Source organism: Pseudobutyrivibrio sp. MD2005, assembly GCF_000621865.1.
In the GTDB taxonomy this organism is placed as follows: domain Bacteria; phylum Bacillota; class Clostridia; order Lachnospirales; family Lachnospiraceae; genus Pseudobutyrivibrio.
This window is the reverse complement of the sequence record NZ_KK211358.1, coordinates 1-57,671: the sequence shown is the minus strand read 5'-3', so window position 1 is coordinate 57,671 and position 57,671 is coordinate 1. Positions and strand designations below refer to the sequence as shown.

Sequence of the window (57,671 nt, the reverse complement as noted above, 5' to 3'; positions counted from 1 at the left end):
ACGCTCACACCACCTAATACTATGACTTCTTGCTGACAGAAAAAGGAAATTGTCAGCAAGAATCCTGCTTTGCAGGACATGAAAATAGATAAATCTATTTTCATGGTATTTACGATTCTTGAAAAACTGATGTTTTTCAAGAATCTATACGCTATATACGACCTTGCCACCGAAGATAGTGGTGACTACCTGTCCTTGCACGCGGCGGCCTTCGTATGGCATATTTTTTGACTTGCCTGCAAAATCTGCTGCATGAATCTCATATTCAACTCTTGGGTCAAAAATTGTGATGTCGGCTATTTTACCTTCTGATAAATCTCCTAGATTATCCATTCCTAAGATTCTTGCTGGATTGCTGCTCATATATGCAGCCATTGTAAGGGGTGTGATAAGCCCTGACAAAACAAGCTCTGTATATGCAAGGCTTGCTGATGTCTCAAGCCCAACAATTCCAAATGGTGATGAGAAGCCCTTAGCTTTTTCCTCCGCTGTGTGTGGCGCATGGTCTGTGGAGATAACTTCAAAAACACCTTCTGCCAAACCTCGTCTAAGTAGTTCTCTATCCTCAGCAGTTCTAAGTGGTGGATTCATTTTGTAATTACCATCTCCTGGAACAATATCATCCTCTGTAAGAGTAAAATGATGCGGGCAAACCTCGCCAGAAACCTTTATTCCTCTAGCCTTTGCTTCCTTGATAATGTCGTAGCTTTCTTTTGTAGAGCAATGGCACAAATGAAGTGTGGCGCCAGTTTCTTCCGCAAGCATAATGTCTCTTGCTTCGATTATGTTCTCGACTGCGTTACTGATTCCTTTTTCTCCCATAGAATCAGATTTTGCTCCCATGTTCATTACACCACCCTGCACAAGGTTGATATCTTCGCAGTGAGCAAGCACTGGAACATTTTCCTTAGCGACAATCTTCATAGCTTCTCGATACAGGCCTGAATCCATAACAGACTTTCCATCCTCAGAGATTGCCGGAATACCTGCCTTTATCATGCCAGCTAAATCAGAAAGCTCCTTGCCTTCCATTCCCTTCGTAACTGAACCGACCTGAAGAACTCTGGTAAGGCCTACCTCTTTAGCCTTGTTGTGAACGTAATCAACCAGCTCTGGATTATCTACAACAGGCTTTGTGTTTGGCATTGCAAGCACTGTAGTAACACCGCCTCTTGCTGCTGCCTTGGAACCTGTTTCTATATCCTCCTTGGCAGTCTGGCCTGGATCTCTAAAATGAACATGCATATCGATGAAGCCTGGCATAACATAACAGCCCGCCGCATCAATAACTTCATCAGAAAAAACGGGAACAATTTCAGCCGAAATAGCTGAAATAATGTTCCCGTCTATCTTGATATCTAATATTTCATCTGTGTTTGTAGGTGGGTTAAGGACCCTTCCATTTTTAATAATTAGACTCATATTAACCTCGCTTTTTGCTAAACTGTAAGTAGTATAGCATAAACAGGGTAACTATGAAATACATAGATTCTTGAAAAACATCAGTTTTTCAGGAAGCGTAAATACCATGAAAATAGATTTATCTATTTTCATGTCCTGCAAAGTATGATTCTTGCTGACAATTTCATTGTTCTGTCAACAAGAACCGGAAATAGACCAATATTTTCTGAAAGAAAATGTTGCTTGGCGAAGCCATGTTTTTGTGGGCTTTTTCCTTAAGTAGCCCACTAAAAGTCATATATTTATCAACTACATACATTACTACTAAAAACAACCGCCTATATGTAGTTTTTCGGCCCGGATGAATTGCACGCAACTCAATTCTCCATACTATTAACAATTATCCATCAATAATATGTAGTTCATTGCATTTATCATCTATAAATAATAAAAAAACTACATACTATTGCAACAAGTAGTGCACTAGTATGTAGTCTGTAATTTTTTCCTTTATACCTATACCACAATTATTACCCCAGAAAATTTCACCTGTATAGTCTGCAAACTAGCCGCGGATGCCTACATATTCATAGCCAGCGGCTTCTACAGCAGCTTTGATGTCTGATTCTGCAACATCAGCAGATGTTTTAAGAGTCACGAGATTCTCATCGTGGTTAGCAACTGCCTCGTCTACTCCTGTAATTTTCTCAAGAGCTTCCTTTACATGTGCTTCGCAGTGTGCACACATCATTCCTTTTACTGTGATTTCCATAGTATTGTTTTCCTCCTTGATATTTACATGGTTATTAATAAGCATGTCATGTCCCAATGAATTTTTATTAGGTTTGTCTTTTGAGTTGTCATGCATTTTAAATAGATTTAGCCTTAAAGCATTTGTCACAACACAGAAGCTTGAAAGACTCATTGCAGCTGCGCCAAACATTGGATTAAGTGTCCAGCCAAAAGCATGAATATATGCACCTGCTGCAAGTGGAATTCCTACTATATTGTAGAAGAAAGCCCAAAACAAATTCTCATGAATATTCCTAAGAGTTGCGCGACTGAGTCTGATAGCTGCTGCAACATCCGACAATCTACTTTTTACAAGTACCACATCTGCTGCATCTATTGCTACATCTGTGCCGGCTCCGATGGCTATTCCCATATCTGCACGGGTAAGTGCTGGAGCATCGTTGATTCCATCACCAACCATCGCTACTTTACCAAACTCCTGTAGCTTTTTGATAACTTCTTCCTTGCCATCAGGCTTTACTCCAGCGATAACTTCATCTACTCCAGCTTCTTTTGCTATAGCCGCTGCAGTCTTTTGATTGTCGCCAGTAATCATCACCACATGAATGCCCATCTTTTTAAGATGGTCTATAGCTTCCGCTGAGTCATCCTTGATTACATCAGCCACAGAAATAATGCCTAGGTACTTTCCTTCTTCAGCAAACAGTAGTGGCGTCTCGCCTTTCATCGAAAGCCTATCCGCAAGGCCTGTGATTTCTTCGGTGATTGGAGCGTGTACACTGATTAGTTCCAGGTTGCCGCCAAATACTTGCTTGCCATCAAGCACTGCTTGTAAGCCATGTCCTGCAAGAGCCTTAAAATCGGATACTTCGGCAGGCTCCATGGCATTTTCAAGGCCAAATTCTACGATTGCTTTTGCAAGAGGATGTTCTGATTTATTTTCCAGAGCAAATGCTACACGCAGTAAATCAACATCGTCTACGCCTTCAGCTTCAAAAATTCCTACAACCTTTGGCTCTCCCTTTGTGATAGTGCCTGTCTTATCTAAAGCAACGATTTGTACCTTACCTGTCTCCTCAAGAGATACGGCCGTCTTAAACATGATGCCATTTTTGGCACCCATGCCATTGCCTACCATAATAGCAACTGGTGTTGCAAGGCCAAGGGCACATGGACAGCTGATTACCAGAACTGATATGGCACGAGCCAGTGAATATCCAACAGGCTGACCAACCAGCATCCAGATGATAAATGTAATGAATGCAACTGCAATTACCGCTGGCACAAACACACCTGACACTCTATCAGCAATCTTTGCAATAGGCGCCTTAGTTGCAGCTGCATCACTTACCATCTGAATTATCTGCGAAAGTGTTGTATCATTACCTACTCTTGTGGCTTCACAAACCAAGTATCCATTTTGATTGTTAGTGGCTGCCGAAACCGTATCCCCCACCGTCTTATCAACAGGGATACTCTCGCCAGTCAAAGCTGCTTCGTTGACTGCGCCACTTCCATCAATTACTACTCCATCTACCGGAATGTTATCGCCTGGCTTTACCACGAATCTGTCGCCTATTTTAACCTGATCGATTGGGACTTCCACTTCATTGCCATCTTTAAGCACTACAGCAGTTTTCGCTGCAAGCTTCATTAAATCCTTCAGGGCGTTTGTTGTTTTGCCCTTTGAGATAGCCTCAAGCAACTTTCCTACAGTAATCAACGTAAGTATCATAGCTGCCGACTCAAAATAAAACTCATCCATCAGCTTCATTACAGTATCATGGTCTTGATTAACTGCTGCAATAGTCATGGCAAACAAGGCATACACACTATAGATAAAAGATGCACCAGATCCCATGGCAACTAATGTATCCATATTAGGTGCACGATGCAAAACCCCTCTGAAACCACTAACAAAAAACTTCTGATTGATAACCATCACAAGTCCCGATAAAAGCATCTCATAGATTCCCATGGCTATATGGTTACCCTCTAAAAATCCAGGTAGTGGCCAATTCCATAACATATGTCCCATACTTACATACATAAGTGGAATCAACAATATCAAAGATGCAATAAGGCGATTCCTGATTTTAGGTGTCTCATTATCTTTTAAATCATCATCATAATTTGGAACTGAGCTTGTGACATTGTTATCATCAGACTTAACACTGGCACCATAGCCTGCGTCCTCTACAGCTTTTATAATAGCTGCTGCATCTGCACTTCCCTCAACTCCCATGGAATTGGTAAGCAAGCTAACAGCGCAAGCTTGTACGCCTGGCACTTGTGCTACAGCCTTTTCCACCCTAGCTTGACAAGCAGCACAGCTCATTCCCGTAACATTGTACTGTTTCATTTTCTATCCTTTCATAATCTACGATTATCGCATGAGCTTTTGTAAGACTCCCACAAGCTCATCCACAACATCCTCATTACCCTCACGGATGTTATCAGCGACGCATGTCTTTACATGATTTGCAAGAAGAACTTTGTTGAAGCTGTTAAGAGCTGATGTGATAGCAGAAACCTGCATAAGAATATCTGTACAATAAGCATCCTTCTCAAGCATATTCTCAACGCCCCTAACCTGACCTTCGATTCGCTTAAGACGATTCATCAAATCCTTAAATTCCTTTTCATCACGCTCTTTGTGCTTGCCAGAACAACAGCATTCGCATACTTCTTCTTTGATATCTTCCCTATTTCCCATAAATAGAACTCCCATTTTGCATACCCCCTGTGGGTATAATCTATATGTTCATAATATACCCCTATAGGGTATTTGTCAAATAGACCAGGGTAAAAAAAGTAGGAGATTTTCTCTCCTACTCAATGATTACAATATAATTATGTCATAACTTGTTTTGAATATCTCGTTACTCTCTAATACATTACCGTATTCGCGTTCTTCAAGCTTTTGATTAAAGCCTACTCTATCGCATCGTCCGTACCAAGGTTCAATACAGACAAATGGTGCATGCTTTCCAACTGGAGACCACACGCCAAATAATGGTGTAGGGCAAGTTACCGCTACGATAGGTTTCTTGTTTTGATCCAAGAGAGTCACCTTGTCTGCCTGCTGGCCCTCTATTACAAGTGCATCCTTTGAAAAAAGCTTATCTGACATTTTTAGCATGCCATCCTCAAGCTGATATTTGTCCTGCTCATCTGAAAGACATCCACTTCCATCTAATGCAATAACATTTGCAGTTATTTCACCTACAACTTTTCCGTTTTTCTCAAAGCAAAGATAATCAGTGTCAAGATTACAATTAAATGCTGGATGGGCACCAATAGAAAAATGCATTTTTCTGCTATCTGTGTTTTTCACATCCCAGCACACCTTAACCGAATCCCCAGCCAAAATGTAAGTGATTACAAGATTAAAATCAAAAGGATATTTTTCATGAGTGCTTTCATCTGAATTCAATTCAAATACAAGCTTATCTGCTTCTTTTGAAACTAATGCAAAATCCATATCTCTGGCAAAGCCATGCTGCCCCATTTCATATGTCTTTCCTTCATAAATAGATTTCTTTTGGAAATAGCTTCCAACAACTGGAAATAGAACTGGAGCTGTTCTTCCCCAATAAGCACTATCAGCCTGCCACATCATTTCAGTATTATCGCATTTACGAATTAAAGATTTAATCTCTGCGCCGTGTTCTGCAACAGTAAGCTTTAGTTTTTCATTTTCTATTACGTGATTCATAACATATCTCCTTCATACATACTGATTAAATAATACCCCACTCTACTATTTTTCTCCAGTAAAAAAGACGGCTCGATTAATCGAACCGCCTTAATAATGTTAGTTTCTGCTCATATAGATTATTTTTAGTTTTGTCCGTAGTATGCATTTGCACCGTGCTTACGATTGAAGTGCTTATCGCGAATGCAATCTGGAGCTGGCTGAACCTGTGGGTTTACCTGCTCTGTAAAGAGTGCCATCTTAGCAACCTCTTCAAGTACAACTGCGTTGTATACTGCCTGGTCTGCATCCTTACCCCATGTAAATGGGCCATGATTCTTGCAGATAACACCTGGCACATACTTTGTATTGATTCCTCGCTCTTCGAAAGTCTCGATGATTACCTTACCAGTATTTACTTCGTATGCCTCATCGATTTCCTTCTCAGTAAGATTTCTTGTGCATGGAATTGTTCCGCAGAAATAATCTGCATGTGTTGTTCCATATAAAGGAATATCACGGCCTGCCTGAGCCCATGCTACTGCATAAGTAGAATGAGTATGGACTACTCCGCCGATATTCTCATACTTCTTATAAAGCTCACAGTGAGTAGCTGTGTCAGAACTTGGTCTATACTTCCCCTCTACTACTTCACCATCAAGATTTACAAGTACCATATCCTCTGGCTTTAAATCATCGTATTCTACGCCAGATGGCTTAATTGCAAAGATTCCAGACTCTCTATCGATTCCAGAAACATTGCCCCATGTATAAGTTACAAGACCACGCTTAGGAAGCTCCATGTTGGCCTCGTACACCTGCTTCTTTAACTCTTCTAACATTTTATCTCTCCTAGTCCGTCCGTTACGGTAACAAGCATTCTGTTGACCGTTACGCTCACAAGCATTATGATTTCTCCGCTTCGCATAAAAAGCTCCGCTTGAGAAATATAATAGCTTGTTAGCTACAGCCAACATCATACTTGTTACCTACGAACTCATCTAATATCCGAGCGGCAACTCAACCTTGGCGAGCGCGAGCAGGGAAGTATCGTGCCGAGCTAGGAGGGAGCCGCGAAGCGGAAAGTTGCCTAGCTCGAGTACGAGGGGTGCCCTGCGGGAGCACGGAGTTCTTCGATGCCGCGTAGCAATTAAAGTACTAGCGCCAGTTTTCTACGGCGCAAGCCTCAGCCTTAAGTGCTTTTTTGTAGTCTACCATCCACTCGTCGTAGCCAGCAACCATCGCTGGGTCTGGCTCCATTGTTGTTGACTCCTGGCCTGCAAATACCTTTTCGTCAAGGTACTTCTGAAGGTTTGCTGACTTGTCATCGCGGATGCAGTAATTTGCAAGTACAGCCATACCCCAAGCTCCACCTTCACCAGCTGTTGCCATTACAGTGATTGGTGCATTAAGAGCTGCTGCAAGTACAGACTGTCCAACACCCTTTGTCTTGAAGAATCCACCGTGGCCAGTGATAGACTTGATCGTAACCTTCTCTTCTTTAAGAAGGATATCATTACCAATTTTAAGTACACCAAGGGCACCATAAAGATTTGAACGCATAAAGTTTGCTAAACTAAACTTGGCATCCGGCTGGCGAACAACCATTGGACGTCCTTCGTTTACACCAACAACTGGCTCACCGCCAAAGTAGTTGAATGAAACAACGCCGCCACAGTTAGCATCTTCTGTAAGAGCCTTGCGGTAAAGTGTACCATAAATATCATTCATAGAAACATCTACACCAAATGCATCAGCGAACTCCTTGAAGATGCCAACCCATGCATTTAAATCAGATGTACAGTTGTTGCAGTGTACCATTGCAACTGCCTCACCTGTTGGTGTTGTAACCATATCGATTTCCTCATATGGCTTTGACAATGGCTTGTCCAAAACAACCATAGAAAATACTGATGTACCAGCTGAAACATTACCTGTGCCTACAGATACTGCATTTGTAGCAACCATACCTGTGCCTGCATCACCTTCTGGTGGAGCAAGTGGGCAGCCTGCTTCGAGCTCTCCTGTAGGATCAAGAAGTTTTGCACCTTCAGCTGTAAGTGTACCTGCATCATCACCTGCAACAAGAACTTCTGGAAGAAGATCCTCAACCTTTGTAGTAACACCATGAGCTGCTGCAAGCTTATTAAATTTCTCAAGCATAGCCTTATCATACTGACAAGTAGCTGAATCAATTGGGAACATTCCTGATGCTTCGCCAACGCCTGCTACCTTCTTGCCTGTCATCTTGTAATGTACATAAACTGCAAGTGTCATAAAGTAAGCTACATTTGGAACATGTGGCTCTTTATTAAGAATGCACTGATAATAATGTGAAATGCTCCAACGCTGAGGCATGTTGAAATTCAGCTCTTTAGAAAGCTCTGCAGCTGCCTCACCTGTGATTGTATTTCTCCATGTTCTAAATGGAACTAAAAGATTATCATCCTTATCAAAAGCAAGATATCCATGCATCATAGCAGAAAAGCCAATTGCACCAAGCTTTGTAAGCTTTACATCATACTTGTTGTAAACATCCTGCTTTAACTTTGCATAACAATCCTGCACACCTGCCCATACCTCTTCAAGCGGATATGTCCAGATGCCATTATCCAAATGGTTCTCCCACTCATGGTCGCCTTGCGCAAGAACCTTATTGTCCTCATCAACAAGAACTGCCTTGATTCGTGTCGAACCAAACTCAATACCTAATGCTGTCTTTCCCTCAGCAATAATCTCATTAATATTCATTCGCAAAATCCCCCTTCGTATCTCCCGCTGGTTACGGCTACAAGCCTAACGATTTCCCCGCTCGACAACACGTCTCGCTAAGGAAATATTAGAGCTTGTTGCCTACCAGCTATTTTTACTTAATGAGTAAGCGATCCTTAATGTGGGCAGCGCGAGTAGGGGATACCGTGCCGAGCGTGGGAAGGACCTACGCCGGCGGGAGGGTTCCCACGCGAGAGTGCGGAGGGTGCCCTACGGGAGCATGTCAACCTTGGTTCGCTTACGTATTTACGTTTTACTCGCCGAATACTGCGATGTAGTCCTTCTGGAACTTTTCGATACCAGCTGTTGTAAGTGGGTGAACAGCCATCTGCTCGATAACTTTGTATGGTACAGTTGCAATGTCAGCGCCCGCAAGTGCACAATCGTGAACGTGGATAGGATTGCGGATAGATGCAGCGATGATTTCTGTCTCATAACCATAGATGTCGAAGATATCTGCGATATCGCGGATAAGCTCAATACCTGGCTGATTGATATCATCAAGACGTCCAAGGAATGGTGAAACGTATGTTGCGCCTGCGTTTGCAGCAAGAATAGCCTGGTTTGCTGTAAAGATAAGTGTTACGTTTGTCTTGATTCCCTCAGCTGAAAGAACCTTTACAGCCTTAAGACCTTCAAGTGTCATAGGAATCTTTACAATCATATTTGGATGAAGAGCTGCGATTTCGCGGCCTTCCTTAATCATGCCTTCAGCATCAACTGTTGTAGCCTTTACCTCACCTGAGATAGGGCCATCTACGATAGAAGCAATTTCCTTAAGGATTTCTTCCTGGCTACGTCCACCCTCTTTTGCGATAAGTGAAGGGTTTGTAGTAACACCACAAATTACTCCTAAATCATTTGCTTTTCTAATGTCCTCAATTTTTCCGGTATCAACGAATAACTTCATTTTTTTCTTTCTCCTTTTTTAAATCTCGCTCAAGTCCTAGTCTTTGACCAGTCCGTCGTTAATTTCTAATTTTTTTGATATCGTTTTCACTATATTCATCAAAAAAACAAGAAATTTATCTCCGGACTGAATTGAAGTTTTACGACTTGAGCTATTTTAAATTACTACCAATACGATAATAATTGTAATATTACGTTAGCATGTCTTCAATCACATTAATGACATTTTAACGTCATTTTATTTACCATATACAAGACTGCCAAGTGCAAGGTCACGCTTGAAGTCACGAATCTTTGTGTCCTTATCGATGTAAACTGCTTCGATACCCATAGCAGCTGCCCAATCACCCATCTGCTCTGCTGTTAAGTCGTAAGAGAATGCTGTGTGGTGTGCGCCGCCTGCAAGGAGCCAAGCCTCTGTTCCTGTGTAGAAATCTGGCTGTGGTGTCCAGAAGTTGATAGCTGTAGGAAGCTTTGGAAGTGGCTTTTCTACCTTCTTGCAATCAACATCCTGAATGATAAGACGGAATCTGTTTCCAAGGTCGATAAGTGATGTAGCAATACCCTTACCTTCCTTTGACTGGAATACAAGACGAGCTGGATCTTCTCTGTCACCCATTGAAAGAGGCTGAACCTTAATCTGGATAGGACCATCTGCAAGTGTTGGACAAACCTCAAGCATGTGAGCCTGGATGATTCCTTCTTTGCCCTTTACAAGGTTGTATGTGTAATCCTCAAGCATTGAAGTACCCTTCGCATCCTTAATGCCTGTTGTCATAATCTTCATAAGGCGAACCATTGCTGCAACTTTCCAGTCACCTTCTGCACCAAATCCATAGCCCTTTTCCATTAATCTCTGAATTGCAAGACCTGGAAGCTGCTGAAGTGAACCTAAATCACCAAAGTGAGTAACGATTGCCTGGTAGTTCTTCTCCTCAAGGAATCTTTCAAAACCAAGTTCGATTTTAGCCTGAACAGCTACATGCTTCTTGAACTCTTCTGGATCTCTTCCCTCAAGGCAAATATCGTATTTACCATAATACTCATCTACAAGTGCATTAACATCTGACTGTGAAACAGCATCAACAGCCTTAGCAATTTCGTTTACTGGGTAAGCATCTACTTCCCAACCAAACTTAAGCTGAGCCTCAACCTTATCACCTTCTGTAACAGCAACATTTCTCATGTTGTCAGCTACACGCATTACACGAATGTGGCTGGATTCAACAATACCTACTGCTGTTCTCATCCAAGATGCAAGCTTTTCCTGAACCTCTTTATCCTGCCAGTAACCAACGATTGTCTTTCTCTCGATTCCCATTCTTGAAAGGATGTGAGCATACTCTCTATCACCGTGAGCAGCCTGGTTCTCATTCATGAAATCCATATCCATTGTCTCGTAAGGAATCTCGCGATTGTACTGTGTATGTAAATGGCAAAGTGGCTTTCTATATTCCTGATGTCCTAAAATCCAAGACTTTGCTGGTGAGAATGTGTGCATCCATGTGATTACACCTGCACAAGTTGGATCATTGTTAGCTTCGTTAAATGTACGTCTGATTACTTCGTTTGTAATCATTGTTGGCTTCCATACTACTTCAAATGGAAGAATGCCAGACTTGTTAAGGCACTCTACAATCTCCTTTGAGTGTGCCGCAACATGCTCTAAGCACTCATCTCCGTACAAATCCTGTGAACCTGTACAAAACCAAAACTTGTAATTTAACTGTGTTTTCATACTGTATTACCCTCCATTTTCCTGTTACTATTTTCTTTCGAAAATCATTATCTACAAATAAAAATACAACTTGTACCCACATGTCTACAAGTTGTATTTTCATTTAAAAAACTATTTAATTTACTAAGCTTTATCGCTATGTACAAGTACATTTATTCATGTACAACTTCCATCTTAAACGGTACAATTGGTAGACCATTTTCATTTTTTATAGAAATCTGGCCGTAATCATCCACACCAATCGATATACTGATTACCTCTCCTTCGGTAAGTTCATCAGGCCTTTTTATCAATATCTTATTACCTTCAAAACCATAGGTATGCACCGCAATATCATCACTCTTAGCATGTATCAAAATCTCATCCAGCTCATCTTTTGCAGATAAATCCTTTGCATTTTCAAATTCTAACACAATATTTCCGCTATTCACTGTGACCTTTGATATGCAAGGGTTTTCAACGTCTCTTGAATCCACCTTTTCATACACATGGCAAAGAGCCAGACCTGCTAATCTATTTCCAATCTCGACCTTTTCCTTTGGATGAATGTCATATTCTTCTCCCAAATCACCAATAGCTGTCATATAAACATTTTCCATTGTTTCAGCCACAAGTCTCTGCTTTTCTCTAACGATTTTGTATCCATCATTTGTGCAATCCAGCCATTCTTTGAATGGAGCAAGCTGAACAATCAAAAATGACAAATCCAGATTCCATGCATCTCTCCAGGAATTAATTAGTCCCTTTAAAAGTGAATCATACATAGGTGCTCTATCACCTGCATCTGATTCTCCCTGATACCACAAAGCACCCTTTATCGAATAAGGAATAACTGTTTTTAGCATTGTCTCATACAAACCGCATGGACGATTTTCATTGTATGGCCCCATTGGAACCATTTCTGGCGGATTATCCTTACGAGCTTCAAGCTCTTCAAGCTGCACCTGTCTATCTCTTCCATATAAAAACTTCTCAAAATCATGGTAGCCTTTAGGATCATCCACAGCTTTCCATGCCTTAAGACTAAGCTCTCGAAGTTCCTCTTCACTATACTTTTCTACTTCAGTTTCGTATTCTGTAAGATAACGACGAAGCTCCGGTGTATCCAAAACCGATTCAGGAACCCAGGCACTTGCAGTAGTTCCTCCCCAGTTACAGCCAATTATTCCAACCGGCACCTTTAACTTTTCTTGGATTGCTCTTGCAAAAGTGTAGCCTATAGCAGAAAAATTCTCATAGCCTTCTTCCTTGTCATCAAGCCATCTGCCATATCCATCTCTACCTTCGCCATTGTGAGTATCGTGTCCCTCAAAAGCTCTCTGTGGAACATTATAAAAATGAATATGTTTGTTCATGGGAAGCTTCTTTGTCGTATCCCAATTTTTCTCATATTTATTAAAGAACTCCATATTGGACTGTCCTCCAGCCAACCACACTTCGCCTATGCTTATATTTTCAACTCGAAGAAGTTGTCCGCTAGACTCGTTCCTTACTGCTAATAGATCATCCCAAGAAGCCTCAAGTGGCATCAATCTTACTTCAAAACGATTGTTTTCATCTGCCACGCCCCAGTTCTCATCCAACAAATTACCGTGGGTATCTCTTAGGCTAACTCGAATTTTATCCCCCTGTGGTGCATCGCCAAATATTCTTATTTTTTCATTTCTCTGTAAAACCATTCCGTCAGAAAATATTTCCGCTAAGCAAAATCTATGCATCATTCTCCTCCATCTTATCGCAACTCCAATACATGCTTTTGAATTCCGTAGGTGTACATCCCTTTTGTAGTTTAAACATTCTTATAAAGGATGATATAGACATAAAGCCACAGCTTAACGCCACATCAGTGACAGAATGTCCTGGTTCCACCAGCAAATTTTGAGCTTTTGCTATACGCTTTTGGTTAACATATTTATAGAAACTTGTTCCAGTAAACTGTTTGAATAATCTTTCGAAATAAAACTTACTAAATCCACTCATTGCAGCCACATCATCAAGCTTTAAATCCTCAGCACAGTGAGAAGCGATATAATCACATATATCCATAAACTTTGTAGCGTACTCTCCCTTTACTGTAAGATCATATTCTGCAGTATTCTTCTTAACTTCCGAATAGTTTCTTCCTATCAACGCAAACATATTTAACAGCTTACTATAGATACCAACCTCAGAATATGCCTCTCCTCGCATATATTCTTCTTTAATGTCTATAAGCAGTTCCACCACTTTACTATGAATAGTAGGAAATTTTTCAGGTGTGATTACCGTGTACGGTGACATAAACGAAATAAGCACCTCTATTTCTTTCATAAATCTTAGCTCACCTGTGTTTGCCTGAAATATGATACGACGACCAGTAGTTGGTGCCACTATAGAATGTACGCACCCTGGGCATATTATGCATATATCCTCTTCTCTTAACTCTACTTCTGAATTAGGAAAGAACATCTTATATCCATTTTCTATTGGCATGACAATTTCTAATGCCGGATGCCAATGCTTAGGATAATCCTCATATTCAATATTGTCATATAGTTTTAATGTAGTGCTCTGCTTATAATTGACAGTTTCGAATATTCCATCAAGTGTTTCAATCATGACATCAATCCCCCTATAAGGCAATAATTAAAAATCTAACTTGAGACATATTTTTACTCTTATTGCGAAAAATTGCAAGCAATTTTTATTATTCAAACAATTATTTTGACTCCAAATATACATTATGCACAATTCTGCCAATTAATATTAGTAATATATATACAATAGCACTATAAAAGCGCAATCAGCTAGAGCAATATTTAATAATCAACAAACAACAATTATAAAGATTGTGACTATTTTGTGTGCTACATTTTAATTATCAAAAAACAGTGAATCGGGGGATTCACAAATAAAGAAAAAGGAGATAGGTAATGAAGAAAAAGTTTTTAGCTACAGTGTTAGCTGCAACAATGGCTGCATCATTATTTACAGGTTGCGGCTCATCAGCTTCAGAGAATTCTGGGGTAGAAGAAATCACTTGGATGTTCTGGGATGATTTAAATGCAACAGAGGATTTAATTTCTCTTGGTTACAAGGACACAATCGACAGATTTAATAAGGACTACGAAGGTCAGTATCACGTAAACGTTGTTACAACAAACCTCGAAGAGTACTACGCTAAGCTTAATGCTTTGGTAGCAGCTGGCGATGCTCCTGATGTATTCATTGTAAGCCCTGGTCCAAACCTTACAGATTATGTAGAGCCAGGAATTGCTGCTCCACTTGATGATTATCTTGCACAAGATGGTTGGAAAGATACATTTACAAGCGACGCAGTATTCTCTCAGATGACATACAACGATCAGATTTACGCAGTACCTCTTAACACAGCTGCTGCATGTTGCTTCTATAATACAGAGATGTTCGAAGACGCAGGCGTTGAAGTTCCTACAAACTGGGATGAAATGTTAGATGCTTGTGACAAGCTTCAGAGCAAAGGCTACACACCAATCACTATTTCAGCTGGTACAGCATGGTGCTTATCAATGGTAGCTGGTTACCTTTGTGAAGAAGAAGGTGTAGACCTTCAGGCTCTTGCTGATGGTAGTGCTTCTTGGGAAGATGGAAAGCTTGAAGCTGCTGCTACAAAGCTTACAGAGTTATCTAAGTACTTCCAGCCAACAGCTGCTGGTGATACAAACGATGTTGCTACAGCAAACTTCTACAATGGAGATGCTGCTATCCTCATCCAGGGTTCATGGGCTATCGGACAGATCAACGGTGAAAACCCAGACTTCGAATCTAAGTGTGGTGTATTCCAGTTCCCAGGAACAGACAGAATCATCGCTAAGTCAGATTCACTTGCTATGAGCTCTACAACAAAGCACCCAGAAGCATGTGCTGCTCTTATGAAGTACTTCACAGATGAAACTTCTCAGAAATACACAGCTGAGGTTGGTGGAAAGATTCCTGTAACAACAGTTGAATACGATGCAGACAAAGCTCCTGCTCAGCTTGCATATGTAATGGATATTTTCGAGAACTCAAAGGGTACATTCGGATTCTACAATGAGTCAATGCCTTCAACTGAAACAGGTGCACATTTTGATGATACTATGGTCGCAGTATTCTTAGGTGATATGACACCAGCGGAAGCTGCAAAAGATATGGAAGATTATTATAACGCAAATTGCAGATAATTGACTCTTCTTCAATTTCTTTATTGTCCGGGGAGTGCGACGCACTCCCCATTTTTATTAAATAAAACTAAGGAAAAACTGTTATGGATAAACTATTGAGAAACAAAAAAGCCATATGCGTGTTTATGGCTCCTGCATTTATATTATTTACTTTCGTTCTATTTATACCTATTTGTCAGTCAGTTTATTACTCATTTTGTGATTACAACGCTTTAACCCCACCAAAATTCATCGGGCTTGAAAATTACAAAACTTTATTATCTGACACAACTTTAATTATCGCTATCAAGAATTCAATATTCTTTTTAATTTTTTCTTGTGTAACTCAGCTTATTATGGGTCTGTTTTTAGCTGCCCTTTTAACAAATATAGATAAAGGAAGAAACTTATTCAAAAACATTATCTATTTACCATGTGTTCTTTCTTCTGCAGCTTTAGGACTTTTATGGATGTTCATTTTCAGTCCTAAGCTTGGTATCAATCAATTGCTTGCTAAGCTTGGTATCGAGGGTCCACTTTGGCTCATGGATACCAATGGTTATATCATTCTTCCTATGTGGGTAATCGCTTTCGTTGCACTTTGGCAATATGTCGGTCAGTCTATGATGCTTTACATGGCTCAGATATCAGGCATAAGCAAGTCTCTTTACGAAGCAAGTTACATTGATGGTTGCAACAAGGTCAAAAGCTTCCGCTACATCACACTGCCACTTATCAGACCTATGGTTGCAACCGCAATGTCACTTAATGCTATCGGTTCATTAAAGTTTTTTGATTTGATTTTCAACATGACCGAAGGTGGTCCAAACCATAAGACAGAAGTACTTGCAACACACCTATATCAGCAAGGTTTTAAGTATTTCAAATATGGCTACGCCAGCGCAATCGGAGTACTGCTCTTAGTACTTTGCTTAATCGTAACTGCATTTATCAACAAGGTCGTTAAGACAGAGCAATACGAGATGTAATGCGTTACCCGAAAGGAGTTTTTACTAATGAAAAAAATAACTATCCCAAAGATTTTAATATATGTATTTCTCATAATAATGGCAGTTATTTATCTTGCACCACTATTTTGGGTATTTAACGTATCCTTCAAAACAAATGCAGAAATCTTCACTGCCCCATTCGCTCTTCCAAAAGCTCCAACATTTGAAAACTTTGCTTTTGCTTGGACTGCTGGAAAGCTCGGAATTGCAACACTTAATTCTTTCATCGTTTGTATTATCACTTTAGCACTTAGCATGGTCATCGGTTCCATGGCAGCATTTGGTATTGCCCGCATGCGTTGGAAACTTGCTAAGCTATCTTTAACATACTTCCTTATTGGAATGATGATTCCTGTACACTGTGTTCTCATTCCATTGTTTACTCGTTTTGCGAAAGTCGGTCTTACAAATAGCTTAGTAGGTCTTATCCTTCCATACCTTACTTTTGCACTTCCTATCACTATCTTCATTATGGTAGGCTTCTTCGAAAGTATGCCAAACGAGTTAATTGAGAGTGCTTGCATCGATGGCGCTACAATTTACGAAATCTTTTTCAAGGTTTGTCTTCCACTTGGAAAGACTGGTCTCTTCGTTACTGGACTTATGACATTTATCGCAAACTGGAACGAACTCTTACTTGCTATGGTATTTATCTCTGACGACATGAAGAAGACTCTTCCAGTTTCACTTTCAAAATTCGTTGGACCATACAACACAAACTACTCACAGATGTTTGCCGCAATCATTATTGCAATTATCCCTACTATAGTTGTCTACTGTGCATTCTCAAATCAGATTGTAGATGGCTTAACAGCAGGTGCTGTAAAGGGTTAATAATTTATAACAAAAGACAGGAGATTTACCAAAATGAAACAACAAAACACCCCACTAGTTACCCACATATTCACAGCAGATCCATCTGCGCATGTGTTTAATGACAGACTTTACGTCTATCCTTCTCATGATATACCTCATGATGGCGAAGATAACGATAACGGTGACGAGTACCAAATGCGTGATTATCATGTTCTCTCTATGGATGATAAAAGCGATGAAGTTATAGACCACGGTGAAGTTTTACATCAAGACCAGGTACCTTGGGTATCTGAACAGCTTTGGGCACCTGACGTAGTATTTAAAAACAATACTTACTATTTAGTTTTCCCAGCTAGAGATAAAGATGGAATCTTCAGACTTGGAATCGCTGAGGGCAAATCTCCTGAAGGACCTTTCACCCCTAGAAGTAACTATATTCCTGGTAGTTTCAGCATCGATCCTTGCTCCTTCTTAGATGATGATTCAAAGGTATATATTTACTTTGGCGGTCTCTGGGGAGGACAGCTGGAAAAGTATCGCACCGGCAGTTTTGACCCAAATGGCACCGAGCCACCAAAAGATGAGCATGCTGTTTGGCCTAAGGTAGCTCTTATGAAAGAAGACATGAGCGAATTTGCTACAAAGCCTCAGGATATCGTAATCCTCGATGAGAACGGCAATGAGCTTCTGGCAGGGGACGAAGACAGACGTTACTTCGAAGACCCATGGATGCACAAATACAACGGCAAGTACTACTTCTCCTACTCCACAGGTACAACTCACAAAATAGTATACGCCACTAGTGATACACCTACTGGTCCTTTCACTTACCAAGGCACAATCCTTGAGCCAGTAATCGGATGGACTACTCACCACTCAATCGTAGAATACCACGGCAAATGGTATCTCTTCTACCACGACTGCGAGTACTCCAAGGGAATTAACCACCGCCGCTGCGTAAAGTACTGCGAACTCAGCTACAACCCAGACGGCTCAATACAAACTATAGTTCCAGAATATAAATAAATAATGGCTAGCCACTAATACGCCTGCTACGTTAACAAGCCTTAGAGTTTCTACGCTTCGCATAGAAAGCTCCGCTTAAGAAACCAAAGAGCTTGTTATCTGCAGGCTTTTATTATGACCAAAAGTATTTGGCGCTAACACATTCGTACCCATAGGATATAGAAAAGCCTCCGCGTAGGCATCAAGCTCTAATAATTCTCAAGCGAAGCATTCTAAGCTGAGCGGAGAATTATTAGGCTTGTAGCCGTAACGCGAAGGCGTTGTTCGTCGTCGATACGTTGTTTAGTTTTTGAATGAATGAATTGGAGCAGGAATACGTCCTTCGCGGTTGATGAAGTCTGCGCAAGAGAACTTGTTCACTGGCATGATTGGAGCGTATCCAAAGAGTCCACCGAATTCTACGGTGTCGCCTACAGTCTTTCCGATGACTGGGATGAGACGAGCAGCTGTAGTCTTCTGGTTGACCATACCAAGCGCCATTTCGTCAGCAATCATTCCGGAGATTGTTGTTGCTGGTGTATCGCCAGGGATAGCAATCATGTCGAGACCTACGGAGCATACGCAAGTCATGGCCTCAAGCTTTTCAAGAGTGATTGCGCCAGCCTCAACTGAGTTAATCATTCCCTGATCCTCTGATACTGGGATGAATGCACCTGAAAGGCCGCCAACGTAAGAGCTAGCCATTACACCGCCCTTCTTAACCTGATCGTTGAGCATTGCAAGAGCAGCTGTTGTACCTGGAGCACCTGCATATTCGAGACCGATTTCGCAAAGAATATCAGCAACTGAATCGCCAATAGCTGGTGTTGGAGCTAGTGATAAGTCGATAATACCAAATGGAATGCCAAGACGCTTTGATGCTTCCTGAGCCACAAGCTGACCTACACGTGTAACCTTAAATGCTGTCTTCTTGATTGTCTCGCATAATACTTCGAAGCTTTCACCTCTAACTGACTCTAAGGCTTTTTTAACAACACCTGGGCCAGAAACACCTACATTGATGATTGCATCAGCCTCAGTAACACCATGGAAGGCACCTGCCATAAATGGGTTATCATCTGGAGCATTGCAGAATACTACAAGCTTCATACAGTCTACGGAATCTCTATCTTTTGAACGATCAGCTACCTGGAGAAGAATATCTCCCATAAGGCGAACTGCATCCATATTAATACCAGTCTTTGTAGATGCAAGGTTAACTGAGCTACAAACCCTGTTAGTCTCGCATAAAGCCTGTGGAATAGAACGAATAAGCATTTCATCTGCTGTAGTCATTCCCTTAGAAACAAGGGCAGAATAACCGCCGATAAGATTAGCTCCTACAGCTTCTGCTGCCTTGTCTAAAGTGTGAGCGATGCCAACAAAATCTGCTGGAGTCTTACAAGCTGCTCCACCCACAAGAGCAATTGGAGTAACAGAAATACGTCTGTTAACAATTGGAATACCGTAATCACTCTCAATTTCACGAGCAACCTTATCCAAATCCTTTGCTACTGTTGTGATACGATTATAAATCTTTTCATTTAATAGCTTTAAATCAGAATCTATGCATTCTAATAAGCTTATACCAATAGTAATTGTGCGGACATCAAGTGTCTGCTCCTCTACCATTTTATTTGTTTCGATAACTTCCTGTAGATTTACCATATGCCCTCCAACTTAAATTCTGTGCATTTCATCAAAGATAGCTTCTTTCTGAGCCTTAACCTGAACACCAATTTCGTTTCCTAATTTCTCTAAATCGTTCTGAAGTTCACCAAAGCTGCGAGTGCTTGCATTGATATCCACAATCATCATCATATTAAAAAAGCCCTGCACGATAGTCTGTGTAATGTCCAAAACATTAACTCCATTCTCTGCAAGGTATGTGCATATACGTGCAATAATACCAACTGTGTCCTTACCTACAACTGTAATAATAACCTTATTCTCCATCTTTGCTCCTTTCATATTTAACCCTTATACAGCAAAATTGCATAAGGGAAAGTTACCATAAATGATTGATTATATAACCACGCGCTCCGACGCTTCGCATCGCGATGCAACAGTAATGTTGAAGTCGTTGCCAGTATATGGGGTGCGTTCATCCATTGTAACCTCTAAACGCACTGTCTCATATGCCAGATCCGGGTAATTGTTCTCGTGACTGAGATGCCCTAAAAATACATGCTTAACATTATCATGAAGCACTGTACTTAACAGCTTACCACTGGCTTCATTAGACAAATGACCATAGTTACCAAGGATACGTTGCTTTAAAGGATATGGGTATGCCCCCACCTCAAGCATATGAATATCATGATTAGCCTCCAGCAGCATAGCATCAAGCCCTGTGAGGTTTTCTACAATATTGCTGTCATAATACCCTAAGTCAGTGCAGACTGCAACCTTTGATTTATCATTTTCTATACGATATGCAACTGGATCAGCCGCATCATGGCTGATATGAAATGGGTGAATTTTAAGAGACCCTAAGACAAAGCTTTCATCAGCCTTTATCTCATGGAATAAAGAATCGTCTATTGCTCCAAGACTTTTCATTGAACGTATTGCTTTTATCGTGCCTGCAGTGGCATAAATAGGGATGTGATATTTGCGAGAAATAACCCCTAGACCGGACACATGATCAGAGTGTTCATGGGTCACCAAAAGACCGTCCATATCAGCTGTTGTGTAATCATATTTGTTCATACCAGCTTCAATGCGCTTACCTGAAATTCCAGCGTCAATCATTACGTGGGTGTTTGAATCACCCACGCAAATACAATTTCCGCTACTACCACTTGCAATACTAAAAAAATCCATTATTACTAAATATCTTTCTAATTAATTTACAATATAAAGAACTGTCAATGTTCTTATTAATCATTTTGCCAGAAGCATTCAACCTTATCATTTGGATGAAGCTCATCTGCGTAGCCGCACTTTTCACCATTAATTCTAATAACAAGTGGGCGGCCATTTCCCGCATTTGGATCAAAATTGATGAGATTATAAATATCTACAAATATATAATCTTTCTTGCCTGATAATACCATATCCTTACCGTTGATATTAATAGGTAAATCTACTGTCTCTATTTTGATACGAGTGCGAGCATCTGTTGCTACTGCTGGCTCAGCCTCTGGTGCCTCATAATCCTCTGGCAATCCTTCTCCATCCTCAGCAAGGTATTCACCTGCATAGGCCACTGGAGTTGTGGTTGTCCATTCAATAGCAAAGTTTTCATATACAAGTGAGTCAAGACTAGATGGACGATTGTTAACAAGTATCTCGTATCTATCGTCGATTGAAACATCCATAAATTCCGCCAACTGCCCCACTGTATAGAATGGGCGAGTCTCGATGACATCCCCTTCTTTAATTGTGTATGTTGGTGGCTCCATAGAGCCATTTACCTCTACAAACTTTGGACATTTTACACGATGTCCACAAACATTAAAGTAGAGATATTCTGTTGTAAACTCTGTCAAATCGGCAATTGTACCTGAGCCGCCTGCTCCAACTGTAGATGGAACAAGTGTAACCTCTGCATTGAATTCGAGAGGAGTGTTGATTCCAACAGTGCGGCCATTCATTGTAACAACTGCAGATTCGCCTTCTGTTCCTCTAATCATGCGAGACACGCCATTAACTGTAAAGTTAATCTCACGTCCTCTTCTTGGGAACAGCTGCTCAGCAGCGAAGCCTGCCTGCATAGCAGCATCTACAATTGTAAGCTGACCATTATCATAAAGCTTCATCATCTCTCCATTGAAATGAATCATGATGAAGTTGTTCTTTGTCTCATAGTAGTTGAGGCAGATACCGATTGGTGTAACAAGAAGTGAATCCTTCTTAACATCATCCTCTTCGAAGATAATGTTTTTCATTACTTCTTCACCACGAAGAGCTACACGCTCTGGAACTATTTTAAGATCCTTTGCGAGAGCCTCTGTAAAGCCATGGATTTTTCCACCACCGCCAACTACAAATGCAGCTGAAACTGACTTTCCGCCGTTAAGCTCCTGAATCTTAGTAGCAACCTCAAGGGCAATCTTTTCCATAACTGGATCTGTAAGCTTCCATACATCTTCTGATTTGATAGTATGGCTGATGCCCATAATATCATCATATGTTATTTCGCCACCCTCTGTAGAGGCGCGCTTAATTGTCTCAGCGGTGGCAAAATCTACAAGGAATTCATGCACCAAAACCTCTGTAAGCTCATCGCCCGCCATTGGAATCATGCCGTATGCAATGATACTTCCATCTTTTGTAACACAGATATCGGATGTACCTGCGCCCACATCTATAAGTGCAATATTAAGCATTCTGAAATTCTGAGGAATAGCAACATTGATAGCTGCAATAGGCTCCAATGTAAGATTTGCAACTGAAAGATCTGCCTTTCCAACTGCAGAATACAATCCGTCAACAACATCCTCTGGTAAGAATGTAACAATTATATCCTCTCCAATAACATCTGCCTTATGATCCTGGATAGATGAGAATACATCTCCATTCAGATAATACTTAACTGTAGAGTAGCCTACGCAGAAGAACTTGTATTTCTTGTCCTCATCAGCTTTAAGCTCTTTTCCTGCCTGATCGATACCCATCATATCCAAAGTGTGTAAATCTTCACCAGTAACCACTGTTTCCTCTGGATATTCCATCTCAACATGAGTAGTAACTGTACGAAGTACACGACCAGCGGCAGCTATACAAACTTCTGTAAGATTAAGGCCTGTCTTAGCCTCAAGTATCTTTTTAACCTCATCACAGGTGGCGCCTACACGACCAATATCGTGAATCTGACCATCAAGCATGGCTCTAGTATCATGCTCCTTGATATCCTGCGCGATTACATGAAATTCTGCACCATCAAGATATCCAACTGTACCAATAACGTTTCTGGTACCAATATCAAGTCCAAATACAATGTCCTTCGTCTCCATAAACTGCTCTCCTCGAGAATTATTCTAAAATTTGGCGAAGCTGAAGCAACGTCTGCTCCTTATCACCACTGTTATCTATAACTCTATCAGCATGCTCCCTAAAAGAAGCATCACTACGCTGTTTCGCGATAGTATTTTTGATGCGTTCATCTGAATAGCCTCTAGATTCTTTAAGCCTTTTGGCTCTGGTATTCTCATCGGCATAAATGTACCACATCTCATCAACAAGTTTACCATATCCACATTCTATGAGCAATGCAGCTTCAAAGAAAAAATACTCTATCTTGTGCTTAGCCCGTTCATCTTCTACTTGATTTAGTACTTCTTGCTCTACTGCAGGATGAACAATTGCGTTCACCTCTGTTAAAAGCTTATCATCACTAAACATCAGCCTAGCCATAAGACCGCGATCTATTTCGCCATCAGCTCCAACAATGCTTTCAGGCCAATCTAGAGATACCACAGCATCAAAACAGGCATTGCCAGCCTTCATCAGCTCTGCCGCTACCTCGTCTGCAAGCAGAACCTTACAATTAAAATTCTCTTTCAGAAGGCGCAATACTGTGCTTTTCCCTGCGCCAACGCCTCCTGTTATACCTATAAATAACATAATCTATCTCCTGTTAACGGGATGGCTAGATTAATGAGCTTCTGCCCAATTCTTGCCAGCATTCATATCAATTTCAAGCTTAACAGCGAGATTTGCTGCATTTTCCATTTCTTCCTGTATAAGCGCCTTTACTTTTGACTTTTCGCTCTCTAAGGCTTCCACTAAAAGCTCATCGTGTACTTGAAGCAAAAGCTTTGACTTAAGATGCTCGGATAAGAGTCTGTCATGCACCTTTACCATGGCAATTTTTATGATATCTGCAGCTGTTCCCTGAATAGGGGAATTCATAGCAACTCGTTCACCAAACTGTCTTGTCATGAAGTTGGACGATGCAAGCTCTGGTATAGGGCGACGTCTGCCAAACATTGTAGTTACGTATCCCTTTTCCTTGCCATCCGCCTTAAGATTTTCAAGGAACTCATGCATCTTAGGATATGCCACGAAATAATTATCAATGTATTCCTGAGCCTCTCCACGACTTACATCGATATCTTTAGCAAGTCCAAATGCGCTGATTCCATAAACAATACCAAAGTTAACAGCCTTTGCACGTCTACGCTGTAAATCTGTAACCTCTTCAAATGGTGTGTTAAACACAAGCGAAGCTGTAGAGCGGTGGATATCCTGACCAGCCTTAAATGCATTGATAAGATTATCATCACCGGACATATGAGCAAGCACTCGAAGCTCAATCTGCGAGTAATCAGCATCTAAGAATACGTAGCCATCCTCTGGATGAAATACCTTTCTAATCTCTCTTCCAAGCTCCATTCTGATAGGAATATTTTGAAGATTAGGCTCTGTAGAACTGATTCTTCCTGTAGCTGTAACAGTCTGCATAAATGTAGAACGAACTCTACCATCAGCATCAACACATGTAGCCAAGCCATCAGCATAAGTGCTCTTAAGCTTTGCCAACTGCCTGTACTCAAGAATGTCGCTAATGATTGGATTTTCGCCAGCCAAGCTTTCTAGTACATCCGCTGCTGTAGAATAGCCCGTCTTAGTCTTCTTTCCACCTTTAATTCCTAGCTTCTCAAATAAAATAACTCCAAGCTGCTTAGGAGAATTAATATTGAACTCCTCGCCAGCTTCATTATAAATGCTTTGCTCCAGCTCTTTTATTCTCACAGAAAGCTTTTTGCCATATTCAGACAATGCATCAGCGTCCATAGCAATGCCAGCTATTTCCATATCAAACAATGTATATATAAGCGGCAGCTCGATAGTTTCGTATATATCAAGCATGCCTTCTTCTTTGATCTTATTTATAATCAGCTCATAGGCATCGTGAGCAACATAGGCATTGTAGCAAGCATACTTAACAACCTCGTCAATCAGACTATCATCCTCTAAAGCTGCTGCAAGCTTCTTCTTTCCAAACAAATCTGCCACACCTGGAATTATTTTCCCAAGCATCTCACTTGCCACATCCTCTGCGTTGTACTCGCTTTTTGTAGGATTGAGCAGATATGCCGCCACTGCAACATCACATGCTGTTGGGAAGATTACGGCTTTGCCACCGTTTTCATAAACTCCAGCTTTCTCATCATCACTAAGCAAATCATAGATAAGATGCATTGCTTTTTTCAAATCCCAAAAGCAAAGCTTCACGCCCTTACCGCTGAGTTCTATAAGCTTGTGTGCAAGATTTTCAGGTGTAACCAAGCCATTGCTTTCAATATATACTGTAGATTCCCCAACAGATAAAGCAACACCTTTGATTTTGTCAGTAGCCATTATGCTTACTCCAACAAAATCATTGCCACTCTTCTTTAAATCTTCAAAGAAAGCTTCCACTTCACTGAAATCAGAAATGTGCTTAAAAGTTTCAGATGTGTTGTCAGCAACACTTGCAGTGGTAGAATTTTCAAACCTAGGCAACAAATTCTTCAGCTCATATCTTTTGCAGAGAAGATACGCCTCTTCTGTAAAGATGTTATCTAACTTTGTACTGCCCTCTTCAAGCTCGATTGGTGCCTGCACGTTAATTGTAGCAAGCTCCTTTGATAATACTGCAATATCCCACTGCGCAGCCAAATTCTTAGAAGCTCTAGGTGGCTTCAGCTCCTCAACGTGAGCATGACACTCTTCAATAGAGCCATACTGCTGAATGAGATTTGATGCAGTCTTTTCACCAATTCCCTCAACTCCAGGAATGTTATCTGATGCATCACCCATCAGGGCCTTTATATCAATAAACTGCTTTGGAGTAACACCATAAAGTGCCTTAACATCCGCTGCATAATACTGTTCTATTTCAGTTCCTGTCTTTTTTGTCTTTGGAATGGAAATCTTTACCTTTTCAGTAGCAAGCTGGAGTAAATCTCTATCTCCCGAAACAATAGTAACATCGAAGCCTTTCTCCTCTCCAATACGAGAAAGAGTACCTAAAATATCGTCTGCTTCCCAGCCTTCAAGTGTAATAACTGGTACACCCATTGCCCTAAGCATTTCCTGAATACGTGGTATCTGCTCTTTTAGTTCAGGTAGCATAGGCTTACGAGTGCCCTTGTATGCATCAAACATTTTATGTCTAAATGTTGGCGCATGTACATCAAATGCAACTGCAAAATTGTCTGGCTTCTCCACTTCGATGAACTTAAACATCATGTTCAAAAAGCCAAAAATGGCGCCGGTGTGCTCCCCAGCGCTATTTGTAAGATCAGGCAAGCCATAGAATGCACGATTTGCAATACTATGTCCATCCATTAATAAAAGTTTGCTCATTATTATCCCTCATCAGCCACCTTAAATTTCTCTAGTTTCTTTCTTTAACCATTCATTTTCTTCATCAGACAAATATGGCTTTAATGTTTCGCGAACCATTGCATGGTACTCGTTAAGAGTCTTCTTTTCTGCCTCGGTCATCATCTCTGGAATAACTGGATCCAAATCGATAGGGCATACAGTAAGTGACTCAAAATGACGGAAATCTCCGTATTCTGTTGTCTCACCTGCAACACAAAGAAGCTCGTTTTCTATTCTTATTCCAAAGCCATCCTCGATATAAAGGCCTGGCTCATCTGTTGTAACCATACCTGGGATTAGCTCTGCCGCATTCTGTCCCTTTGGAACTCTCCAGCGGAAGTTGTTAGGACCTTCATGAACATTGAGAATATGTCCAACGCCATGACCTGTACCGCAACGATAATCAAGTCCCATATCCCATACTGGACCACGTGAAAGCACATCAAGATTAGCTCCTGTAACTCCCTTAGGGAAGTTTGCAGCCATAAGTCTAAGATGGCAGCGTAATACTGTAGTGTAATACTCCTTCATCTGCTGAGTGAGCTCTCCTAGAGCTATAGTTCTAGTAATATCTGTTGTGCCTTCAAGGTAGTGGGCGCCTGAATCAACAAGGAGGAATCCTTCTGGCTTAAGCTCTGCTTCAGCCCCTGGCTTTGCGCTGTAATGCATCATTGCAGCGTTTGGACCATAAGCTGATATTGTGCCAAATGATAAATCAAGGAAATTCTCCTGCTCGCGGCGTCTAGCCTCGTAATAATCAGAAACTGTTATCTCTGTCATTGGTACCTTACCAATGTTTTCTTTTACATATTTGATAGCCTTAGTACATGCTACACCATCTTTAATATGAGCCCATTTTGTATTCTTTATTTCTGTCTCATTTTTAACTGCACGCATAAGCTCTGATGGGTTCTTGCCATCAATAATCTTTGCAGAGCCCTTGAGCGATTTAACAATGTTGTAGTTGATAATGCTCTGGTCAAGAAGCACTCTTCTATCTGCCATATCAGCGCTTTGCATGTAATGGTATACCATATCGTATGGATATAGCTTGATACTATTGTTGTTAAGGTAGCTCATAGCTTCCTCTGGCCAATTTGTAGTATCTGTAAATAAGATTACGCTATCATCTGTGATAAGAAGGAATGACAAGAATACAGGTACGTGTTCAATATCATCTCCTCTTAAATTAAGAATATAAGCAATGTCGTACAATGATGAAACCAAATGTGCATCTGCCTTTTTCTTTTTCATCTTATCGCGGATTCGATAGATTTTAGCCTGCATGCTCTCTCCTGAGAACTCATCTGCAAGCACCCATGTAGTAGCCTTAGGAAGGGATGGTCTGTCCTCCCAAATACTATCAATCAAATCCTCTGTAGTGAATAATTCACCACCCTTTTCCTGGGCGATATCAAAATATTTAGCAGCATTCTTTGCTGAAACACATCTGCCATCAAAGCCTAAGCAGCCTCCATTTGGAAAATGCTTTTCGATAAATTCTTCAACTTCAGGAACGCCTGGCTCTCCGATACGCTCTAAAATCACTTCAGAATCTGCAATCTGCTTTGCAGCCTGCACGAAATATCTTCCATCTGTCCACAGATGAGCTTCATCCTTTGTGATGATGGCAGTACCTGCAGAACCTGTAAAACCTGTGATAAAGCTTCTTTCCTTAAAGTGTTCACCAACGTATTCTGAAGAATGAAAATCGTCAGTAGGAACAAGGTATATATCAATGCCTCTTTCCTTCATTAAATCTCTCAGCTTTGATATTTTTTCATTTGTAGTCATTATCTTTAATTCTCCGTATTACTTTTTGTTTTCTTTACATTTATTTTCTTACTGATTTTCTTTTTATCAGTGCTTTTCTTTTCCTTTTTGCTGCTCTGTGACTGAGTAGCTTCTGTGTCTTCGGACTCTTCAGAGTCTTCTGTTATTTCTTCTTCAGTATCTTCAGTATCTTCTTCATCCTCTTCATCAGCTTCTTCAAACTTAACACCTAATGAATCAACAAAGAATTTTCCCTGCTCTGTAAGGTCTTCATAATCAAAGTCTTCTGTTTTGTCGCATTCAGAACTAATGAGTGCAGAGCCCTCATCCTTGTTTGAAAGGTTCCATATGCAAGTTGACAAGCCGTATTTATCTATGATCTTTTCCCATTTAGCAGCCTCTTCTGTATCAACAGCACCGTCACCATCAGCTGATACATTGCCATATTCTGAAATAAATACTGGAAGGCCAGCATCTAAAGCTTCTGTAAGAGAACTTCTCGCACCAGACTTATGTGTTCCAGCATAAAAATGATAAGTGTACATAACGTTATCAAATTTAAGTGGATCATTTACAACAGATTGTAAATCACTTGAATACTCAGGTGTACCTACTAAAATCAATGCATCCTTATCAACATTTCTGATTACTGGAATAAGCTCTGTAGCATAGCTCTTAACATCAGACCACTTTACATCACCGTTAGGCTCGTTGCAGATTTCATAGATTACATTTTCGTTATCCTTGTACTGACGAACCATCTCGCCAAAGAACTGAATAGCTTCCGCCTTATACTCATTAGGATCGCCATCATTTAAGATATGCCAGTCAATAATCACATACATATCATTATCAGTTGCTGCTGTAACAGCCTCGTCAATAGTCTCTTTGAGCGCAGCCTGGTTCTTCTCACCTCCAACACAATAGCCATTGTAGTCGCTTGTGTACATAGCAAGTCTGATTACATTGATTCCCCATTCATCCTTAAGGGTTGCGATTGTGTCAGCGGAAACATATTCTGGATACCAGCTAAGGCCATGTGAACTAACACCTGTAAGCTGTACTAAATCTCCTTCTTCATCAACAAGACGTCCTTCTTCTACATGAAGTGGTCCATAGTAGCCCATAGTCTTTACTACTTCTGCTGTCTCTTCAGGGGCTTCTTCTTTTTCTTCCACCTCAGGCTCATCTTCTTTAACCTCTGGTAGTTCCTTGTCTTCGGTCTTTTCTTCTGTAACTTCCTGTTTGTTGTCTTTAGTCTCAACTACTTTAAGCTTAACATCGTCTTCCTTTGACTCTTCGGCAACCTCTTTTTGTTCTACATCAGTGCTAGCCACTTGCCAAGGGAATGTAACGCCTCCTTTGTAATAGCTGATTCCGAACACGCCGCCTACTATAGCCGCAGCAAGAATCAGTACCAATATAACTGTTTTAACTTTTTGCTTTTTGGATACCATAGTTATCCCCCTTTTCTGTCAACAAAGACTAATATTTTTATTAATCAAAAGTAATAGCAGCCTCGCCATTATGAGAATACTGGATATAATCGTAGAGTCTTGAACTGTTTAACAAATCAATAGCCTCTAAATCAAAATCATAGTCATGAAAATCCACTTCTTCGATGAACTTATCCAGTTCCTCATTACTCAAAGAATTAACGTATTCTTTGATTTCAATAATTGTTTTTCCTTTTAAATCGTACATCATAAACCTCTTTATCTATTAACATATACTGGCAAACCATTAGAGTATTCAAGCTTAGGCTCTCCTAAGATAAGTGGGCGAAGATATTCTAGCATATCATCTGTAACCCAATTATGATCTGCATTTATCCATTCCTTTGGAACTTCCTTAGCTTCATTTGCAATGTCATGGATCTTAGCATAATCATATTCGATAGTGTATGGGGAATTGCTTGTGCGCTTCGCAATTACCATAACTCCTGTCACACCATCCTCGGCAAACTTTACACCGTTCTTTCCAAGTAAAACAGACTCGTTAATATCTGTAAGTGAGCTAATATGGGCAGCAGCTCTTTGAAGAACATTAACTTCGATTGAACGTACCTTTACTCCGAGTCTATCCTTCACAAGATACTCAAGTGTCTTTCCTGCACCTGAAAGCTGAGCATGGCCAAAATTATCAAGAGTTCCTGTAGAAGCTGAAATATATTCTCCTGCAGCATCTCTGATTCCCTCAGAAACTGCCACAACAATATTTGTCTTCTGCTTAAGAAGTCGTGATAAATCGTTTACGAAAATTTCTGTGTTAAATGGAACCTCAGGAAGATAGATCAAATCAGGACCTGGGCAATATTCGTTTCTGGCAAGAGATGTAGCAGCTGTAAGCCATCCCGCATCACGTCCCATAACCTCGATAATGGTAACACTAGGTGAATTGTAAATCTGAGCATCATAAATAACTTCCATAGTGGTAGTTGCAATGTATTTTGCTGCCGAACCAAAACCTGGAGTATGATCTGTAACACAAAGATCGTTATCGATTGTCTTTGGTATTCCTACAAATCTAATGTGAGATTCTTTTTGTCTAGCATAGGCAGAAAGCTTATCTACTGTATCCATTGAATCATTTCCACCAATGTAGAAGAATGCGTCTATATTGTACTTTTCAAATTGTGCAAAAAGTGTATTATATATAGGGTCGTTAGATTCGACACTAGGAAGTTTAAAACGACAAGAGCCCAAGAACATTGCTGGTGTCGTCTTAAGCTTTGTAAGGAAATTAGGATCTGAATTTGCTATTTTACCTAAATCAATGATATTATCATCTTTGATACCCAGGATACCATTGATGGAGCCATAGATTTTATCATATTTTGAAGCAATTGCTCCCTCGATTACTCCAGCTAAGCTGGCATTGATTGCAACAGTAGGTCCGCCTGACTGTGCGACTATAATATTTCCCATACTTATCCTCCATTATAGTTTGCTCATAATAGTTACATTTTATCACAAGGAGACAGTACATGAACACTTTTTTATACTCTATTTTGGATTTTATAAACCGAGCACATACTTACATTCTTACTTGGAATGATGCAAACGAAGCAAATTTTAGCGATAAAGAGTTGCATTTCTTAGTTATTGGATGCCTTGGAATGTTAATGGTTTTTGTTATTCAGCCTATTTTTTCGCTTCTTGCAAAAACAGGACATGTGCTAGTAATTAGTTGGATATACGTATTCACATTGATTCTACTTTTGACATTTGCCATAGAAATCGAGCAAAAGATTACCAAGAGCGGCGTCATGGATTTTGGTGACATAGTGTTTGGTGTCTGGGGCTTCATGCTGATGTTTATGATATACGCCGTTATACGAGGTATAATAATTGGAATTTATCATTTAATAAAAGATAGATAAAATAAAAACAGGGTTCCACAAATGTGGAACCCCTTTTTATATCACATTTAATACCAATCTGTTTAAATCTCTTTCTTCAAGAAGATTCAATACCTTTCTGGCTTTAGAATACTGATACCTGCTAATCGAGATAACATAATACTGACTTGCACCATGAAAACGCGGGCGCAAGAAAAATGGAATTCGTCTAAAGGATTTCGTAAACGCAACCGACTGCTCTAGAAGCAATTCTGACGTACGATTAGAGACGATACGGTTAGTAGTTCTGCATAATACTACGTCTTTGCAAACGTTTTTGGATAGTTTTGGTTTCTTTTTCATAAGCATTAGTTAAGCCTTACAGCTCCCCCTCTGTTGACTCTCCCTTACACTATTAACGTTAGCAAATGTAACCTCTTTTTTCAAGTATATTCACAATAATTACGCAAAATATTGTGGTTAGAGTTTTGTTGTTACGAAGATATCGTATATAGCCTTTACAGCTACCTCAAAATCACGGTTCTCTACACCAATGATGATGTTAAGCTCAGAAGAACCCTGATCAATCATTCTGACGTTTACATGAGCATGGCTAAGTGCTGCGAAAATACGACCTGCAGTACCGCGTGTGCTCTTCATTCCTCTTCCAACGACAGCAATTAAAGCAAGATCAGATTCAATTTCGATAGAATCTGGTGAACAGTTTCTGTGGATAGCAGAAACTACAGCCTGCTCCTTATTGATAAACTCATCTTCATGAACTACTACTGTCATAGTATCGATACCTGAAGGCATATGCTCGATATTGATTCCGTTATCCTCAAATGCTGACAAAGCTTTTCTACAGAATCCTACCTCTGAATTCATAAGTGACTTTGTAATAAGAACTGTACAGAAGCCCTTCTTTCCAGCAATACCAGTGATAACATATTCATTTCTCTGAGCTGTGCTCTCAACAATCCATGTACCATCATCATCTGGCTTGTTAGTGTTTTTGATATTAATTGGAATACCTGCAGAGCGAACTGGGAAAATAGCATCCTCATGAAGCACTGATGCACCCATGTAAGAAAGCTCACGAAGCTCGCGGTATGTGATTGTCTGCATACCAACAGGATTCTTAACGATTCTAGGATCACAAATCAAAAATCCAGAGACATCTGTCCAGTTTTCATAAACATCAACCTTAGCAGCACCGGCAACGATAGAACCTGTCACGTCTGAGCCACCACGTGAGAATGTCTTAACCCTTCCGTCTTTTCCACAGCCATAGAAGCCAGGAATAACAGCACGTGGATGCTCACCTAATACCTTAACCAAAGTCTTCTCTGTCTTGTATGAATTAAGCTGTCCCTCTTCATTGAAGAAGATAACATCTTTAGCATCGATGAAATCATATCCTAAGTACTCAGCCATAATCTTTCCATTAAGAAACTCTCCACGGCTTGCTAAATAATCTAAAGATAAATCTTCTTTGATATCTGCTGCAATCTGTTTAAAATCCTCATCTAAAGAAAAATTCTTAAGCTCAAGACCATTAATAATCTCGTCATAACGAGCCTTAATTGCTGCAAGATTCTCTGTTACATCCTTGCCTGCTTTAGCATCTTCGTATGTACCAATAAGCATATCTGTAACCTTTGTATCCTTGCTATTACGCTTTCCTGGTGCTGATGGCACAACATATACACGATTCTCGTCAGCTCTGATGATATCCCCTACCTTCTTGAACTGACCGGCATCAGCTAGTGAACTTCCTCCAAACTTAACTACCTTTTTCATTGTGATTTCCTCTTTTACCAAAAATAATGATTACATTGTACTATAACACTTTAGCGATTTAAAGTGATGATTTATCCAAATTTTTAACTCAAAAGAACTCTATCATTATCTAATTCTTCCCCAGCACCTACTTTAAACTTCTCAAGCAAGTCTGAAACAGTAAGAGCGGCGCGCTCCTCTCCTTCTGTATCAAATACAATATGACCTGCGTTCATCATAAGTGTTCTATTTCCCACTTCCAGAGCCTGATGCATATTGTGGGTAACCATTAGGCATGTGATGCCTCTTTCTTTAACAATAGATTTTGTAAGCTCCAAAACCTTTTCTGCCGTAGCTGGATCAAGGGCTGCCGTATGCTCATCTAAAAGCAACAGCTTTGGCGTTACAAATGTGGCCATCAAAAGTGTAAGAGCCTGGCGCTGTCCGCCTGAAAGCAGCCCAACCGGCTGTTTCATTCTATCTTCCAATCCCATGTTTAGAAGTGATAGCTGCTCTCTAAATCTTGCTTTATCCTTAGAGCTGATTCTAGAGAAAAGCTTACCTGAAGAATGTGATGCTCTAAGAAACGCAAGAGCCATATTCTCCTCAATTGTCATATTAGGAGCTGTGCCCTTAAGGGGATCTTGAAATAGGTGCCCTATCACGCGGCTCCTAACATACTCTTTTTTAAATGTAATATCCTCTCCATCAAGATAGATATTGCCTTCATCTACTATAAAGGTACCGGCAATTGCATTAAACATTGTTGATTTGCCGGCGCCATTTGAACCTACTATAGTTGCAAAATCACCATCCTTTAAATCAAGGGATAGGTGTGTCAATGCAGCCTTTTCATTTACTGTTCCAGGATTAAAGGTCTTTGAAATGTTATCAATCTTAAGCATCTTCCTTACCTCCTCTAACTGCATTTCCTCTGTAGTTTGCAAACTCTCTCTTTTTCAATACAAGCTTCTTTCTGAAATAAGGTGCAGCTATGGCAACCGCAACAATAAGAGCTGAAACAAGCTTTAATGCCTCAGCAGGAACAGATAATCTAAGGGCAATCGCTACAATAAATCTGTATAGAACTGAACCTAAAATAGTTCCAATAATTCTTCTTGCCATGCTTCCCTTATTGCCAATCAAAGTCTGACCTATGATAAGTGATGCTAAAGCAATTGTCACCATTCCTGTTCCGATATTGATATCCGCAGATTTCTGATACTGGGCAATGAGAGCACCTGAAAGTCCAGTAAGTGAGTTTGCCAGGCAAAGACCAACCGTGATAGTGAAGGTTGGATTGATTGAAGATGACTTAACCATCTCAGCATTATCACCTGTAGCTCTAATAGACATACCTAGTGTTGTCCCCATAAACCACCATAGAGCAACGGCAACCACAACCACTATCAGTGCAACAATGATTACTTTATACCAGTCTCCTACAACTGTGTTTCCAAGTGTATCCTTGCCAATAGAAAATAAAGTATCGCATCCAAATAGATTTGCGATAGAAGAAAATCCCATTACCGCAATATTAATAGTGTATAGCCCTGTGTTAACAATGATTCCAGCCAGAATGGATTCTACCCCAAGCTTTGTTTGTAAGAAAGCTGTGACAAACCCGGCAACTGCTCCAGATGCAATAGCGGCAACAAGTGCTAAAAATGGATGACCTGCCAGTGACACCATAGCGCCAACTGCACATCCCAATGTGAAACAACCATCAGTTGTTAAATCTGCAATATTAAGAATTGTAAAAGAAATAAAAAGTGCCAAGGCAACTAGGGCGTATATACACCCTAGTTCCAATGCACTTTGAAAAATCGATATAGTAAAAATAGATGACATTACTCAAATTCCTCCGAAGTCTGAACCTCTACGAAGCCATCGCACATATCTCGAATCTTCTCATAGTCTAAGTTAAGCGCAGCAGCTGTCTCTGTATTAACAGTAGCTGTTCCATTATCAAGTGTCTTAACTGGAAGTGATGCTGGATTCTTTCCATCAACTAAAACCTCCGCAACCATATTGGCAGTTTCCTTACCAAGTGTAGCGTAGTTTACACCATATCCAAGATATGCTCCATTAAGTGCAAATGAATCTGCACCACAGTAATGTGGGATTCCTGCATCAATAAACTTTTCGTAAATGCCAAGCTCTGCTGTCATGATTGTGTTATCTGTTGGAGTAAATACAGCCTCAACATCTTCTGCAATTAATGCATCTGCAGCAAGCATTACTTCATCATTTGTTGTGCCAGTCTTTTCAACATATTCTACACCGGCAGCATCAAGATATGCCTTTGCAGCCTTAATTGGGCCTGTTGAAGCATCCTGTCCCTTATCATAAAGAAGACCAACCTTGCTGATATCTCTATTCTGCTCAAACATCAAATCAAATACAGCATCTGTGTTAAGTGCATCAGATGTGCCTGTAACATTTGCGCCAGGTGCATCGTTTGAAGCTACAAGACCTGCAGCCTCTGGATCAGATACAGCAGCAAAAACTACTGGAATCTGGTTATCCTCTGTTGCAGATTGGCAAATCATAGCTGTAGGTGTAGCAATTGGAACCAAAATATCTACATCATCATTGATAAGCTCTGTAACAATCTGATTGATTGTTGTTGAATCTGCCTGTCCGTTATAATAGTAATCCTCATACTCAAATGTTACTCCCTTTTCCTTTGAAAGCTCATCAAGCTGAGACTCTAAATTAGTAACAATCTGGTTAAGAGAAGCATCATCTACATACTGAATAATACCTACCTTATACACTGCTCCAGCAGCATCTGAATTTCCATTTGCATCCCCATTGTCTGCCGATTTATTTCCACAACCAACTAAAGCTGCAGTCATGGCCATTACCATCAATATAGAAAAAAATCTTTTCTTCATATATTTATCCTCCAATTCATTTACTTACAGTTTTAGTAATTCTACCATATTACTTTAGCAAGTTAAAGTAGAAAAAATCCCTTTATGAGGGACTCTTGCTAAGAACTAAGAATGGCAGGTAGAAAATTTTCCACCTGCCATTAATTTACTTAATAAGATTTATTCCAGCACCGAGTCCTTAATAGTGATATACATATACTCACCTTCAGTATAAGCTGAGAAGGTTCCTTTTATTACAATTTCTTCCCCTTCTGCTGGGTAGTCTTCTGCTGAGTATTCGTTTTCGTCTAGCACAAATTCCAGGCCTTGAGAGCAGCACTGGGTTGCATCCTGGACGATGCAAGCATAGTATGTTTCGCCGGTTACTTCATCAGTATAGATAGAGCAATTGCCGTCCATCTTAATACTTTTGCCTTCGTATGATTCAGGGTCCATCATCATATTAAAGACCTCGGAATACACCATGGTCGAAGACAATGCTGTCAAATCTAAATCAACTGATGAATCCGCCTCAACCTGGGTAGCTTCATCGATTTGTTCCTCTTCTTGGGGAGCGTCCTCAGTCTGTGTAACCGTTGATTCTACGCTAGCTGACTCAACCGCTGTATCTGCAGCCTGCTCACTCTTGCCACAGCCTAAAAATGTCACTGTCAACAACAGCAATAATATATTTAATTTTTTCATCGACTATCCTCTAATCTTTCCAATCAAATAGCAAATGCCAAATAAAATAACATCCACTGTAACAATAGTAGAACCTACAGGAGTTCCAGCTAGAATCGATATCAATATTCCTAATAGTGCACATATAGTAGATGATATTGCAGAGAAGATTGTTACACTTCTAAAGCTTTTTAAAATGCTCATTGCTGAAAGAGCAGGGAATATTACAAGCGCTGATATCAAAAGTGAACCCACAAGATTCATAGCAAGCACGATAATTACCGCAATTACGGTAGCAATCAATAGATTGTACGCATTAGCTTTTGTGCCTACCGCATTTGCGAAGTCCTCATCAAAAGTAACTGCAAAAATCCTGTTGTAAAACAATATAAAAATTCCTATCACTATAATCGATAAGATTCCACTTATCCATACATCTTCTTGTGTAAGAGTCAGGATTGATGTCGAACCAAACAATGTAGAGCATACATCTCCTGCCACATTCGAAGATGATGGAAATAGATTCATAATCATATAGCCAAAGGCAAGGGCTCCTACAGAAAGCATTGCAATTGCTGCATCCCCTTTGATTTTGGCATTCTTTCCTTTTCTAAGAATCAAGATTGCGAATGCAATTGTCAGCGGAAGTACAATCAACATTTTGTTTGTAACATTAAGCACTGTGGCAATGGCAAGTGAACCAAATGCTACGTGGGATAATCCATCACCAATGAACGAATATCTTTTAAGCACTAATGTCACTCCAAGAAGTGATGAACATAGCGCAATCAAAACACCCACAATAAGCGCATACCTAACAAAAGGAAAGCTTAAGTACATAAATAACTGGTCTAACATTATTTGCCCTCCTTGTCTGCCTTGATAGTAGTTACTTTCATAGAATTGACATCAAAAATCTTAGTAGCGTAATTTTGCACATTCACCAAATCATGGCTAATCATAATGATTGTCATTCCGTCATCATTTAGCTGCTTGATTAATTCGTACATTTCCTCTGTGACCTGTGGATCAAGGCCTGCAACAGGCTCGTCTAAAAGCAAAGCTTTTTTTGTGGCACAGAGAGCTCTAGCTAAAAGTACTCTCTGCTGCTGACCGCCGGAAAGCTCTCTATAGCATCTGCTTTTAAGCTTTTCGATACCCATTTTTTTGATGTTATCAAGCGCCAAAGCCTTCTGCTCCTTTGAGTAGAAAAACCTCTTTCCTAATCCATTTTGACACCCAGATAAAACTATTTCATACACAGATGCAGGAAAATCTCTTTGCACATCTGATTGCTGAGGAAGATAACCAATTTCATTTTTTTCTAATCCTTCAGCAAAGCTTATTTCTCCTGATACAGGTGAAATAAGTCCAAGCATAGTCTTCATAAGGGTAGACTTCCCCGAACCATTCTCACCCACAATACAAAAATAGTCTCCTGAATTAATCTCGAAATTTATATTATCAAGAACTGCCTGGGATTCATATCCGACGGCTAAATCCTTTGCTTTTAAAACTGCCATAATATCTCCTAATTTATTCCCTGAGCAAGTACCTCAAGATTGCTTTCCATAATTGATAAATAAGTCACGCCATTTGCCACATCATCAGATGTTGTTGACTGCATTGAATCCATGGATAAAATTTTGGCATCCTTTGAATCCGTATTTGCGATAATTGTTTCTGCAATCTTCTGGTCAGAATTTTCAATTGTAAATATCGCATTTAATCCTAACTCATCCACTTTATCCGCCAAGAATGTGATTGTCTCAAAGCTTGCTTCTGTCTCAGCAGAACATCCTACAAAAGCGGCATAGTAGTTCAAACCGTAATCATCTACTAAATATCTAAATGGAAATCTATCTCCAAATAATACCGTATTTGCGGTAGCGCCTCTAACCACTTCATCATACTGGGCATCAAGGTCGTCTAATTCACTTACGTAAGCCTCTGCATTGGCTTTATACACATCTGCATTTGCTGCATCAACAGTCTCCATTGTGTCTGCTATAGCGTTTACAAGCACCTTTGCATTTTTCAATGAAAGCCATACATGCTCGTCATATTCGACCTCTTCTTCCTTGGCAGATTCTTCTTCCTCCTCTGCCTCCATGCCTTCTACAACTTCCTCTTCCTTAACACTTTCGCCTAGAACGTCCATAAGATTAATTACCTGCATATCTGGGTTTACAGCTTCCTTTAATGCATCCTCTACCCATTCATCAGATTCTCCACCAACATAGATAAACACATCGCAAGTAGCAACCTTCATAATGTCATCTGCTGAAGGTTGATAGTTGTGCAAATCCACACCATTATCAAGAAGCATGGTAACCTCTACGGAATCGCTATCACCTACAATCTGTTTCACCCAATCATACTCAGGAAAGATTGTTGTTACAACAGAAATAGGGTCACCATTATTAGAACTAGATTGCTCATTTACCCCTGGAGCATTTGTAGCTCCAGTACCGCAACCAACTAACAACAAAGCTGACATCAAAGCCAATATTAACTTTTTCATTTTAAACATATTCCTTTCAAATCTGCACATTTTTACTTAACACGAAAAACACAGATAGAATCAAGAATCTAGTCTTACCTTTTGGGAAACTAATGTAGTCTGAACAGACTGATAATTATAATCATTTATTTCAGCTAAGATATCGCTGAAAACTATGACAATGCATGCCAATAATAAGAGACCTGCACCTATAGTTCTAATATTGTTATCGCACTGATTGATAACAGAACATATAGGACAGTGCGCCTGATCATCACAATGGTGATAGGCATGTTCAGCCATGAAAGCACTAGAAAACTGTATCAAAAGAACAGTAGCAATGATTGCTACAAAGCTAAGTATTCTCTTTAAACTGATACTATATTTCAATGCTATTCTCCTATTAGATACGTCTAACCAGTACAATACTTTAGGTATCATACGCACAAATAGCAGTTTTGTCAAATATATTATTCAACAATTAGGTCCGCCCGAGCCATCATAAGGTATCCATAATCCTTGTCTAATACCTCGATTACATTGCCCTCATCTCTTTTGACCTTGTACTTTTTATTGTTACAAGTATTAATTACGATTGTGCCTTCCAATAGTTTTCTGTATGTAGAAGTTTTTTCCTCAGAATCTGTGGAAAGCACCGTAGTTTTTTCTTCTTTTTTAGGAGGAGCCATATCAAATAAAGACAGCTGCTGCATATCCTTATTCTCTTCTTTTGCTTTTGCTGGCCCATCCTCCTTTGGCTTTCTTTTTGCTCTATCAGTTTCTTCAACCAACTTTGCCTTGGCATCATAAGTCAAAGTGACGCTTCTATCCGCCAGCTCTATCTTAATAACACCTTCTTCAAATGAAGATTTCTTAATTCTAGCGCCGGTATAATAGTCGTTATAGTATGCTCTTATGGCATTATATGCCTCTTGCTTAAGTAGAAACTCTTCTTTTGAGCCAGCTCCATCAAGCATCTCAAAATCCTCAACCACATTACCCTTTTCATCACAATAAAGGGTAATCACTCTGCTTTTTGTTTGCAAAATGATTACTGGTTCTGAATCAATAAGATTATCCTCTACCACTTCAAATACTTCTGGCAGAGATGCCATGTAATCGGCTATGCGATTTCTTTTTGCTGCTCCACTTAATTCTTTTGCCATAAGCGCCTCCCTATAGCCCTATTTTACATGAAGTCACAACTTAAGAACACCCTCTTTTAGCCTATTTAACCCATCTTTTAAGGTTTCTTTTGTACACGCCACATTCATTCTAAGGAAATATCTTCCAGTCTCGCCATATTCCAAGCCTTCTGTGACATAAAGCCCCGTTTCTTTTCTGATAGCTTTAGCCACCTCGTCACTTGATTTGCCAAGCCCGCTAATATCTAGCCACATAAGATATGTAGCCTCACCTGATACCGCCTTAATAGATGGAATTTCTTTTGCAATAAATTCCTCTGCAATACGCCTGTTATCAAAGACGTATTCTCTCATTTCATCTAGCCATTCACCACCTTCGTTAAAGGCTGCCTCTGTAACTACCTGAGCGAAGGAATTTGGCTCAGCGACTTCATCGGTATTTAATGCTCTCCACACCTTATGTCTAAGGAACGGATTTGGCACCACTACAGCTGAAGTCTGCATTCCCGCAATATTAAAGGCCTTTGTTGGGGCAATACATGTGATGCTTATGTCTTTACATGTATCTGACACTGATGCAAATGGAATGTATGATTTGCCAGGCACAGTAATATCGCAATGAATCTCATCTGAGACAACTGTCACACCATATTTCTTTGCAAGCTCGCCCACTTTTGCCAGAGAATCCTTATCCCAAATTTTTCCAACAGGATTATGTGGATTGCAAAGAATCATCAAGCTCGCCTGAGGATCTGCCATCTTTTTTTCCAGGTCCTCAAAATCCATTGAGTATTCTCCATTCTCATAATGTAGCGGGCTCTCAAGTGGCCTGCATCCATTATTTACAATGCTATTGAAAAAGATATTATAAACAGGAGTCTGAATTATTACCTTTTCGTTTGGTGTAGTGAGCTTACGTACTATAGAAGAAAGAGATGGAATTACGCCTGTTGAAAAGATAAGCCATTCCTTTTCAATCTTTAGTCCATGTCTTTTATCCCACCAGTTTTGATATGCAGCGTACCATTCTGGTGTCAAATCTGCATATCCAAAGACTCCATGAGCAAGTCTATCCGCTATAGCATTTCTGATTTCAGGTGCTGTCTGAAAGTCCATATCAGCGACCCACATTGGAAGCTCATTTTCTGCAACATCCCACTTTAATGAATCTGTTCCACGTCTGTTTACTGGTGTATCAAAATCGTATTTTCCCATTATCGTCTCCACTCAACTACTTCTTCTTTTTTGCCTACAGCCTTGCATGTAATCTTTGTTGAATCAGGATTCACCATATCCTTTTCTACAATAAGTGTCTCGATTTCAGGTGCAGAAATAGTACCACTTACCGGGTTGAATACACTATCAATCTTTGTTGTAATCTCAGCATCAATCTCCTTTGCATATTCAAATGCAAGAGTTGTATTAATGAGCTTGCAATTCTTCATTGTAAGATTATCGATGTAGCAAAGTCCCTGTAAACTTTCGATTGTACAATTAACAAATGTCAAATTCTTAGAATTCCAGCCAAGGTACTCGCCGCAAATATAAGAATCATACACTGTTACATTTTCTGTATTCCAGAATGAATCTTTTGAAAGAAGCACTGAATTTCTAACAGTAATATTCTTTGCTCCGTCAAAAGAATAATTGCCATCTAACTTAAAGTTATCAACCTCTATATTCTCTGAATTCATAGCAAAATAATGACCCTTTGCGGTAACATTATTCAGTTTGATATTCTTACAGTTCCAGAATGTTTCCTCTGCATTTGTAAGATTAACATTCTCAAGTGTTACTCCATCACATCTTCTGAAATTCTTTGGAGCTGTAATAAGAGAATCCTTCACGGTAATATTGTTTGTGTACCATACGCCAGATCTAGCCATCTCAAACCAGTTGCAATTTGTCACAAGCACATTGTTTGAATACCAGATAGGATACTTCCATTTGAACTGTGAGCTATATAATTCTATATTTTTGCTTTCCTTAAGAGGAGACTCTCCATCATCAAAAATAGAATCATAAATTCGAGCTCCATCTTCTGCATATAATGCACGCTCCCCTGAGAAAAACTGCTGTCTATATTCTTTCATTTAATTTAACCTCCAAATATTGCTATATCATTAACCAGATGAATAATAATACCTAAAGCTAACTTTAGGTCAAGTACTATTATCATCGCGAATCTATTCTAACACCAAAATTGTATTTTGTAAAATTAAATAGCACGCTTTGAAGTTAACATTCTATTTATTACTATTATTAGATTAACTATTCCGTCAACCAAAAATACTACGCCTAGGAATATCATATACCATGCCAATGAATCTTTAGGTGCAACCAAAATGAATCCTCCAAGGGCAATCAAAAATCCAATTTCAATTACCGACTTGATTTTTTCTCCACGCCTCTCCTTTTCCTGGGTTGTGGCACACAGATTTTTGAGGCTGATAGCATCGTGATATGCCCAAGCCAAAAAGGCTACGCCAATGGCTACACTTCCTATAAAAAATAGAGCATCTTCTTTTACAAGCAGCATCACATATACGCCCACCATCGCAAGGCAAATGTACACTCTCGCCGATTCTTCCTGAAGATTCCACTTTGCCTTTATCAAGTGCCGTATAGTGACAACAACTTCAAAAACAATAACTAATAAAAGTGCTAAACTTATTCCCACTTGCAATGTGTATTCAGGAATCAAGAACAAAACTACACTAGTTAAAATCATAAGCACATAAGGCAGCCATTCCTGTTTTTGTAATCGCTCTTTTATGTTTTTTGCCTTATCAGTATCTGGTGCCTTATCCAGTGCTGCTGTCACAGGCAGCTTCATAAATGTTCTAACCGTGCTTTTATCCAAAGATAACAGCTCAATCAAAATCTTTTCTATTGCAAAGGGACCTCTCTCAACCACCTGTGTCGTAGTCTTTATCCCCGCTTTATCAATGGCATTGAAAAGGTTATCAACAAAACTTGTGCGTCTTGCATCATTAACACTTCCTATCCACTGATCAAGCACCTGGCTGATAAATACACTTCCAGGACTATTGCACTCTCCATAAGCCGGTTTGCCATGGACAACACACCATGAAAATGGATCATGCTGCATGACACCTTCTTCGGAACTCTTCACTATTCTTCCTGGAATATCAACCTCCTCAAACAGCTTTCCAAAGATTGAATACTCCGGCAAAAATCTCAATGCTTTATCTTTTATTCTAGATACGCATGCTTTATCGCACACCTCCGGACAAAGTCCCGGACCATCATTCAGATATATAAACTCCACGTGATTCAGCAAATCATCGTCGATGTGTGTTGTGGCATATAGTGCAAGATTAGCGCCTTTACTGTGCCCCGCCACTATGACTCTATGCTTCTCATCTATTATATTTTGCAAGTAAGCTTTTGCTCTTTTCTGGGCTTCTGTCTCTGTAAAGCTGATCATGAAATCTTCTTTCCAACCAGCCATAGTTTCATCAGTGCCACGAAAAGCTATAAATTGCAAATCATCTGTTAAATCATAGGTAACTGCAGCAAACTGAGCCGACAGCTCTTCATTCAATATATCCACGTGATTGGATAAAAGAATTTTTCCAAAACGCTCAGTGGAAGCTGCTAATTCCACCAAATATTCCTTATCGTAAAAAGCTCCCTGTATACCATTTTTTGTCTTAAGTCTATCCACTACATTTCTTAGACTGACAGGCTCATCAAGCTTTATATCCGTCAATATGAGATATGCCAACTTACATAAAATGAAGTTGTCCACCTCCGTCAAAGCTTTTTCCTCAAAAGAAAATTCACCATACCAATTTAAGTAATCCGCTATTGTGTCCATTTTTAATCCTCACTAAGAAAGAGTAATAGTTAGCAATAAAATAGTAACTATTACTCTATTCAAATACAATAAACTAAATATTAAATTTCAGAAAAGAATCATTTAGTCTCCCCATCAGATTCCAAAAGCTCGCCTAGCGAGTTTCCCATTTGACACCCTTTTTATACAAATCATCCAAAAGCTCATCAAGCGGCATTGGCTTTCCAAAAAAGTATCCCTGTGCTCGCTCACATCCAGTCTCCTTCAAATACTGATAATGAGCCTCCGACTCAACTCCTTCACACAGTGAAGATACACCAAGGTCGCTTGCAGTCTTAATAATATATGTCATCAAGGTCTTTGTTCTTGGATTTTGGTCAGCACTTCTAAGGAATACCATGTCCAGCTTCAAAACATCAAACTGAAAATCCGCGAGAGTTGTAAGAGATGAATAGCCGCTTCCAAAATCATCTATCCATATTTGATATCCTGCATCCCTTATCTGCTTAGATGCATCTTTTATCAAACCTGTATTATCCGAAAATGCACTTTCGGTAATTTCAACATCAATCATGTTTCTTGGGACATCATATATCTCACAAAAATCGGATAGCATTTTAAACACATCGCAAACTTCAAAATCCAACCTTGAGATATTTACAGAGATAGGCACTAAAGGCTCCCCTGTATCTGCCAGTCGCCTATAATCCTGACAGACTTTCTTGACGACAAACTCATCCACCAAATGTATCAGATGGAAGTGCTCCAAAGTCTCAATAAAATATCCTGGAGGAAGCATTCCATTATCAGGATCGACCCATCTAACCAAAGCCTCGTATCCGCATATTTCACCTGTGTTAACCCTGATAATAGGCTGATAGAAAACTTTAATATAGTCCATAGCGATAGCATCATCAATATGATCTACTACAAACTGCTGCCTACGCAAGCCATCCCTAATAATATCATCATATATGCAATAATTTACATCGTGTCTGTTTTTAATGCTATTGCAAGCCAATCTTGCATGATCACAAGCCAAGCCCACCTCAGCTCGCTGATCATCCATATAATAAATTCCGGCCTTTATCTTTATCTTCTTATTAACATCCTCTGAAAGAAGCATCTTTTTATAGACTTCTTCTACGCACTCCACCACTTCATCCTTTGGTATTGTAGTAAACACCACGAAATGGTCATCTGAAAAACGTGCTACTGTAGCACCTACAAAAACATCCTTTATGGTGTGCCCCAAATCACACAATAATTCATCGCCCATTTTGAAACCATTCCGTTCGTTATAAAGCTTAAAATTTGGAATATCAAAATGAACAAAGGAAACATCCTGTCTTCTCGTCTCTGGCTGAGACAATAAGACCTGTACCTTATTATAGAAAAAAGCCATATTAAAGAGGCCTGTCAAATTGTCAGTCTCCCTGTTATTAGCTAACACTTCCGCCTCAGCATAGGAATTGCTGCTCACATTATAAAATTCGTTTTGATCTACATCCACTATAAATACATAGTAGAAGCTTTTCCCATTTGGCCAGTGAAGTAAATGCCCAAAATCTTCTATATATCTAACAATTCCTGCCTTAGTTAAAATTCTATACCGTACATAATCATGGCGTTTATCTGCATAAGTAGTTTGAGCCTCAATCTGATTCTCAATCTTATGTAAATCATCAGGATGCACCATACCTTTAAATCTTCCCCCAACATAGTCAAGGAATTCCTCATAAGTCTCACAATCAAAAAGCTTCACTACATTTGTCTCAGCAAAGATAATCTTCTCATCACCTTCTGCCTCATATATAAAGAAGCCTCCTGGCAATCCTGTTGGAATTTTCCCCACCAAATTGGTCTCGTAGTATTCTTCTCTCATTTTTACCCCCACGATAAGTACGTTAATATTATTACTAGACCATTATTTTTGATTTTACTATACAAATGTGTCCAAAACAAGAAGATGACAGAATATTCGCCACTATTCACAGGTATTTTTTTCGGCCCTCCATCAGCCCCCTGTGAATAGTGGCTCAACGTAAAAAGAGGCTGATGGGTTACCCATCAGCCTCCTGATTAATGATTTAATATTATTTCTGATCTACTCTGACAACCTTCATTGTGTTGCGAGCAACAAATTCTGTCTGGATTCCTTTGCGCTGTAAATCCTCTGCTCTTCTGAATAAATCTTCCGCACTTGTGCATGTAATGATCTCGCCAACTGCCATCTCTCATTTCCTCCCCAGGATTAATATTAAATTCTGCCCGCTAAAATCTTCTTTAATTCAGCGAACTTTATTATGATATCGCTATTATCAGAATTAATCAATAGGGAGATGTGAACTTTTTGTGAAATTTAATCACATTTTTTCATTATTGTGTATCAATACTTCCGTCGGAATTAATTGTGCAACAAGCATCCCTTCCAGCCCCGTCTTTCATCTGCCAATCGCCAAATTCAATTTTTAAATTAGACACATCCGTTTGAACTGTGTAGGAAATAATCCCATCATCATAAGTTTCGCCGCCATACCATCCGCCATATGTTTTAGTTACATCATCACCCTCTGAAAATACTACAGAATACTTGCTTTCCCCCTGGAAATAGATTGAATCTGTAGGGATTCCAGTCAATGTGACTACTGTTCCTTCACCGAGAGAGTCATTAGATAATGTAACCTTCACATTTGCAGTGTTCACAATATTTTCATTTTCTCCAGCAGGAGTGGTTGCATATTGGTTCATATAATCAAACTGAACGCAGCCTGGAGCTTCAGTAGCTTTCACTACCAAAGTGTTGCTCAATAGTAAGCACATGCTCATCGATAATACAAACATAAATAAGATACTACAACTTCTTCTAATAGCATTATTCATAGTCAAGCCCTCCTTACTTATAAGCAAAGATAGGGAGATACAAGCAGAATTACTCTGCCATGTATCTCCCTTTAGTGTATTTCCATTATAGATTTGAGATGGTCCAAAATCAATGAACTAGACTTTGAAATTTTCACGGTGAATTTTGTTGATTTTGTCAGAATAAGCTATAACTAACTATTTTTGTGCACTTCCTCATAGTATATTCACAGTCATTTAACATTTATTTGCGATAATCACAATGTATCACCATATTTGTTAATTATACAAAAGGGACTTAACTTATGAAACAATACAGATTTGTTGTTGATTACGATTGCAATTTCACAGAAATGATTGGCTCCATCAGACGTTTCAAGGAATACACCTCTGGTAAAAGGGGTATTCTACAAATTTTTGAGCCTAATTGTCAGAGTGATTTAATACAAAAGGATTTGGATTTTCTAACCTCGGCTTTACCTAATATTGAGGTGATTGGAATGACTGGCCATGGTGCTCTTTCCAGAGAAACCCACTCTATTCCATATAGAGTCTGCACAATCATGTTTTTTGATTCCAGTGATTTCCAGGTTAATGTATTTGACTGTACAGATATTAGCCCGCTAGAGGCAGGTGAACTATATAAGCCAATACTTGCCAAGCTTACTGATATCAAGGGCATTTTAATGATGTCTTCTGATTTCGCATTATGCCCTGAACGTTTCATCGATAAAATCAATGAATTCGATCCTAGTTATGTAGTATTTGGCGCATTAGCTGGAACGCCAACAATGGGTGATGACCGTTCAAAAGTTTTCCATGGGACAAAAATATACGAGCGTGCAATCCTTACAGTTGCATTCATGGGCAAAGACTTGCATATCGCTCATTATTATAATTTAGGATTTAGACCTTTAGGTAAAGAACTAGTTGTCACTAATTCCAATGATACAGGTATTGTGTACGAGATTGATGGCAAGCCAGCCTTCGATATATATAGGGATCATCTCGGTATTGGAATGAATCAGTATTTCTTTGAAAATACCAGTTCATTTCCACTATTTTTAAAAGAAAATGGCAATCCACTTGCCAGAGTTGCCCTTGACTATCACAAAGATGGTTCTCTTGCTTTTGCCACAGAGATTCCTGTCGGCAGTTCTGTCAGCTTAAGCTATTCGACTGCTGATATCATGTTAGACGAAGCTTCTGCATGTGCACTGAAGCTTGACGATTTTGCACCTGAAGCAGTACTTATTTACGTATGTATGTCTAGACGTATGCTTATGGGTGATAATCTTGCAGAGCTTGAATTTGAATTTTTCGAAAATATTTGTCACACTGCTACCTGGGGCCATGGCTATGGTGAGATTTTGCACGCCGATGGTCTAAGAGGCTTTTTAAATGCTTCCTGTGTTGTAATTGGATTACGCGAAGGCGAGGCGCCAGATGAGAAAGACCGACATAGGCTGCCACCTACACAAAAATATCTAAAAGCCTACTTAGAGGATTATGAAGATGGATTTGTGCCTCTGCCTGTACGACTTGTTAATTTCCTTGAATCTACAACCAAGGATTTACGAACCGCAGTTGATCAGCTTTTCTTGGAAGCCACTATCGATCCACTCACTAAGATTTACAACAGACGCGCTTTAGACCACTTTATCAACAAATATATAGAAAATCAGGGACAATATAAGTGCATCGCTGTCTTAATGATTGATATCGACCATTTCAAAAACATCAATGATACTTATGGACATGACGTTGGTGATTTAGTTCTTTCAGAAGGATGTACAGCCGCCAAAAATCAATTCACTCAAAATGATATTATTGGCCGTTGGGGCGGTGAAGAATTCATCGGCATAAAGCCTAACCTCACCCTTGAAGAAGCTAGAGAATTCTGTGAAGATTTAAGAATTAAAGTTTCAAAGGTAGAATTTGAGAAAGCTGGTCACATTACAGTAAGTATGGGATTATCCATGATACAGCCTGGCGATACACCAGCATCCCTGTTAAAGCGTATCGATGATGCCCTTTATGAGGCAAAGGAAACTGGCAGGAACAAGGTAGTTGTAAAGTAATTCAACTTAAATAAGTTTGTATTAAAAAAGGCTGCGCGCGCAGCCTTTTTCTTATCTCTTTTTATTAATTGCAAATGAGCCAATTCCTGTCAGAAGAATTACAATGCCTACAAACATAAACTTTATGGCTATACTCTCGCCAATTATACTTCCAAGTGAATTGATTACTATTGGAGATAGCGATGCTCCTAAATTAATAAGTGCAAGATAAATAGAAACCGTAAATGCGTTAGTCTCTGGTCTTGTGTTAAGAGACAATAAATAAGAACCTGCAGCATTCATTACAGCAAATCCATATCCAATAAAAAAACTTCCAATCGCAATCAGCGAAAGGCTCTTGGCAAAGTATGCTAAAAAGAAGCCAATTGCTACAACAACCAATGTAACTGTCTCAACCTGTTTACCAAATCTTCCTACAACGCTCTTAAAGGTCATACCTCCAATGATTCCACCTACAGTATTCACCATTGTCACAAGACTTGCCACAGAGGCTCCTGCTCCAACAATCTCCTGCACATAGGCAGATGAGTTTGTATTAAATGAGTTTTGCATAATAAAGTAGATTATTCCGATAATGAAAAGTCCGAAAATATAAGGATTCATTTCAAATGCGCTACCGCCCTTTTCAGTTTCATCGCTCTTTTCTGGCGCTCCCTTTGGCAGGCAAATCATTGCTATAACTATAATCAGTGCCACAAGTGTAAAAACCAGGTAACTATATCTCCAGCCAAATCTAGACAACTGGCCTGCGATAAAAATAAATAAAAGCGCCCCCAGTGCTGTGAATGTTGCATTTAACCCCATCAGCATGGCACGTTCATTTTTATCAAAATACTGAACAATAAATCCATTTATAAGGGGCATTAAAAATCCTGTTCCAACACCGATTATTGCGCTTCCTGCAAGAAGCCAATAGATGTTTGAATAGAAAAAGAATGGAAACAAACCTCCCACAAAATAACAAGCCAAAGAAAATAATGCGATAGCTTTCTTGTTAATAAAGCTCATAGCTATACCACTTAGTGGTGAGCACACAATAAAAAGAAAACTTGGCAGGGTTAGCACCAGCTGTGCCAATGTAACATTTGCCTCTGGAAATGCAGCGGATATACTTGCAATTATTGGCGAAAGTGCCATGTAAGAAAGCCCAACTGCGCAAAGTGACAAAATCCCGATTGTTGTTTTTCTAGTATTCATATCAACCTTCCCATTTATTTTTTATTTGCCTTTATTCTATATACATTGCGCCTCAATATATACGAATGCGTTTCGTTTTGCTTTCCATTATTTGCAAAAAGAGAGCACGCTCCCAAAATCTGGGTGTGCTCTCTGCAATTATTCAATGTTATTCTTTGCAATTACTATTTTCTATCAAACCAATCAAACTTAGCCCAATTATCTACATCTACACCATTTCCTGTGGCAAACATTCCCACAAGGGTACCTGTCATGCAGCCTACCTTTTCTGGATTAATGACATGTCCATCTACCTTGCAAAGCTCTGTAAGATTAGATTCGTTCTCGCCATATCGTACAACAAAATCCTCTCCATGCATTTCAAGCTGAATGACCACATCACTCTTGTCATAAGGCACTTCTGCTACAACATTTGTGTGTGTAGTACTTTCAAAACCTGGGATAAATGGTGGTATCTCATAATCTGCTGTAACCACAACAGCTTTAATCATCTGTTTTCCATTCTCTAGGCATCTAAATATCTGAAGCTGATGATTCATAGCCTGAACAAGTGCAAGTCCTGCGGTTTCATCGCCTTCAGGAACAAATGACATTTGACATGAGAATGTTTGGTCTATCTGAGTCTGTCTCTTTCCAAGAAATGCCACATAATTATCATCTGAAAGCTCAACCTCAAAGCTCATTGGTCTAATGTCATCTTCCAGCTTCTGATGAACGCACTTAAGCTCAAGCTTGGAATCTTCGATTTTCCAAATATCATCCTGTGGACGGCCCCAAAATACCATATCAAGAGAAAGCTTATCACTATCAAAATCCTCTCTTGCAGCTGGGGCATCAACCTTGCACTCCTCAAGAGATGCCGGGCCATCATATTCCCATTCAACTTTTCCAGTCTCAGGTGTAAATACTGGCCAATCTCTCTCCCAAATCACTGGGCAGATAAATGTCTCGCGTCCAAGATTCTTGCATTCTCCATCGATAAGTCGTGATGCAAGCATTACTGCATACCAGCTGCCATCCTTAAGCTGCACAAAATCAGCATGTCCTACGTTTATGATAGGACTTCTGAATCCCATGTGTCTGTGTGTAAGAACAGGATTTGCAGGATTTCCTTCAAAAAAGCTAAAAAGCTCCTTCGAACGTGCTACTGCCACTGAATGATAATGCTCTGTACCACCTTCCGCAATCATAAGATAATAGTAATCTCCTATGTGATAAAGATGTGGTGACTCTGGCGATGCTGCATTTCTAAGAGCACTATTGTAGATTGTGAAAGGCTCGGAAGCGAGCTTAAAATTTTCAATATCAAACTCAGCAACCCAAATACCTCGCTCCATCTTTCCTGCGCCATTATCCCAGCAATCGCCTGTGCCCATTACGTAGCACTTATCGTCATCATCAAAAAATATAGATGCATCGATTCCCGGAACATCATCAAGCCAATGAGGCTCTGACCAAGGGCCTTTTGGATTTTTTGCAGTGATAATGTAATTGCCCTTGTCTGCAAAATTAGTATTGATAATATAGTAAGTTCCATTGTGGTAACGAAGTGTTGGTGCCATTACACCACCTACGCCACAGTTTTTCTCCATATGAAATCCATTTTCTGGACCAATTGCATTTGCAATCTGTTCCCAATGAGCCAAATCCTTGCTGTGAAAAATAGGCAGGCCTGGACACATTTCAAAACTTGAAACAGCAATATAAAAATCATCGTCTACTCTGATAATAGATGGGTCTGGATAATATCCAGAAATAATAGGGTTCTGCAATTTATATGACATCTTCTTCTCCTCCTAAAACTTCACTCTCACTTCATCTTTTAATAGGTCACGAGAGTTGCCTCCTACGTATATACGAAACAGGCCATCTTCACAGACATATTTTCCTTGATTATCATAGAATCCCATATCGCATTTACGAAGTGCAATTCTTACTTCTTTAGATTCACCTGCTGCAAGAGTAACTCTTTCGTATCCCTTTAATTCCTTCACTGGGCGCACAAGGCTCGCCGTCACATCCTGCATATAAATCTGTGCCACTTCTGTACCAGCAACATCTCCAATATTCTTCAGTGTAAATACTGCAGCGATTCCTTCTGAATCCTCTTCAAGCTTCAAATTGCTGTATTCAAATGTTGTATAAGACAAGCCATAACCAAATGGGAAGCATGGCTCTACTGGCGCATCTAAATACTTGGATGTAAACTTACTCTTTGAACCTGGACGTCCTGTCGCAGGATGGTTGTAATAAAGAGGCTCCTGACCATTCACTGAAGAGAATGTGCTAGATAGCTTTCCTGATGGATTGACTTCACCAAATAAAACCTTTGTTAAGGCTGTACCCATTTGAATTCCAAGATGCCAGCCTTCCACAATAGCTGGAAGCTGTTCCGACTCCCAACCAAGTGCAAGAGGTCTTCCGTTCATAAGAACAGCAACAACTTTCTTACCTGCAGCCACAAGCTTCTTTAGCATTTCCTGCTGATGTCCAGGCAAAGTAATATCAGCCTTTGATGAAGCCTCTCCGCTCATACTCTTGTACTCCCCAACAACTGCCACAACTATATCAGTTTCAGTTTCGATTGCCGCTTTTAATTCATCTGCATTCAAATCCCCCTCTGGTCCACACACAGGATAGTATTCAAAATCCACACCTGCAGCCTCAAAACCTGCTTTTACGGATACACAGTCAGACGCTTCCCAACCTAAGGACCAGGCGCCTACCACCTCATCTGCTCTATCTGCAAGTTCTCCTACAAGGGTAATCTTGCTTGTCTTTTTAAGTGGCAACAAGCTGCCTTCATTCTTAAGAATGACAATCGACTTTTCTGCCGCTTCCTCACAAAGATCTACATGCTCTTTTGGAAGAACTTTTGAATACATATCAATTACTTCCTGTGGAACATATGGATTCTCGAATAGTCCCAGCCAAACCTTTACCCTAAGAATTCTTCTAACCGCATCATCCAAAGTCTCCATAGAAACCTTGCCATCCTTTACAGCCTGTGCAATATGGTTATAGAAGATTCTTGTTCCCATATCCATATCAAGGCCTGCATTGATAGCTTTAATTCCTGCATCAGCATCATCTTCTGCTATACCATGGGTAACGCATTCACGAATTCCGTTTGCATCACTTACTACGAATCCTTCAAGTCCAAACTCCCCCTTAAGAATGTCTCTTAAAGTATAAGAATTCACTGTGCAAGGCACACCATTTAAATCATTAAAAGATGCCATCGCAGAGCAAGCGCCTTCCTCCATCGCAGCCTTAAATGCAGGTAAATATACGTTGTAAAGCTGAGATGTAGACATTGAAGTAGTGTTGTAATCTCTTCCTGCCTCGCAAGCTGAATAAGCAACATAGTGCTTTGTACATGCCGCCACATAATCGGCTGTAGATTCTGTGTTATTCTGAAGACCTTTTATCTTTGCTCTTGCAAATCTGCTTCCAAGAAATGGATCTTCTCCTGGACCTTCTGATACTCGGCCCCATCTTGAATCTCTTGCTACATCAAGCATTGGTGCAAAGTTCCAATTGATTCCATAGGCTCTGGATTCCTTTGCCGCCATCTTAGCTGTGCGCTCCATCAAATCATCATCAAATGTTCCTGCCTCAGCGATGGCAATAGGATAAACACTTCTAAGACCGTGGATAACATCAAATCCCATAAGAAGAGGAATGCCAAGGCGTGTTTCTTCTACCGCTATCTTTTGAAGCTCATTGGCCTTTATAGGATCATTTCCCATTACGGAGCCAACCATTCCAGCTCTGATATCATCCTCATGGAAATCTCGCTCAGCGGTGGCCATGATTTTGCCAAACTCCTCTTGCGACATGCGACCGTCTGTAACCATTTCAATAAGTTCTTCAAATGGAACATCAAATCCACCTACTATAGAAGGTGAATCCTGATTGAGCTGTCCAACCTTTTCCTCTAATGTCATTTTATTAAGCAATTCTTCAACGAATTGCTTTTGTTTATCTGTTAATTTCATTTTATAACCCCCATCTTGCTTCGATAAGTTTAGTATAGCTTGACGTTCTCGGAGTCTCAATATTATTATAGTAATATAAATGGTACATTTTTAAGATTGGAATTTGATATGCTACGTTCTTTTCAATATAAGAAAAATGAATACGACACTATCCCATTACAGTTAGTTTTACTGGGAGCCGACCACGATCAGGAGCCTGTATATAGAATGCATGGGATAAATCTCAGCCAGCTTTTGTATTGTAAAGAGGGGCAGGGTGAGCTTATTTTAGATAATCGTAAATACGTTATTGATAAAGGCCAGTGTTTCATTATTTTGAAAAACACTCCACATGAATATCACAGCACTGGCGGAAAATGGATTTTAGATATAATCGGCTTCAACGGCAGTATTGTGCCTCTGTTACTTAGAGCACTGAAGATTAATTCTTCAGGGGCTTATCTTTTAAGTAACAGAGATATATTGGAGGCTCATCATAAAAAGCTATTAGAGATTTCGGAGCAAAACAGCAAGCACAAGCATATGCTTCTTTCGCAGGAAACCTATGCTCTCCTAACAGATTTGACCTATTGCCTTACACATATTGCTTCACAGGCAGCCGACTATGGTAATCCCACAATCACCCGGATAATAGAATATCTGGAATCCCACTATGGAGAAGATATATCTCTTGACACACTGGCACAAATCACATCCAGAACACCTGAATATTTATGTAGCATTTTCAAAGAGCACACGGGGCTTACCATAGTAAAATACATAAACGGAATTCGTCTTTTGCATGCCAAGATTCTACTAGTGGAAGAACCATCCATGTCTGTAAGTGAAATTGCAATAAAATGCGGCTATAGTAGTGCCAGTTACTTTGGCAAAGTATTTCTTAAACAATACAAGCTTACGCCAAATCAATATCGCATGAGCCATTTGATGTAATAAATCTACAATACCTTAATATTTTACCATCAAGGTTAGATAACTAAGATTGAACCTCCTGCCCTCTGGTATTAAATTATTTATTGAGGGGTGAGTTATTTTAAATATATTTGCTTTTTAAGCAATTTGTTTTAGGAGGTTTTTATGTCAAAAGCAAATTTTAAAAATGATGAAAAAGGAATCGGCACATTATACGTTGATGGCAAACCATTCTTTTTAAGAAGTGGCGAAATCCATAACTCAAGTGCATCGACACTTGCTGAAATGGAAAATCAGATTTGGCCTCAGGTAAGAGAGCTTAATCTTAACTCTTTAATTGTTCCAATTTATTGGGAATGCATTGAGCCAGAGGAAGGAAAATATGATTTTGGCCTAGTTGATGGCATTATCAACCAAGCTAAAAATGAAGGCAAAAAGCTAGTATTTCTGTGGTTCGGGCTTTGGAAAAATGCTGAATCTATGTATGTTCCTAGTTGGATTAAAAGCAATTCCGATAAGTTCTTTTTAGCGCAGAAGGTTAATGGTGATAAGATCAATACAGTTTCGCCACTTTGCCATGAAGCTATCGAAGCAGACAAAAAAGCTTTCTCTGCAATTATGGCTCACATTAAATCCATAGATGAAAATGACTGCACTGTAATCGCAATGCAGGTTGAAAACGAAATCGGTTTACTTGGCACTGCAAGAGATTATTCTGATAAAGCAAACAAGCTGTTCAAAGAAAATGTTCCTGATGAAATTGCTAAGCTTTACGATATTTCAGGTGATTGGAAATCAGCTTTTGGTGATGATGCGGAAGAATTCTTCATGGCTTATCATTTTGCAAAAGCTGTCGAAGAAATCACAGCAGCTGGCCAAAAGGAATACGATTTGCCTTGCTACACAAACGCTTGGCTGAAACAATATCCATGGATTGCTGGCACATATCCATCAGGCGGCCCAAATAAAAGCGTTCATAAGATTTGGAAGGCTATGGCGCCATCACTTTTCGCTTTAGCTCCAGATGTTTATGTTCCATTCTGTGCAGATGTAATGGATGAATACACCTACGACGGTAACCCATTGTTTATTCCTGAGATTAGAAAAGATGCAGTTGCTTCATCTTATGCACTTTATGCTCAGCTACATCACCATGCTATCTGCTTCTCTCCATTTGGAATTGAAGAACTTGCACTTGATTCTGAGCTAGTTGATAAGCCACCTATGGAAGTAATGATTGCTCTTAACATTGATCCATCAGCTTTCGATACCAGAGGTAGTAAAGAAGCTCTTGCCGCAACATACAAATTACTAGAAAACCTTGAGCCTTTATATCTTCAGTATCGTGGTACAGATAAGCTTCAATCATTTGTTCGTCACGGAGAGTACGACTTTGGTTGCCTGGTTAGATGCAAAGAATATGATTTCAAGGTTGGATATTCCCCAAGAATGTCAGGCAAGCCACTTGGTTCATTCAATTTATTCGAGCTTGAAGACAACAAGTTCCTCATTATCGGACTTGAGTGTTCAGTTGATTTCAATGTTAAGATTGGCGAGAACAAGAAAGCCGGAATAATCAAGCTAGAAGCTGGTCATATTGAAAATGGTGAATTCATTTCTGATAAACTCCTAAACGGAGACGAAAAAATGTCTATCCGCTGTGGTTCCATCCCTTCTGTTTATATGCTTGAATTATACAAATACTAAATATTCAAAAAGAGCACATGTCGCCTTGGCAACACGTGCTCTTTTTGATGTGCGCCTAGCGGCGCACGTTTCTAACGGGTTCAAGTCCCGAATCCACCCGGTAGTGGGAAGGATATAGCCGAAGGCAAGGGTGTCCGCCGCGAGGTGGAATCTGAAGGAAGCTGGATGTGGGGAACATACTAACCCACGGACAAATCTCCGGTCTGACGTACAGAAATCTCATACGAGGTTATGCATGAGGGTAAGGCTGCATCACAAGTCGAAGCCCAATAACTACACGGAATCATGCATGATAAATGAGGCAGATAGATGGAGAGGAAGAAACGTGTGGTACCTAGGGAGGTCTGTGTGAAACGCTCCGAAAGGAGTAACCACCGTACAAGGAAACGAGGCGGTGCT

The 57,671-nt window shown here is 39.8% G+C and carries 47 protein-coding genes; 8 read left to right on the top strand and 39 right to left on the bottom strand.

The window, feature by feature from the left end; translation table 11 throughout:
- Positions 1-144: 144 nt before the first annotated feature.
- From T498_RS0110040 to T498_RS0109995, 10 genes are all read right to left on the bottom strand, one after another.
- Positions 145-1,422, bottom strand: coding sequence for a dihydroorotase (locus tag T498_RS0110040; protein WP_028235791.1), 1,278 nt, complete (start codon positions 1,420-1,422; stop codon positions 145-147).
- Between the two features lie 544 nt (positions 1,423-1,966).
- On the bottom strand, positions 1,967-4,516 hold the full coding sequence (locus T498_RS0110035; RefSeq protein WP_028235790.1) for a heavy metal translocating P-type ATPase: 2,550 nt from the start codon (positions 4,514-4,516) through the stop codon (positions 1,967-1,969).
- Positions 4,517-4,540: 24 nt separating this feature from the next.
- The gene (locus T498_RS0110030; protein ID WP_242839231.1) at positions 4,541-4,885 is read right to left on the bottom strand and encodes a metal-sensing transcriptional repressor; all 345 of its coding nucleotides are present in this window, start codon (positions 4,883-4,885) and stop codon (positions 4,541-4,543) included.
- A gap of 111 nt (positions 4,886-4,996) precedes the next feature.
- A complete protein-coding gene (locus tag T498_RS0110025; protein WP_028235788.1) occupies positions 4,997-5,872 on the bottom strand; it encodes an aldose 1-epimerase family protein in 876 nt (291 codons plus the stop codon).
- A 125-nt stretch (positions 5,873-5,997) separates the two neighbouring features.
- Positions 5,998-6,693, bottom strand: coding sequence for an L-ribulose-5-phosphate 4-epimerase (locus tag T498_RS0110020; protein WP_028235787.1), 696 nt, complete (start codon positions 6,691-6,693; stop codon positions 5,998-6,000).
- Between the two features lie 316 nt (positions 6,694-7,009).
- Positions 7,010-8,602 carry a xylulokinase gene (locus T498_RS0110015; RefSeq protein WP_036978359.1) on the bottom strand — a complete coding sequence of 531 codons (1,593 nt, stop codon included), beginning with the start codon at positions 8,600-8,602 and terminating at the stop codon, positions 7,010-7,012.
- A 274-nt stretch (positions 8,603-8,876) separates the two neighbouring features.
- On the bottom strand, positions 8,877-9,533 hold the full coding sequence (gene fsa, locus T498_RS0110010) for a fructose-6-phosphate aldolase (protein WP_028235785.1): 657 nt from the start codon (positions 9,531-9,533) through the stop codon (positions 8,877-8,879).
- 237 nt (positions 9,534-9,770) lie between these two features.
- Positions 9,771-11,270, bottom strand: coding sequence for an L-arabinose isomerase (araA, locus tag T498_RS0110005; RefSeq protein ID WP_028235784.1), 1,500 nt, complete (start codon positions 11,268-11,270; stop codon positions 9,771-9,773).
- 152 nt (positions 11,271-11,422) lie between these two features.
- The gene (locus tag T498_RS0110000; protein ID WP_081779747.1) at positions 11,423-12,991 is read right to left on the bottom strand and encodes a sialate O-acetylesterase; all 1,569 of its coding nucleotides are present in this window, start codon (positions 12,989-12,991) and stop codon (positions 11,423-11,425) included.
- A complete protein-coding gene (locus tag T498_RS0109995) occupies positions 12,981-13,868 on the bottom strand; it encodes an AraC family transcriptional regulator (protein ID WP_028235782.1) in 888 nt (295 codons plus the stop codon). Before T498_RS0109995 ends, T498_RS0110000 begins: the two co-directional genes overlap by 11 nt.
- 314 nt (positions 13,869-14,182) lie before the next feature.
- Between T498_RS0109995 and T498_RS0109990 the strand changes: the two genes are divergently transcribed.
- From T498_RS0109990 to T498_RS0109975, 4 genes are all read left to right on the top strand, one after another.
- Positions 14,183-15,451 (top strand): ABC transporter substrate-binding protein, encoded by a 1,269-nt coding sequence (locus T498_RS0109990; protein WP_028235781.1) that lies wholly within the window; start codon positions 14,183-14,185, stop codon positions 15,449-15,451.
- A gap of 83 nt (positions 15,452-15,534) precedes the next feature.
- The gene (locus T498_RS0109985; protein WP_028235780.1) at positions 15,535-16,419 is read left to right on the top strand and encodes a carbohydrate ABC transporter permease; all 885 of its coding nucleotides are present in this window, start codon (positions 15,535-15,537) and stop codon (positions 16,417-16,419) included.
- Between the two features lie 27 nt (positions 16,420-16,446).
- Entirely contained in the window at positions 16,447-17,274 is an 828-nt protein-coding gene (locus T498_RS0109980) for a carbohydrate ABC transporter permease (protein ID WP_028235779.1), read from the top strand.
- Positions 17,275-17,307: 33 nt separating this feature from the next.
- A complete protein-coding gene (locus tag T498_RS0109975; protein WP_028235778.1) occupies positions 17,308-18,282 on the top strand; it encodes a glycoside hydrolase family 43 protein in 975 nt (324 codons plus the stop codon).
- 282 nt (positions 18,283-18,564) lie between these two features.
- Here the strand turns inward: T498_RS0109975 and T498_RS0109970 are convergent, their stop codons facing one another.
- From T498_RS0109970 to T498_RS0109920, 10 genes are all read right to left on the bottom strand, one after another.
- Entirely contained in the window at positions 18,565-19,929 is a 1,365-nt protein-coding gene (locus tag T498_RS0109970; RefSeq protein WP_028235777.1) for a PFL family protein, read from the bottom strand.
- 12 nt (positions 19,930-19,941) lie between these two features.
- Positions 19,942-20,217 (bottom strand): ACT domain-containing protein, encoded by a 276-nt coding sequence (locus tag T498_RS0109965; protein WP_028235776.1) that lies wholly within the window; start codon positions 20,215-20,217, stop codon positions 19,942-19,944.
- Positions 20,218-20,286: 69 nt separating this feature from the next.
- Entirely contained in the window at positions 20,287-21,087 is an 801-nt protein-coding gene (locus T498_RS0109960) for an MBL fold metallo-hydrolase (RefSeq protein WP_028235775.1), read from the bottom strand.
- A gap of 56 nt (positions 21,088-21,143) precedes the next feature.
- On the bottom strand, positions 21,144-23,222 hold the full coding sequence (locus T498_RS0109955) for a cell division FtsA domain-containing protein (protein ID WP_028235774.1): 2,079 nt from the start codon (positions 23,220-23,222) through the stop codon (positions 21,144-21,146).
- Positions 23,223-23,241: 19 nt separating this feature from the next.
- Positions 23,242-23,832 carry a dephospho-CoA kinase gene (gene coaE, locus T498_RS0109950; RefSeq protein WP_028235773.1) on the bottom strand — a complete coding sequence of 197 codons (591 nt, stop codon included), beginning with the start codon at positions 23,830-23,832 and terminating at the stop codon, positions 23,242-23,244.
- 30 nt (positions 23,833-23,862) lie between these two features.
- Entirely contained in the window at positions 23,863-26,562 is a 2,700-nt protein-coding gene (gene polA / locus T498_RS15545) for a DNA polymerase I (RefSeq protein WP_036978356.1), read from the bottom strand.
- Between the two features lie 21 nt (positions 26,563-26,583).
- Complete coding sequence (locus T498_RS0109935) at positions 26,584-28,377, bottom strand: aminopeptidase P family protein (protein ID WP_028235772.1); 1,794 nt, start codon at positions 28,375-28,377, stop codon at positions 26,584-26,586.
- A gap of 5 nt (positions 28,378-28,382) precedes the next feature.
- Positions 28,383-29,813 carry a glycoside hydrolase family 5 protein gene (locus tag T498_RS16265; protein ID WP_051524707.1) on the bottom strand — a complete coding sequence of 477 codons (1,431 nt, stop codon included), beginning with the start codon at positions 29,811-29,813 and terminating at the stop codon, positions 28,383-28,385.
- 40 nt (positions 29,814-29,853) lie between these two features.
- Positions 29,854-30,063, bottom strand: a complete 210-nt coding sequence (locus T498_RS0109925) for a hypothetical protein (protein WP_207638275.1) — start codon at positions 30,061-30,063, stop codon at positions 29,854-29,856.
- Between the two features lie 8 nt (positions 30,064-30,071).
- Entirely contained in the window at positions 30,072-31,289 is a 1,218-nt protein-coding gene (locus tag T498_RS0109920) for a 6-phosphofructokinase (RefSeq protein ID WP_028235770.1), read from the bottom strand.
- 53 nt (positions 31,290-31,342) lie between these two features.
- Here T498_RS0109920 and T498_RS0109915 point away from each other — a divergent pair, with 53 nt between their 5' ends.
- Entirely contained in the window at positions 31,343-31,738 is a 396-nt protein-coding gene (locus T498_RS0109915) for a hypothetical protein (protein WP_028235769.1), read from the top strand.
- Between the two features lie 438 nt (positions 31,739-32,176).
- Here T498_RS0109915 and T498_RS0109910 read toward each other — a convergent pair whose 3' ends face one another.
- From T498_RS0109910 to T498_RS0109835, 16 genes are all read right to left on the bottom strand, one after another.
- Complete coding sequence (locus T498_RS0109910; protein ID WP_028235768.1) at positions 32,177-33,499, bottom strand: aspartate kinase; 1,323 nt, start codon at positions 33,497-33,499, stop codon at positions 32,177-32,179.
- An 83-nt stretch (positions 33,500-33,582) separates the two neighbouring features.
- A complete protein-coding gene (locus T498_RS0109905) occupies positions 33,583-34,383 on the bottom strand; it encodes an ABC transporter ATP-binding protein (protein WP_028235767.1) in 801 nt (266 codons plus the stop codon).
- On the bottom strand, positions 34,376-35,329 hold the full coding sequence (locus T498_RS15535) for an ABC transporter permease (protein WP_036978353.1): 954 nt from the start codon (positions 35,327-35,329) through the stop codon (positions 34,376-34,378). The genes T498_RS0109905 and T498_RS15535 overlap by 8 nt, the downstream gene beginning before the upstream one ends.
- Complete coding sequence (locus T498_RS0109895) at positions 35,329-36,378, bottom strand: ABC transporter substrate-binding protein (RefSeq protein WP_028235766.1); 1,050 nt, start codon at positions 36,376-36,378, stop codon at positions 35,329-35,331. Before T498_RS0109895 ends, T498_RS15535 begins: the two co-directional genes overlap by 1 nt.
- A 159-nt stretch (positions 36,379-36,537) precedes the next feature.
- Positions 36,538-37,062 (bottom strand): hypothetical protein, encoded by a 525-nt coding sequence (locus T498_RS15530; RefSeq protein ID WP_051524706.1) that lies wholly within the window; start codon positions 37,060-37,062, stop codon positions 36,538-36,540.
- Between the two features lie 3 nt (positions 37,063-37,065).
- Complete coding sequence (locus tag T498_RS0109885; RefSeq protein ID WP_028235765.1) at positions 37,066-37,899, bottom strand: metal ABC transporter permease; 834 nt, start codon at positions 37,897-37,899, stop codon at positions 37,066-37,068.
- On the bottom strand, positions 37,899-38,564 hold the full coding sequence (locus T498_RS15525; RefSeq protein WP_051524705.1) for a metal ABC transporter ATP-binding protein: 666 nt from the start codon (positions 38,562-38,564) through the stop codon (positions 37,899-37,901). Before T498_RS15525 ends, T498_RS0109885 begins: the two co-directional genes overlap by 1 nt.
- A gap of 8 nt (positions 38,565-38,572) precedes the next feature.
- Positions 38,573-39,565 (bottom strand): metal ABC transporter substrate-binding protein, encoded by a 993-nt coding sequence (locus T498_RS0109875; protein WP_028235764.1) that lies wholly within the window; start codon positions 39,563-39,565, stop codon positions 38,573-38,575.
- A 60-nt stretch (positions 39,566-39,625) separates the two neighbouring features.
- Positions 39,626-39,934, bottom strand: coding sequence for a hypothetical protein (locus T498_RS0109870; RefSeq protein WP_028235763.1), 309 nt, complete (start codon positions 39,932-39,934; stop codon positions 39,626-39,628).
- Positions 39,935-40,014: 80 nt separating this feature from the next.
- Positions 40,015-40,710, bottom strand: coding sequence for a hypothetical protein (locus T498_RS0109865; protein ID WP_028235762.1), 696 nt, complete (start codon positions 40,708-40,710; stop codon positions 40,015-40,017).
- Between the two features lie 33 nt (positions 40,711-40,743).
- Positions 40,744-41,904 (bottom strand): MalY/PatB family protein, encoded by a 1,161-nt coding sequence (locus T498_RS0109860; protein WP_028235761.1) that lies wholly within the window; start codon positions 41,902-41,904, stop codon positions 40,744-40,746.
- A complete protein-coding gene (locus T498_RS0109855) occupies positions 41,904-42,782 on the bottom strand; it encodes a DUF3737 family protein (protein ID WP_028235760.1) in 879 nt (292 codons plus the stop codon). The genes T498_RS0109860 and T498_RS0109855 overlap by 1 nt, the downstream gene beginning before the upstream one ends.
- 125 nt (positions 42,783-42,907) lie before the next feature.
- Positions 42,908-44,533, bottom strand: a complete 1,626-nt coding sequence (locus T498_RS0109850) for an Mbeg1-like protein (protein ID WP_028235759.1) — start codon at positions 44,531-44,533, stop codon at positions 42,908-42,910.
- Positions 44,534-44,666: 133 nt separating this feature from the next.
- A complete protein-coding gene (locus tag T498_RS15520; RefSeq protein ID WP_051524704.1) occupies positions 44,667-46,397 on the bottom strand; it encodes a sensor domain-containing phosphodiesterase in 1,731 nt (576 codons plus the stop codon).
- 211 nt (positions 46,398-46,608) lie between these two features.
- Positions 46,609-46,746, bottom strand: coding sequence for a hypothetical protein (locus T498_RS16940; protein ID WP_197019951.1), 138 nt, complete (start codon positions 46,744-46,746; stop codon positions 46,609-46,611).
- A 145-nt stretch (positions 46,747-46,891) separates the two neighbouring features.
- Positions 46,892-47,395: a hypothetical protein gene (locus T498_RS0109835; protein ID WP_028235758.1), complete on the bottom strand. Its 504-nt coding sequence runs from the start codon at positions 47,393-47,395 to the stop codon at positions 46,892-46,894.
- 284 nt (positions 47,396-47,679) lie between these two features.
- Here T498_RS0109835 and T498_RS0109830 point away from each other — a divergent pair, with 284 nt between their 5' ends.
- Complete coding sequence (locus T498_RS0109830; RefSeq protein WP_028235757.1) at positions 47,680-49,455, top strand: sensor domain-containing diguanylate cyclase; 1,776 nt, start codon at positions 47,680-47,682, stop codon at positions 49,453-49,455.
- 51 nt (positions 49,456-49,506) lie between these two features.
- Here T498_RS0109830 and T498_RS0109825 read toward each other — a convergent pair whose 3' ends face one another.
- The 3 genes from T498_RS0109825 to T498_RS0109815 all read right to left on the bottom strand — a co-directional run bounded on the left by T498_RS0109825 (position 49,507) and on the right by T498_RS0109815 (position 54,653).
- Positions 49,507-50,652, bottom strand: coding sequence for an MFS transporter (locus T498_RS0109825; protein ID WP_028235756.1), 1,146 nt, complete (start codon positions 50,650-50,652; stop codon positions 49,507-49,509).
- A 164-nt stretch (positions 50,653-50,816) separates the two neighbouring features.
- Positions 50,817-52,436, bottom strand: a complete 1,620-nt coding sequence (locus T498_RS0109820; RefSeq protein ID WP_028235755.1) for a glycoside hydrolase family 43 protein — start codon at positions 52,434-52,436, stop codon at positions 50,817-50,819.
- A gap of 12 nt (positions 52,437-52,448) precedes the next feature.
- A complete protein-coding gene (locus tag T498_RS0109815; protein ID WP_028235754.1) occupies positions 52,449-54,653 on the bottom strand; it encodes a glycoside hydrolase family 3 N-terminal domain-containing protein in 2,205 nt (734 codons plus the stop codon).
- Positions 54,654-54,761: 108 nt separating this feature from the next.
- Between T498_RS0109815 and T498_RS0109810 the strand changes: the two genes are divergently transcribed.
- Together T498_RS0109810 and T498_RS0109805 are read left to right on the top strand one after the other, a co-directional pair.
- Positions 54,762-55,586, top strand: coding sequence for a helix-turn-helix domain-containing protein (locus T498_RS0109810; RefSeq protein ID WP_028235753.1), 825 nt, complete (start codon positions 54,762-54,764; stop codon positions 55,584-55,586).
- Positions 55,587-55,730: 144 nt separating this feature from the next.
- The gene (locus tag T498_RS0109805; RefSeq protein ID WP_028235752.1) at positions 55,731-57,272 is read left to right on the top strand and encodes a DUF5597 domain-containing protein; all 1,542 of its coding nucleotides are present in this window, start codon (positions 55,731-55,733) and stop codon (positions 57,270-57,272) included.
- The last annotated feature ends 399 nt before the right edge of the window (positions 57,273-57,671 follow it).

Bases quoted from the DNA above. Each gene is read 5' to 3' on its own strand.
- T498_RS0110040 (WP_028235791.1), bottom strand. From the start codon at position 1,422: ATGAGTCTAATTATTAAAAATGGAAGGGTCCTTAACCCACCTACAAAC.
- T498_RS0110035 (WP_028235790.1), bottom strand. From the start codon at position 4,516: ATGAAACAGTACAATGTTACGGGAATGAGCTGTGCTGCTTGTCAAGCT.
- T498_RS0110030 (WP_242839231.1), bottom strand. From the start codon at position 4,885: ATGGGAGTTCTATTTATGGGAAATAGGGAAGATATCAAAGAAGAAGTA.
- T498_RS0110025 (WP_028235788.1), bottom strand. From the start codon at position 5,872: ATGAATCACGTAATAGAAAATGAAAAACTAAAGCTTACTGTTGCAGAA.
- T498_RS0110020 (WP_028235787.1), bottom strand. From the start codon at position 6,693: ATGTTAGAAGAGTTAAAGAAGCAGGTGTACGAGGCCAACATGGAGCTT.
- T498_RS0110015 (WP_036978359.1), bottom strand. From the start codon at position 8,602: ATGAATATTAATGAGATTATTGCTGAGGGAAAGACAGCATTAGGTATT.
- fsa (WP_028235785.1), bottom strand. From the start codon at position 9,533: ATGAAGTTATTCGTTGATACCGGAAAAATTGAGGACATTAGAAAAGCA.
- araA (WP_028235784.1), bottom strand. From the start codon at position 11,270: ATGAAAACACAGTTAAATTACAAGTTTTGGTTTTGTACAGGTTCACAG.
- T498_RS0110000 (WP_081779747.1), bottom strand. From the start codon at position 12,991: ATGATGCATAGATTTTGCTTAGCGGAAATATTTTCTGACGGAATGGTT.
- T498_RS0109995 (WP_028235782.1), bottom strand. From the start codon at position 13,868: ATGATTGAAACACTTGATGGAATATTCGAAACTGTCAATTATAAGCAG.
- T498_RS0109990 (WP_028235781.1), top strand. From the start codon at position 14,183: ATGAAGAAAAAGTTTTTAGCTACAGTGTTAGCTGCAACAATGGCTGCA.
- T498_RS0109985 (WP_028235780.1), top strand. From the start codon at position 15,535: ATGGATAAACTATTGAGAAACAAAAAAGCCATATGCGTGTTTATGGCT.
- T498_RS0109980 (WP_028235779.1), top strand. From the start codon at position 16,447: ATGAAAAAAATAACTATCCCAAAGATTTTAATATATGTATTTCTCATA.
- T498_RS0109975 (WP_028235778.1), top strand. From the start codon at position 17,308: ATGAAACAACAAAACACCCCACTAGTTACCCACATATTCACAGCAGAT.
- T498_RS0109970 (WP_028235777.1), bottom strand. From the start codon at position 19,929: ATGGTAAATCTACAGGAAGTTATCGAAACAAATAAAATGGTAGAGGAG.
- T498_RS0109965 (WP_028235776.1), bottom strand. From the start codon at position 20,217: ATGGAGAATAAGGTTATTATTACAGTTGTAGGTAAGGACACAGTTGGT.
- T498_RS0109960 (WP_028235775.1), bottom strand. From the start codon at position 21,087: ATGGATTTTTTTAGTATTGCAAGTGGTAGTAGCGGAAATTGTATTTGC.
- T498_RS0109955 (WP_028235774.1), bottom strand. From the start codon at position 23,222: ATGGAGACGAAGGACATTGTATTTGGACTTGATATTGGTACCAGAAAC.
- coaE (WP_028235773.1), bottom strand. From the start codon at position 23,832: ATGTTATTTATAGGTATAACAGGAGGCGTTGGCGCAGGGAAAAGCACA.
- polA (WP_036978356.1), bottom strand. From the start codon at position 26,562: ATGAGCAAACTTTTATTAATGGATGGACATAGTATTGCAAATCGTGCA.
- T498_RS0109935 (WP_028235772.1), bottom strand. From the start codon at position 28,377: ATGACTACAAATGAAAAAATATCAAAGCTGAGAGATTTAATGAAGGAA.
- T498_RS16265 (WP_051524707.1), bottom strand. From the start codon at position 29,813: ATGGTATCCAAAAAGCAAAAAGTTAAAACAGTTATATTGGTACTGATT.
- T498_RS0109925 (WP_207638275.1), bottom strand. From the start codon at position 30,063: ATGATGTACGATTTAAAAGGAAAAACAATTATTGAAATCAAAGAATAC.
- T498_RS0109915 (WP_028235769.1), top strand. From the start codon at position 31,343: ATGAACACTTTTTTATACTCTATTTTGGATTTTATAAACCGAGCACAT.
- T498_RS0109910 (WP_028235768.1), bottom strand. From the start codon at position 33,499: ATGAAAAAGGTAGTTAAGTTTGGAGGAAGTTCACTAGCTGATGCCGGT.
- T498_RS0109905 (WP_028235767.1), bottom strand. From the start codon at position 34,383: ATGCTTAAGATTGATAACATTTCAAAGACCTTTAATCCTGGAACAGTA.
- T498_RS15535 (WP_036978353.1), bottom strand. From the start codon at position 35,329: ATGTCATCTATTTTTACTATATCGATTTTTCAAAGTGCATTGGAACTA.
- T498_RS0109895 (WP_028235766.1), bottom strand. From the start codon at position 36,378: ATGAAGAAAAGATTTTTTTCTATATTGATGGTAATGGCCATGACTGCA.
- T498_RS15530 (WP_051524706.1), bottom strand. From the start codon at position 37,062: ATGAAAAAATTAAATATATTATTGCTGTTGTTGACAGTGACATTTTTA.
- T498_RS0109885 (WP_028235765.1), bottom strand. From the start codon at position 37,899: ATGTTAGACCAGTTATTTATGTACTTAAGCTTTCCTTTTGTTAGGTAT.
- T498_RS15525 (WP_051524705.1), bottom strand. From the start codon at position 38,564: ATGGCAGTTTTAAAAGCAAAGGATTTAGCCGTCGGATATGAATCCCAG.
- T498_RS0109875 (WP_028235764.1), bottom strand. From the start codon at position 39,565: ATGAAAAAGTTAATATTGGCTTTGATGTCAGCTTTGTTGTTAGTTGGT.
- T498_RS0109865 (WP_028235762.1), bottom strand. From the start codon at position 40,710: ATGGCAAAAGAATTAAGTGGAGCAGCAAAAAGAAATCGCATAGCCGAT.
- T498_RS0109860 (WP_028235761.1), bottom strand. From the start codon at position 41,904: ATGGGAAAATACGATTTTGATACACCAGTAAACAGACGTGGAACAGAT.
- T498_RS0109855 (WP_028235760.1), bottom strand. From the start codon at position 42,782: ATGAAAGAATATAGACAGCAGTTTTTCTCAGGGGAGCGTGCATTATAT.
- T498_RS0109850 (WP_028235759.1), bottom strand. From the start codon at position 44,533: ATGGACACAATAGCGGATTACTTAAATTGGTATGGTGAATTTTCTTTT.
- T498_RS15520 (WP_051524704.1), bottom strand. From the start codon at position 46,397: ATGAGAGAAGAATACTACGAGACCAATTTGGTGGGGAAAATTCCAACA.
- T498_RS16940 (WP_197019951.1), bottom strand. From the start codon at position 46,746: ATGGCAGTTGGCGAGATCATTACATGCACAAGTGCGGAAGATTTATTC.
- T498_RS0109835 (WP_028235758.1), bottom strand. From the start codon at position 47,395: ATGAATAATGCTATTAGAAGAAGTTGTAGTATCTTATTTATGTTTGTA.
- T498_RS0109830 (WP_028235757.1), top strand. From the start codon at position 47,680: ATGAAACAATACAGATTTGTTGTTGATTACGATTGCAATTTCACAGAA.
- T498_RS0109825 (WP_028235756.1), bottom strand. From the start codon at position 50,652: ATGAATACTAGAAAAACAACAATCGGGATTTTGTCACTTTGCGCAGTT.
- T498_RS0109820 (WP_028235755.1), bottom strand. From the start codon at position 52,436: ATGTCATATAAATTGCAGAACCCTATTATTTCTGGATATTATCCAGAC.
- T498_RS0109815 (WP_028235754.1), bottom strand. From the start codon at position 54,653: ATGAAATTAACAGATAAACAAAAGCAATTCGTTGAAGAATTGCTTAAT.
- T498_RS0109810 (WP_028235753.1), top strand. From the start codon at position 54,762: ATGCTACGTTCTTTTCAATATAAGAAAAATGAATACGACACTATCCCA.
- T498_RS0109805 (WP_028235752.1), top strand. From the start codon at position 55,731: ATGTCAAAAGCAAATTTTAAAAATGATGAAAAAGGAATCGGCACATTA.